The following is a 56328-nucleotide window of genomic DNA, read 5'->3' as shown; positions in this document are numbered from 1 at the left end:
CCGCGGGAGTGGAACGACTACTTCCAGCGCACCGTCATGCCGCCGGTCCGGGTGCCGGACTTCAACATGTCCACGGTCAGCCAGGCCAGCTGACCGTCTCACCCGCGCCCGCCCGTGCCCCGTCGGCTCGGGCGGGCGTTTCCCTGTCCGTCCCCCCACCGGGCGGGCGTTTCCCTGACCGTCCCGCGCCGGCCGGGCGTCCCTGCTCATCCCACACCGGCCGGGCGTCCCCCGACGCCGCCCAACCGGCCGGCTGTCCCCCGACGCCGCTCCAAGGCCGGTGGACGGCCGCTGGGGCCTCCAGGGCCGCACACAGGGCCACGGAGGCTGCCGGAAGGCTCAGCCGGGCAGAGCGGTCAGGCGTCCTCGAGGCGGAAGCCCACCTTCATGCCGACCTGGAAGTGCGCGACCTCCCCCGCGTCGATATAGCCGCGGATCTCCGTCACCTCGAACCAGTCGAGGTGACGCAGCGTCTGCGAGGCCCGCTTGATGCCGTTGCGGATGGCCTCGTCGACGCTCTCCCCGGACGTGCCAACGATCTCCGTGACGCGGTACGTACGATCCGTCATCTCCACATCCTCCTTACTCGAAGGCCATGATCGCATGACCCCTTCCCGGCGCCGGGGCACTGTCGCGCCCTCCCCCCTCGGGGTCTACCGTGGAAGATATGAAGGGGTGGCGTAGGAGACCAGTCGTGCACCACGTCACGGACGCCAAGCCGTCCCTGACGGCCGACATCCACAAGCGTGAGATCGGCTACCTCGTCAAGATGGGCATCCGTACGATCTGCCTGATCCTGGCCGTCGTGGTGCCGGTGCCGTGGCCGTACCGGCTGCTCTTCATCGCCGGGGCCGTCTTTTTGCCATACATAGCCGTAATCGGGGCCAATGAGAGGGGCAAGGGTGCCCCTCCGCCTACCTTTCACACGCCCGAAGCTAACCAAACCGAGATACCGCTGCATCGACGCGAGATCGGGTCGTGACTAAGTCTTGACGCATCCCATGGGTTGTAGGTGTACGCTTTAGCCAAGCGCTCCGGTCCCCCGTCGGAGTGCTGGTGCCGGCGTTCCGGGCCCCCGTCGGAACGCCGATGACGCGACGCCGGGTGGTTTGCCCCCGTAACCACCCGGCGTCGCCTTTTCTCCGGCAGGCTTATTGATCAACATCACGACCGCCGGAGTCATCGGATCATCGGATAGGACCGCTTTCCCGAAAGCGTTTTCATTCCCTCCCGCCTCCTAATTCACAGGAAATCTTCAGGTTGGAGGGAGCTTGACTTCAAGAGTTCGTTCGAGTCTCAGCTGTCTGTCAACGTCTCGGCGGTCGCCTGTCCCCAGTTCTTCGCCAATGTGATCAGTTTCGCCACCGCGTCGTCGGGGGCGGTGCCGGCGCCCTGGGCCAGGCCCAGCAGGTACGCCGTCAGGGGCGCGGCCGGTCTGGCCACGCCGTGGGCGACCTCCTTGGTGAGGTCGAGAATCAGGTCGCGGTCCACGCGGGCCGGGTCGATGCCCAGCTCCTGGCAGGCCAGGACGGTCCATTCGTTGAGCACGTTCATGCGAGCCTCCTCCAGATCGTCCATTGTGTCGCAGTCGAACCAGGGCCTGCCGGGCAGCGCCAGCCGGACGGCGACCAGCGGGCCGAGCAGCCCCTTGAGCGAGCGTCCCTGATAGGCGGCGAGTGCCGCCTTGAGCGGGGCCGCCGGCCACGCCCCGGCCAGCCACTGCTCCCGGCCGCCGTCGTCCACCATCACGACCCCGCGGGGCTCCTGAGCGCCCGGCGCGGCCTCCAGCAGGGCGGTCACGTGGGCGGCGGTCATGAACGGCAGGTCGCCCGCCAGGAGCACCACCCACGGCGCGGCGACCTCGTCGAGCCCGGCGGCCAGGGCGGCGACGGGGCCGCTCCTGGGCGGGTCCTCGCGGGCGAACAGCACACCGGGGATCGGGCGCTCGGGGCCGACCACGACCGTCGTGCCCGCGCCGGACACGGCCGCCACCACGTGCTCGACCAGGGACCTGCCGCCCACCGTGAGGCCGGGCTTGTCGGCCCCGCCCAGCCGGCGGGCCTCTCCCCCGGCCAGGATCACCGCGTCGAAGGGCACCCGTACAGGCGCAGGCGGCGCCATGTCGCTAGCCGCCGATGGCGGACATCGGCCGGGACGGCTGGAGGAAGGACGGGTCGTCGATGCCGTGTCCGGCGCGCTTGCGCGCGACGGCGGCGATCCACCGTGCGGCCAGCTCGTCGTCGGACGCCCCGTCGCGCATGGCGCTCTTCAGGTCGGACTCCTCCGTGGCGAACAGGCAGTTGCGCACCTGACCGTCGGCGGTGAGGCGGACCCGGTCGCACGAGCCGCAGAACGGCCGCGTCACCGACCCGATCACCCCGACCTTGGCGGGGCCCCCGTCCACGAGGAACCGTTCGGCCGGCGCGCTGCCCCGCTCCTCCTGGTCGTCGGCCGTGAGAGCGAACGCGGCCGACAGCCGCTCGAGGATCTCGTCGGCGGTGACCATGCCCTCGCGGCTCCAGCCGTGCTGGGCGTCGAGCGGCATCTGCTCGATGAAGCGCAGCTCGTACGCCTGCTCGAGGCACCACCGCAGCAGCGGCACCGCCTCGTGGTCGTTGACGTCGCGCATGAGGACCGCGTTCACCTTGACGGGGGTCAGACCGGCCTCGGCAGCGGCGGCGAGCCCGGCGATCACGTCGGCGTGCCGGTCACGGTGGGCGAGCCGCTTGAACGTGGCGGGGTCGAGCGTGTCGAGCGAGACGTTGACCCGGTCGAGCCCGGCCTCGGCCAGCGGCCCGGCGAGCCGGGCCAGCCCGATGCCGTTGGTGGTCAGCGAGACCTGCGGCCTGGGGGCCAGGGCGGTGGTGCGGGCGACGATGTCGACCAGCTCGCGCCGGATGAGAGGCTCGCCACCGGTGTAGCGCACCTCGGTGACGCCCAGGCGTTCGACGCCGATCGTCACGAGGCGGACAATCTCGTCGGCGGTGAGAAGCTGCGCGTTGGGGAGCCAGTCGAGCCCTTCGGGCGGCATGCAGTACGTGCAGCGCAGGTTGCACTTGTCCGTGAGGGACACCCGCAGATCCGTCGCCACCCGTCCGAACGAGTCTCGCAACACGGGGCGTCACCTCCTCTTCGCTCGTCAGAGGGCCAAGACTACGACGCCTGCCCGGCGGCCCCCAAAATCACCCTTCTCCGCATGACCAACGCATCGGCCCCTAGATCGATTCCATGCCGGACGACCGAGCCCTGCGGCGGCACGAGAGCCGGGTGCCGCCTACCGCGCGGCCTCGTACCACGTCTCCCGGGCGTGCATCAGCTCGGCCAGGTGCCGTCTCGACCACTCGCAGCCCGCGTTCATGGGCTCGATGAGGCTGCGGCCGAGCTCGGTCAGCTCGTACTCGACGCGCGGCGGGATCTCCTCGTACGCGGTGCGCGTGAGCAGGCCGTCGCGCTCCATGGCGCGCAGGGACTCGGTGAGCACCTTCGGGGTGATGCCGCGCAGCGTCGCCTGGAGCTCGGTGAAGCGCCGCGGGGCCGACTCCAGGCAGCGGATGATCTTCGCGGTCCACTTGTCGCCGACGCGGAAGGGCGCGGACACCGGCGGGCACCCGGTGAACATGTCCGGATCGAGAGGCTCGGCCATCCGGACATCGTACGTGCGGACTCCGCTGCCTGCGGCGGAGGTGACTATCGTTGCGGAAAGCGACATCTGCCCCTTTACCGTCTGCGCGTGGCCCGGAGAGTCCGGGCACGCGGCGGGAGTGTGGTGAGAGTGAGCAGGATCGTGGTCTTCGGCGCCGGCGGGCGGGCCGGGAGGCGGGTGGTCGCGGAGGCGGCCGGGCGGGGGCACGAGGTGACGGCCGTGGTGCGGGATCCCGCGAAGTATCCGGCGCTTGCAGGGTCGCCGGGGGTGCGTGTGGTCGCCGGGGACGTCACCGACCTCGACGGCGTGGCGGAGGCGGCCGCAGGGCACGACGCGGCCGTTCAGGCGGCGGTCCGGATGGACATGCCGTCGGCGGAGTTCTACACGGCCGCGGCCCGGGCCCTGACGGGCGGGCTGGCCCGTGCCGGGGTGTCCCGGCTGGTGGCGGTGGGGATCGGCAGCCTGCTGGAGGTCTCGCCCGGGGTCCGGCTCGTGGACACGCCGGACTTCCCCGCCGACCACCGGGCGTTCTCGCTGGGGCACGCGGTGGAGCTGGAGGTGTTCGAGGAGTCGGAGCTCGACTGGGTGGTGCTCGCGCCGCCGCCCGTGTTCCTCGACGACTCCGAGTCCAGGACGGGGCGTTACCGGATCGGCGGCGGACAGGTGCCGGCGCTGGAGCCGCCGCTGTCGTTCGCCGACCTGGCGGTGGCGGTGGTGGACGAGGTGGAGCGGCCGGGGCACCACCGCGTCCAGGTCGCCGTCTCGTACTAGAGGTTCTTCGGGAATGGGAAACGCCCGGCCGGAGAGCCGGCCGGGCGTCTCTCAGGGCGGTCAGCGGCGGTAGCCGACGACCCGCACCCAGTCCCTGCCCTCCGAGGGGGAGAGCCAGCGGGAGCCCTCGAAGACAGCGCGGAACGTGCCGGACGTGCGGGCGGTCACGCTCGTCGAGAAGTAGCCGCTGCTGCTGGTCCTGACGCTGTCCACGTACTGCCAGCGGCCGCTGCCGTCGGGCTGGAAGAGGATCACGATCCGCTTCCAGGACAGGCGGTGCCAGCGCTCCTCGTCGTTGCAGTTGTCGGCGTGGTGAACCGAGACGAGGCCGCTGATGTAGTCCTCGTCACACTGCACGGAGAGCTTGCCCTCGAGGTCGATGGGCCGGCCCCGCCACGCGGGCTCGGGGTTCGCGTCGAACTTCAGGCTGGTGTAGCCCGCGGCGTCCGGGTCCAGGCCCGGGTCCGGGTCCGCGAGGGCGGGCGAGGCGGCGGTGGCCACCATCGTCGCGCCCAGGGCGGCAGCCGCCAGGCCGGCGGCTAGGCGTCGCATCTTCAAATCGAATGTCCTTCCCCGTCTGAAACGCGGCCCCGACTCGAGGCACGTCATCGCCAATGACGCGTAAGGAGAAGGAAAAGTTGCGATAAAGTCGATCACGATTCTGCAACGGCGGTTTTAGGCCACACCACGGGCCATTTTCGGCTATTGCGTAATTTGTTGCGACTTAGAGAGATCTGGGGCGTAGTGTCCCGTTCCGAGGTAGCGGACGCGCCAGAGGCCGCCCGTGCGGCCCGTGACCGTCGTCTCGAAGGCCCCGGAGGCGTCCGTCGTCGCCTGTCCCGCCTTCTGCCAGGGTGAGGACTCGTCGAGCCGCCACAGGATCTCCAGCGACTGCTTGGCGAACGGGCCGTACCCGGTGTAGCCGCGCGGGTCCACCCTCCTCAGCGAGCCGCTCAGGCGTACCGCGCCGGAGCGCCCGGCCTCCTCGGCCGTCACCGACGTGAGCCTGGTGGCGCGCCTCAACTGGAACGAGGCGTACTCGGTGACCGTGGCGCCGTGCGCCCCCTTGGCGGTGGCGGTGATCGTCCAGGTGCCGGTCGGATAGTAGCGGTTGAGCCGCTTGTCGGGCAGGAAGCGCCAGGTCGCCCAGTCCTCGCTCGCGCGCGGCGCCTGGAGGATTCCCATGGCGTCCCACAGCGCCCGCCTGGCCGCCCCAAGCTCAGCGCCGGGCGTGACCTCCACGCTGGGCTCGGGTGCCGCGGGCAGGCTGGGGGCCAGGGCCGGCGGCTGCGGCTCGGTCGCCTCGTCGGTCACCTTGTCCGCCAGTACGGTGCCGGGCGGGGCGCCGGGCTCCACCTTCACGCTGACGCCGTCCTTGCCCCTCGCCCCCTTGGCGACCACGTCGATCACCAGGCGGATGGAGTCGTACGCCCCCACCACGGGCTCCTCGGGGCGTACCGTGATGGACCGGATGGCGAGCTCGGCCTCGGGCGGGGACGCGGGCATGGTGAGCGGCCCCGCCGCGAGCGAGACGAGAAGAAGGCTTTTGATCATGATCGAGACGGTAGGAACCGCCCGGTAATGATCAGGACCTCGACACGCGCCACGAATGGCAAAGCCGGGATCACCCGTGGTGGTCCGCCGGACCAGGCCCGCTGTAGAGACCTTCGATGATGTCGGCGTACTTGGCGTGCACGACCCGCCTCTTGAGCTTCAGGCTCGGGGTGAGCTCCTCCGTCTCGGCCGTCCACTCGGTGCCCAGCAGGGCCCACTTCTTGACCTGCTGCACCCTGGCCAGCTTGGCGTTGGCGGCCTCGACCGCGGCCTCCACCTCCTTGAGCACCTCCGGGTGCTCGGCCAGCTCCGCGAGCGAGGTGAAGGCGATGCCGCGCGCCTGCGCCCAGCCCGGTGCCACCTCCCCGTCCAGCGTCAGCACGGCCACCGGGTGCGGCCGGTTGTCGCCGTACGCGAGAGCCTGGCCGATGAGCATGTGCTCCTTGAGGTGGTTCTCGATCTCGGCCGGGGAGATGTTCTCGCCGCCGGAGGTGATGATCAGCTCCTTCTTGCGGTCGATCACCCGGTAGAAGCCGTCCTCGTCGACCGTGCCGATGTCGCCGGTGTGCAGCCAGCCGTCGGCGTCGACGAGCTCGGCGGTGGCCTCGGGGCGGTTGAGGTAGCCGCGGGTGTTGAGCGGGCTGCGGGCGAGGATCTCGCCGTCCTCGGCGATGCGGACCTCGACTCCCGGCTCGGCCCTGCCGACCGTGCCCAGGCGGTAGCAGGAGGGGCTGTTGCCGGTGAACGCGCCGGTCGTCTCCGTCATGCCGTACACGTCGATGACCTTGAGCCCGAGCCCGGCGAAGAAGTGCTGCACCTCCGCGGGCAGCGGCGCGGCGCCGGTGGCGGTCCACTGGGCGCGGTCGAAGCCGATCATGCCGCGGATGACCGACAGCAGCGAGGCGTCGGCCTGGTCGTAGGCGGCCTGGATCTCGGGGGTGATCGTCCGGCCGTACTGACCCGCCTCCACGTACGCGGCGCCCGCCGCCATGGCCCGGCGTACGGCGGCCTGCTGCTCCTCCGGCTGGGTGGCGAGCACGGCGAGCAGGCGGGCCGCCATCTTCTCCCACACCCGCGGCACCCCGAAGAACATCATCGGCCTGACCTGGCCCAGCGTGGCGCCCAGGTTGGCCAGGTCGGTGCAGAAGTGCACGTGGGAGGCCTTGACCAGGGGCACGTACAGGCTGAGGATCCGCTCGGCGATGTGCGCGTACGTGAGATAGGAGACCTGGGTGCCCAGGAGGGGCAGCTCGGCGATGCGGTCGGTGGCGGCGACCTCGTAGAAGACGTTCGCGTGGGTGAGGGGCACGCCCTTGGGCATGCCGGTCGTGCCGGAGGTGTAGAGGACGGTGACCACGTCGTCGGAGGTGACCGCGCGCCAGCGGGCCTCGACCTCGTTCGGGTCCACGGCCAGCCGGGCGCGGCCCAGCTCCAGGAAGTCCTGCCAGGCCATGAACCGCTCGCCGGCGGGCGCCCCCTCCAGCATGATGATCTTGCGGAGGCCGTCGAGGCGGTCCAGCACCGGCTGCCAGCGGGCCAGCTCGGCGGGGCCGCCCAGCACGGCGTACCTGGCGCCCACGTCCCCGGCCACGAACGCGATCTGCTCGGGCGCGAACGTCGAGTAGACCGTGCAGCCCACCCCGCCCGCGTGCACCGCGCCCAGGTCGGCGAGCACGTGCTCGCTCCGGTTGACCATCATCAGCGCCACCGACTCGCCCGGCTGCAGCCCCAGTGCGGCGAACCCCGCGGCGATCTCCAGGACCCGCAGGCGCGCCTGCCCGTAGGTCAGCGTGGCCCAGCCGTCCCCGTCAGGATCGGAGTACGCGGGCGCGTCCGGGTAACGCTCGGCGGCGTGCCTGAGCTGCCCGCAGACGGTACGGCCGGCGATCTCGCGCTCGATCTCGGCCCGGACTTCGAGGACTTCGGCCATGGCACCCGCCTCCAGTCAGTGTTCACTTGCGTGAGTGGCCTGCATCGCACCACAGCTGTCCCGGAGCGGCAAGAGCTCGCGGAGCAATACCTGCGTCCATCACGTACAGTAATCACACCAAATTCGTACTAGGGGGGCGAATGCGGCCAAAACAGGAAAAAACGTTCTTTGGGCATCCACGGGCCCTGGCCACGCTGTTCGGCACCGAAATGTGGGAGCGGTTCAGCTGGTACGGGCTGCGGGCGATCCTCGCCACGTTCATGGCGGCCTCGCCGGCCCAGCAGGGCCTCGGCCTGCCGGACGAGACCGCGCAGGCCGTCGTGGGCGTCTACGGGGCGCTCATCTACCTGGTCGCGCTGCCCGGCGGATGGATCGCGGACCGGATCCTGGGGGCGCGCAGGTCGGTGTTCCTGGGCGGGTGTCTCATCCTGCTGGGGCACGTCAGCATGGCCGTGCCCGTGACCTCGCCGCTCTTCATCTGGCTCGGCCTGCTGCTGATCATCAGCGGCACCGGCCTGCTCAAGCCGAACATGTCCGTCATGGTCGGCAGGCTCTACCCGGCGGAGGACGACGGGCGCAGGGACGCCGGCTTCTCGCTCTTCTACCTCAGCATCAACCTGGGCGCCTTCTTCGCGCCCATCGTGGTCGGCTGGCTGGCCGACGGCGACCGGTGGCACCTGGCCTTCAGCGCCGCCGCCGTCGGGATGGCGCTCGGCCTCGTCCAGTACGTACGGGGCGGCCGCGGCCTGCGAGCCATCGGCGAGCCACCGGCCCACGTGGAGCACGGCAAGCTCGGCCGCCTGGTGGCGCTCGGCGTGGGGGCGCCGGCGATCGCCCTGGCCGCCTGGGCGGCGACCGGCACGCTCACGATCGACCGGCTCACCGTGGCGATCACCGTGGTCATCGTGCTCGTGACCGTGGGGTACTTCGCCTACATCATGCTCGGCAGCCATGACCTCACCGAGGACGAACGCATCCGGATGAAGGCGTACATCTGGCTGTTCGCGGCCGCGTCCATCTTCTGGATGATCTACGACCTGGCGCCGAGCAAGCTGCTCTTCTTCGCCAGGGACCACACCGATCTGACCCTGTTCGGCATCGGGATCACACCGGCCACCACGCAGGCGTTCAACCCGCTGTTCATCATAATCTTCGTGCCGGTGTTCGCGGCGCTGTGGGTGCGGCTCGGGACGCGGGTGAGCACCCCGCAGAAGTTCGCGTTCGCGCTGGTCATGATCGGGGTGAGCTTCGTGGTCATGGCCGTCGCGGCCGCGCTGGCCGGCAACGGCCGCGTGTCGGTGTGGTGGCTGGTGCTCGTCTACCTGATCCAGGTGTTCGGCGAGCTGTCGCTGAGCCCGGTCGGGCTGTCGGTGACGACGAAGCTGGCGCCTGAGGCGTTCAAGAGCCAGATGCTCGGGGTCTGGTTCATCGCGTTCTCGGTCGGCGACGCGATCGGCGGGCAGACGGGACGGCTCGGCCGCGTGCTGTCGGATCCGGCGTACTACCTGGTGCTGGCCTCGATGGCGGTCGTGGCGGGGCTGGCGCTGTTCATGTTCACGCGGCAGCTGCGCGCGATGATGGCCGAGCACCACGAACCCGCGATGCGATAAAGATTGCCGATGTGACTGAGCTTCTCGATCTTGTCGGCATCTTCGTCTTCGCCCTGACAGGTGCGCTCATGGGGGTGCGCAAGCGGCTCGACGTGGTCGGGATGGCGGTGCTGGCCGAGATGACCGCCCTGGGCGGCGGCATCGTCCGCGACCTGATACTCAACGTCCGTCCCGCCGCCTTCCAGAGCCTCGGGTACGTGCTGGTGCCGGTGGTGGCGACGGCGATCGTCTTCTTCTGGCACCCGCACGTGGCCCGGGGGATGCCGGTCATCCTCGTGCTGGACGCGGCGGGGCTGGGCCTGTTCAGCGCCGTGGGGACGCAGAAGGCCCTGGAGTACGGCCTCAGCCCGCTGCACGCCGCCCTGCTCGGGACGGTGACGGGCGTGGGCGGCGGAATGCTGCGCGACATGCTGGTCGGGGAGATCCCGACCCTCCTCTACGACCGGCAGTTCTACGCGGTGCCCGCTCTGCTGGGGGCGGGAGTGATGGCGGCGCTGTCGTCGTACGGGCTGCACGGGTGGCCCGCCACCCTGGCGGCGGCGGTGCTCGCGTTCGGGCTGCGGCTCGGGGCGATGCGCCGCAAGTGGCGCGCCCCTCTGGCCAGGGGCACCGGCGAATGACGCGCGGCCATGGCGCGAAGGTCGAGGTCTACCCCCTCACACCATCGCGATGAGCGCCTCCGACGGGCGCGGGACGCCGGTGGGGCCGTGGTCGCGGGCGGTGCGGATGCGGGTGACCACGTCGGCCAGCACCTGGGGCGGCTGGGTGTAGGGCAGCCGGAGGTAGTTCTCCAGCGTGCCCTCCAGGCCGAACCACGGGCCGGGCGCGAGCCGTACCCCGTGATGGGCCGCCGCCTCCACGAGCGGGGTGGCGCCGTGGCCGTCCAGGCGCACCCACAGGGTGCCTCCGCCGCGCGGCACCGTGAACGTCCACTCCGGCAGCTGCTCGCGCAGGCCCGAGACCAGCGCGTCGCGTGAGGCGCGCAGGGTGCGGCGGCGCTCGGCGCGGGTCTCCTCCAGCCGGTCGAACAGCCGCGCCACCACGAGCTGCTCCAGCACCGGGCTGGCGATGTCCACGGCGGCGCGGAACATGGCCAGCCGGCGCGCGAGGGCCGCCGTGGTGCGCACCCAGCCGATGCGCAGCCCGCCCCACCACAGCTTGGAGGCCGAGCCGACGCTGATCACGCGGCTGTCGGTGTCGAAGGCCGCCGTCGGCGACGTGCGCGGCACCTCGTCCAGCGCCAGCTCCATCCACGTCTCGTCCACGAGCAGCACCGTGCCGGCGCGCCGGGCCGCGCCCACGACGGCGGCGCGGGTGGCGTCGTCCATGAGGGCGCCCGTCGGGTTCTGGAAGTCGGGCATGAGGTACGCCAGCCGCGCCCCCGACTGGCGCATGGCCCCGGAGACCAGGTCGGCCTGCCAGCCCTCGTGCGAGATGCCCACGGGGACGATCCTGGCGCCGCGCTGCCGGGCCACGTCGATGGCGTGCGGGTACGTCGGCGACTCCACGAGCACCGGGTCGCCCGCGCCGACGAGCAGGCCGATCACGAGCTGGATGGCGTGCTGGGAGCCGGTCGTGACGAGGATCTGCTCCGGCCTGGTGGCCAGCCCCCTGGCGGTGTAGCGGGCGGCGATGCGTTCCCTGAGTACCGGCAGGCCCCTCGGGTCGTAGCCGTTGCCCATGCCGTACCGGGGGACGTCCTCCACCGCCTCCAGCATCACCTCCCGCAGGACCGTCGGCGCGGGTGGGGCGGCGCTCTGGATCTCGATGAGGCCGTCGCCGTCGGTGCCGAGCCACGGGTTGTCCACCGTGGTGGCCGGGTCGGGCAGGGCCGTCCAGCTGCCCGAGCCCTGGCGGCTCTCCAGGTAGCCGCGCTCGCGCAGCAGGTCGTAGGCCGAGGTGACGGTGGTGCGGCTGACCTTGAGGGTCTCGGCCAGGTGGCGTTCCGCGGGCATGCGCACGCGTACCGGGATCTGGCCGTCCATGATGCGGGCGCGCACGCCGTCGGCGAGCGCGCGGTAGTACGGCCGCGCCGCCGGGTCGATCTGGACGAGCCGGGCCACCTGAGCAGCGGACAGATGCCTCATATGAGGCCACTTTTCAGGATTGGCCCTGTTTTGGCAAGTCAGGTGGATGCCACTGTGGGGCCACTATGAGCGACACGACCGTCCCCAGGATCAGTTCCCTCCCCGCCCGTCTCGTCCGGTTGTACGGCGGGCTCGCGCTGTACGGCGCCGGCATCGGCCTCCAGGTGGAGTCCGGGCTGGGGAACGACCCGTGGGACGTGTTCCACCAGGGCCTGGGCATCCGGTCCGGGCTGTCCATCGGGACCGTCATCATCGGGATCGGCGCGCTGGTGATGCTGCTGTGGATCCCGCTGAAGCAGCGGCCCGGGCTGGGGACCATCAGCAACGTCCTCTTCCTGGGCCTGTTCGCGGACGCCGCGATCTTCCTGCTGCCCACGCCGTCGCACCTGGCCCTGCAGGGCCTGTACGTGGCGCTCGGCGTGGTCTCCATCGCCCTGGCCACGGTGCTGTACATCGGCGCCGGGATGGGGCCGGGCCCGCGTGACGGCGTCATGACCGGGCTGGTGCGGCTCGGCCTGTCGGTGCGGCTGGCGCGCTTCCTCATCGAGGTCACCGTCCTGGCCGCCGGGTGGCTGCTCGGCGGCACCGTGGGCGTGGGGACCCTGGTGTTCGCGCTGGCCATCGGCCCGCTGACCCAGCTGTTCACCCGCTGGTTCCCCTTGACGTGACCCCGTGGCCGGGGCGGACATGACGCGACATGATCGGACCCGGTCACGGGATCACCCCATGCGCGAGTAACGTCAAGGCATGCGGATCGAGGATTACGCCCTGATCGGAGACATGCAGTCCGCGGCGCTGGTCGGCAGAGACGGATCCATCGACTGGCTCTGCCTGCCCCGGTTCGACTCGCCGTCGTGCTTCTCGGCGCTGCTCGGCAGCGAGCGCAACGGGCACTGGTGGCTCGGGCCCACAGGCCGCCGCCCCGCCACACGGCGCCGTTACCGTCCCGACACGCTCATCCTGGAGAGCGAGTGGGACACCCCCACCGGCACGGTCCGAGTGATCGACTTCATGCCGCCCCGCGACCGCAACCCCGACGTCGTGCGCATCGTCGAGGGCGTCTCCGGGAGCGTGGAGGTCTCCACGCAGCTCAGGGTCCGCTTCGACTACGGCAGGATCGTGCCGTGGGTGCGCCGCAGCAACGGCCACCTGCAGGCCATCGGCGGGCCCGACTCGGTGTGGCTGCACTCCCCCGTGCCGCTGAAGGGCGGCGACTACGCGCACCGGGCCACCTTCACGGTGAAGGAGGGCGAGCGGCTGTCGTTCGTCTTCACGTGGCACCCGTCGCACGATCCGATGCCACCGCAGATCGACGCCGACACCCAGCTCGCCGAGACCGAGGCCATGTGGTCGGAGTGGGTGGGCCGATGCACGTACGAGGGGCCGTACCGCGAGGCCGTGGTCCGGTCGCTGATCACGCTGAAGGGCCTCACCTACGCCCCGACCGGCGGCATCGTCGCCGCGCCCACCACGTCCCTGCCCGAGGACCTCGGCGGGGTGCGCAACTGGGACTACCGGTTCTGCTGGCTGCGGGACGCCACCATGACACTCGACGCATTGATCAGCTCCGGCTACCTGGAGGAGGCCGCGGACTGGCGCTCGTGGCTGCTGCGGGCCATCGCCGGGCGGCCCCAGGACCTGCAGATCATGTACGGCGTCGCGGGCGAGCGCCGCCTGCCCGAGCTCCGCCTGGACTGGCTCGACGGCTACGAGGACTCCCGGCCGGTGCGGATCGGCAACGAGGCGGTCAAGCAGCTCCAGCTCGACGTGTACGGGGAGGTGATGAACTGCCTCTACGTCTCGCGCACCCGCGGCCTGTCCGCCGACGACCGGGCGTGGACCATCCAGCGGCAGCTCCTCGACTACGTGGCCGAGCACTGGGACGAGCCCGACGAGGGGCTGTGGGAGGTGCGCGGGCCGCGCCGGCACTTCGTGCACTCCAAGGTGATGTGCTGGGCGGCGCTGGACCGGGCGGTCAAATACGTCGAGCGGTTCGGGCGGACCGGGCCGGTGGAGCAGTGGCGAAGGCTGAGGGACACCATTCACGACGAGATCTGCACGAAGGGGTTCGACGCGCGGCGCAACACCTTCACCCAGTCGTACGGGTCGTCCGAGCTGGACGCGGCGCTGCTGATGCTGCCCGTCGTCGGGTTCCTGCCGGTCGACGACCCCCGGATGGTGGGGACCGTCGCGGCCATCGAGAAGGAGCTCATGTCGGACGGGTTCGTGCTGCGCTACCCCCTGGCGGCCGACAACGACGTGGACGGCCTGACGGGCGGGGAGGGCGCCTTCCTCGCGTGCAGTTTCTGGCTGGTGGAGGTGATGGCGATGCAGGGCCGCAAGGAGGAGGCCAAGGACCTGTTCGAGCGGCTGCTGGCGCTGCGCAACGACGTGGGGCTGCTGGCCGAGGAGTACGACCCGCGCTACGGCCGCCTGGTCGGCAACTTCCCGCAGGCGTTCAGCCACGTGCCGCTGATCCACGCCGCCCGCGCGCTGTCGTAGCGCCCCGGGCGGGTCACGGGCCGGTGAGTCGGCGCTCGCCGGCCGTGGTGATCACGAACACCTGCCAGTTGTAGTACGCGTAGTAGTTGCGCGGGTCCCGCTTCATCTGGCGGGCGTGCAGGAGGATCGCGTTCACATACGCCTGGGACGGGTTGTACGCGTGCAGCGCCCGCTGGTAGTCGCGCGGGGCGCCCGACGCGCGCAGGTAGTTGGCGGCGCCCATGACGGCGTCGCGCGGATCCCGCACGTCGCCGCCCATGCCGTACGCCTTCCAGGTCCCTGGCATGAACTGCATGGGGCCCTGGGCGCCGACATAGCTGTTGGACCGCACCCGGCCGAACTTCGTCTCCGCGAACATCACCGCCGCCAGCACCTCCCATTCCACCCCGAACCGGCGCTCGGCCTTCTTGAAGTAGCCGAGCAGCTCGGCGGCGGGCCGGGGAGCCTGGACCTTGAACGTGGCCGACGGCTTGACCGGGTGGGCCAGGGCGAGCAGTTCGCGGATGGCGGCCGTGTTGTCCTTGGCCTCGGCGGCCAGCGCGGCCGGGAGGCGGGCGAAGGCCTGGGAGGCGAGCTTGGAGTGGCGGGCGGCGTAGCGGTAGAGGCGCTGCTCGTGCAGGGCCAGGAGCTCGACGTCGCGAGGCGGCTTGCCGGTCTTGGGCCAGGCGTCGATGGCGGCGTCGAGCGTGGCGCTGTTCCGCTTCAGCGCGGCGGCCAGGCGGGCGGCGTCCTGCGGGATCGGCTCGTCGGGGGCGGGGAGCGTCTCACTCGCCTGCTGACCGCCCGGTGTGGTCGTGGACGGTGCCGTGGACGGTGCCGTGGACACGGGCGGGGTCGAGGCCGCCAAGGGCTCCCGGGCCGCTCCCGAGGAGTGGGCCGGTGCGCCGCAGGCGGCCGCGCCGAGGAGGGCCGCGAGTGCCACCGCGCCCACGGCGCGGGTCGTGCGGGCGGGTCGGGGCTGGTGGTGCTGGCGTTCCTCCATGGTCGGCCAACCTACCCGGTCCGGGGGCCTGCTCTCACGTCACGGGCGTCACTCGGGTACCTCGCGTCGGCCGGGCCATCCGGCCTGCGGAGGGTTCCGGGCGGGCCGGGCGCGAGGTCAGGAGCCGCCCGCGCGCAGGGACCGGGGTGAGGCGCCCAGCTCGCGGCGGCACACCTTGTTGAACGCCTGCAGATCCGGGATCCCCACCGCGGCCGCTATCGCGGGGATCGCGAGGGTCGAGTCGCGCAGCAGGTGCAGCGCGCGGGACATCCTCCTGCGGCGGATGTAGGCCACCACGGTCAGTCCCGTCTGGGCGCGGAACAGCCGGGTGAGGTGGTTGTGCGACACCCCGGCGGCGCGGGCGATGCCGGGGACGGTCAGGGGCGCGGCGAGGTCCGCGTCGATGTGCTCCATGGCGGCCGCCACGACGGCGTGCGCGCTGCCGGCCACGGGCAGGTTCGCCACCCGCCACAGCACCGTCCACACCTCCGCCGAGGCCCGCGCCCTGGTGTCGGGGACGGCCGCGATGACCTGCCGCAGCGAGGCGGCGATGAGCGGCGCCTGGTCACCGGCGTCCCGCATGACCGCGACGACCCGCCGCTCGTCCGCACCGGACAGCCTGAAGTGCGCGTACAGGTGCTCGGACCTGCCCCGGTAGTGGTAGTGCACCTCCGCGCCCGGCGGGATCAGGCTCACATGGCCGGGCTTGATCGCGTGCGTGGTGCCCTCGACCACCAGTTCGGCGGCGTACTTGTACAGGTGGAGCTGCCAGAGGTCGGGCAGCCGGAACACGTCGCGGGTGCGGACCACACCGTGCACGCCCACCCCCGCCCCGGCCACCGCGGGTGGCTCGGAGAGCGCGATCTCCACCTGCCGCACAACGCCCTGTCTACACCAGCGAGGGAAAATGAACCAGTAGTTGATGATTACAACCTACGACAGGGCTGATGTCCGGTTCTAACTTCGAGGCATGCGAACCACTTTGCTGACGTCCGTACAGGTCGCCGGATTCGTGGCCGCCGGTTACCTGCGGCTCGACGGGGTCGTCCCGGACGAGCTCAACGACCAGGCGATCGACGTGCTCGAGGCGGGCATCCCCCGCTCGCCCTACGGAACCCCGGTCGCCAAGGCCTTCCCCGACGGGTCGTTCGCCCGGAGACTGATCGAGCTGCCCGCCGTCGCGGGCGCCCTGCACTCGCTCGTCGGCCCCGACCCGACCGTCGACCACCACGCCGTGCACGTACGCGAGCCGCGCGAGGGCCACGCGCAGCCGCTGCACGCCGACGCCATCATCGACACCCGCATGGACGCCTTCGACGTGCAGCTCATGTACTACCCGCGCGAGGTGAGCGCGGACATGGGCGGCACGCTGGTGGTGCCGGGCAGCCACCTGCGCCGGACCAACGAGAGCGACACCGGCCGCTACCAGAACCTGCGCGGCCAGACCCGGCTGACCTGCCCGGCCGGGACCGTGATGCTGCTCCACCACGGCATCTGGCACGGCGGGCGGCGCAACGACAGCGACGTGCGGCGCTACATGTTCAAAATCCGCTTCAACCCGACCGTGCCGCAGGTGCGGCTCTGGGACGTCTCCGACCTGGAGGACCCTGCCGTGTCGGCCGAGCTGGATCGGCGTTTCCCGTGGTACGAGCACGCGACCGGGCGGCTGGAGGCGCACAACCGGGTGCGGTTGTGGCGGGCCATGACGGGCGATCCCTCGTTCGATGTCGAGTACTGGAACACGCGTGTGAACAACCGTCCCGGGAGGGTCGCATGAAGCAGCAGGTGCTCGTTCTCTATCTGGCCACCTCCGCGCTCGACGCTCCCGTGGTGGGCTGGTCGCGCTACGACGGCACCGGGCGGACCGACCCGACGACGGGCGACGGGGACGAGCCACCGTACGAGACGGGGGTGGAGGCGTTGCGGGACGGGTGGCGGCTGTTCCAGGCGTCTCAGCTCATCCCGCCGTATCCCGGGCACGAATACGACACGTCGTTCTTGAAGCATGAATTCTTCTTCGAGAAGCTGTCGTAAAACCGGACGTACGGGTCTTATTGTGTGATCGCCCGATGTGATCCGTGGAAGGAGCGGGATGCCGGACCTGCGCCCGCTCCGGCCGGGCGATCCCGAGCGGATCGGCTCGTACCGGCTCGTCGGCGTGCTCGGCTCCGGCGGCCAAGGGGTCGTCTACCGAGGCGTCGGTGACCGCGAGGTGGCGATCAAGGTGCTGCACGGGCACCTCAGCCATGACGACGACGCCACCAAGGGCTTCCTGCGGGAGGTGGAGGCGGCGCGGCGGGTGGCCGCGTTCTGCACGGCCGCGATCCTGGACGTCGGGACGGTGGACGACCGGCCGTACATCGTCAGCGAGTACGTGCCGGGCGACACGCTGCAGGCCGTGGTCCGGACGTTCGGGCGACGGGTGGGCGGGGCGCTGGACCGGTTGGCGATCTCCACGCTGACCGCGCTGGTGGCCATCCACCAGGCCGGGATCGTGCACCGGGACTTCAAGCCGGGGAACGTGCTGATGGGTCCGGACGGGCCGATCGTCATCGACTTCGGGATCGCCAAGGCGCTCGACGCCACGACCGGCACGTCCGCGCCTGTGGGGACGCCGGCGTACATGTCGCCCGAGCAGTTCAGGGGCGAGCGGGTGGGGCCCGCCTCGGACGTGTTCAGCTGGGCGGGGACGATGGTGTTCGCCGCCACGGGGCGCACGCCCTTCGCGGGGGACACGGTGGCGGCCGTGGTGAACAGCGTGCTGAGCGGCCTCCCGGACCTTACGGGGGTGCCGCCGCACCTGCTGGGAACCATCGAGATCTGCCTGTCCAAGGATGCCGCCGGTCGGCCGGGCCCGGCTGAGCTGCTGCAGCGGCTCATCCGGCAGGCGGGGCCGGGCGCCGGCGTCCTCCCGGGCCCCGGCGCGGCCCACCCTGTCGCGGCCCACCCCGTCACGGGCGCCCCGCCCGACGACTCGTCCCGACCGGCACCGTCCGCTCCGCCGGGTGCGGCGCCGGTGCCCGGCCCGCCATCCGCAGGAGGAGCGTCTTCGTCCGGCCCGCCATCCGCAGGAGCGACCGGGGCGGGGCCGTCGGGTTCGCCGCCCGTGGGAACGGTGCAACCGCCCGTTGGGAGGGCGCACGCCGGGCCTCCGCCTCCGCATGGTGCGAGGCCCTTTTCAGGTTCCGCGCCCACTCCGGAGGGACGGCCGCCGCTGTCCGTCCGTACGGGATTCCCTGCCGGGAACGGGTCGGTGGCCGATGCGGACACGGCCCCCGGGCAGGGACGGCCGGTCAGCCGGCGGGCGGTGATCGGCGGAGCCGCGGCCGCCGCGGCCGCTCTCGGGGTGTCCGCCTTCACCCTTCTCCGGCCGCGGGACGACCTCCCTCCCCCGATCGGCCGGAGTACGACCCAGCCGACCGGCGGAAGCCCGACCCCCACCGCCGCGTCGCCCACTCCTGCCGCGTCCGCGCAGCCTTTCGGCACGCAGCTCGCGGAGTCCGTACCCCTCCCGGCGGCGGACGGCGCCCCCACGGTGCTGGCCGCCGCCGGGGGCACCGTCGTGTGCGGGACGGCCAAGGGGGCGGTGTCCGCCTGGGACCTCGGCCAGGCGCCCACCAGGCTCGGGGACGGCGGGGGCTCGACGACGTGGGTGGCCACCGGCAGCGTCGGCAGTACGCCGGTGGCGGCCTCCGGGCATCTCGACGGCCGGATGCGGCTGTGGAGCCTGGCGGGCGAGAGCCTCGCCTCGCGCAAGGTGAGCGACCCCGTCATCGCCGTCACCGTCACGGCGGGCGCGGCGGTGGCCGTGTCGCAGAAGTACGACGGCATGAAGGACCTCCACAGCGTCGTACGGCTCTGGGACATCTCCACCGGAAAGCAGATCGGCTCGACGATCAACGACCATTTCCAGGGCGTCAGAGGGCTGGCCTTCGGGCGGATGGGCAAGGACGACGTGCTCGTCACGGGCGACGGCGGCGAACGCGTCCGGGTGTGGCGGCTGTCGGACGGGAAGATGACGCACTCGTTCCGCACCGGGGAGATCGGCGGGATCGAGCGGCTGGCCTGCGGCGAGATCGACGGCAAGGCCGTGCTCGTGTCGACTCACCTGGACGCGACCCTGCGCGTGTACGACCTGGCGACGGGCAAGCGCAGGAAGAAGTGGACGTTCAGCGATCAGAGCCCGGACGACCGGGGCGCCGCGGCCCTCGTCGCGGGGCAGACAGGAGACGTGCCCTTCGCCGCCGTCGCCCACGCTCCCTGGAACGGCGACGTCATCGTCCGCGTCTGGAACCTCCGCGACGGCGACATCATCGGCGTGCTCGGCCCCGGGCGCGGCGGGGCGATCCGCACGCTGGCGCCGGCGAAGCAGGACGGCCGCCCCGTGCTCGCCGGCACGGGCGACGACCGCGCGCTCCGCGTCTGGAGCCTCGGCCCGAGCTGAGCCGTCCGGACGGTGATTCCGGCGATCCCGAAACCTGTGTTTCGGGCCTGGAATGCGCAGGCTCGCGGGAGCGCTCCCAGTCGCTCGGCAGCCGCCTGAGCTGCTGATATTTCCGGTCGTTGGACCGCTTGTTCAATTAAGGCACCTCCGCAAGCCGACGCAGGCGTGCCGGTCAGGGGTCTTGACATCCCAGGCAGACCGCTTCCTACCGCTTCGTCACTAAAACGTTCCAGATTTTCACATATCTTGAAATAACATGGTTGAGCTGGTCTTTTGTCGCCACACTACGGTTAGTCAATGGGCCAGACAATTCCGGCACGTCCGATATTTGCTATTTAGATCGCCACCATGGGGACAGGTGCCATACTGCGTTTGGGAGCGCTCCCGCGAGCGCTTTCCCTCATGACGCCCCTCCACGAGGACCGGCTGTGAACCATCCCGACCCCCTGCTCGAAACCCGCCGCCCATGGGCCGCGCACATCTGGTGGATCGCCCTGGCCGTCGGCGCGGCCGGCTTCGCCTTCGTCTGGCTGGCCACCCCGCACGCCCGCGAGATCGACGCCGCCTGGCAGCTGGTGGCCAAGCTGGTCGCCTTCGCCTTCCTGTGCTGCGCGATCGCGTTCTTCCCGTGGGTGTCGCCGCGCCTGAGCTGGCTGCTGTACGTCCCGTTCGTCTTCTTCACCGGCTACCTGATCCCGAGGATCAGCTGGTTCTATTACGGGGACGGCGCGCGGGCGCACGGCGACAGCTTCTACACCCACCTGTACCTGCTGCTGTATCCGGGGATCGTGCTCACGGTCGCCGCCGCGTACCGGATCGGCGGCGGCTCCCCCGGCCGCTGCCTGAAGATCATGGCCACCGGGGTGCTCATCGTGTTCTCGGGTTTCCTGGACGTGATGTGGCAGGTGGTCAACCCGGTGAAGATCCCCAAGCTCATCGACGCCCCGCACATCAACCTGTTCACCGGCGGGCCGATCCCGTTCGGCGCGGCGATCTGGTTCGCGCTCGCCCATGTCCCCTTCATCGTGGGGATCAACCTGCTTCCCCTTGACCGCTGGATCGCGCGCCTGACGGGAGCCGGCGCGGACGCCACTCGGAGGAGGTGACCATTGCCGAACGCGCCTGCCGCGCCGCCCCTGATCGACATCTCGGTGGCGGCGCCCGCGTACAACGAGGCGGAGAACATCGCGGCCGCGGTGACGGAATGGCGGCAGTACCTGGAGCGCCACCCGGCGATCGGCGCTTGGGAGATCGTCGTCTGTGACGACGGCAGCGGCGACGCGACCGGGAAGATCCTGGAGGAGCTGCGAGAGGACTGCCCGGGGCTCGTCATCGTCACGTTCGGGCGTAACCGCGGCGCGGGGGCCGCCATCGCCGCCGCGATCGCGCGTACCCGGATGGACTGGGTCGTGCTGCTGGACTCCGACGGGCAGTTCCCGATCGCCAACCTGGACCGGTTCATCGGGCGCATCCAGGCGGGTGCGGGGCTCGCGTTCTCGGGCGCCCGGATCAGGAAGGCCGACAGCCTGCCGTACCGGTGGGGGTCGGCGGCCAGCGGCGCGGTCAGCAACCTGCTGCAGCGCACCCACTACCGCGACTTCAACTCGATCTTCAAGGTGGTGTACGGGCCGCTGTTCCGCGCGCTGCCGCTGGAGTCGGCCGGGATGAACTGCTCGACCGAGATCACGGCCCGCGTCTCCGAGCTGGGACACGCCTGGGTGGAGCTGCCGATCGAGCATCGCGCACGGGGCGGCGGCCGCCGGGGCTGGCGGTTCTGGCGGGGAGCGCGCGACCGGGCCCTGTTCGTGGGCTACCTCGGGCTGCGCCACTGGCTGCTGCGCCGCGGTGTGCTCCGCGTCCCGGTGCTCGACGAGGAGGTCCGGTGAGGGTCTCCATGTTCAGCGGCGGGCGGGGCGCGGCCGGGATCGCCCGCGCCCTGCTGCGCCGGCCGGGGCTGGAGCTGTCCCTGCTGATCAACGGGTACGACAACGGGCTGTCCACCGGCGCGCTGCGCCGCTACCTGCCGGGCATGCTCGGCCCGTCCGACTTCCGCAAGAACCTCCTGCTCCACCTCGACCGCGGCGATCCCCGCCGGGAGCTGCTCGAACGCCGGCTCGCGCCGGGCACCACGGCCGCGGACCTGGGGCGGCTGATCGACGGGCCGCTGGACTACCGGATCACGCGCGAGCTGCGGGTCTTCGCCGGGCGGCTCCGCGCCGAGCCGGACGGGCTCGACCTGGCCGACTGCGCACTCGGCAACCTCGTGTTCGCCGGGGCGTACCTGCGGCTGAGCGAGGACTTCAACGCGGCGGTACGGACGTGCGCGCAGACGTTCGGCTCTCCGGCGAGGCTGCTCAACGTGACGGCCGGCGAGAACGCGTTCCTGGTCGCGCTCAAGGAGGACGGGCGGCTGCTGGCCGACGAGGCGGACATCGTCGCGCCGCAGGACGCGGCGGCCATCACGGGGCTGTTCCTGCTGCGGGAGCCGCTGACGGCCGCCGCACGCGCCGAGCTGGCGGGGCGGCCCCCGGAGCGGGTGCGCGAGCTGCTCGCCCGGCGCGCGGCCCGCGTCTCACCCGGCCCGGAGGCGCTGGAGGCGCTCCGGGACGCCGACCTCATCGTGTACGGCCCCGGCACGCCGCACTCGTCGCTGCTGCCCAGCTACCTGACGCCGGGGGTGGCCGAGGCGATCGCGGAGAGCCGGGCCGCGGCCAGGGTGTTCGTGGTCAACATCGGGGGCGACCACGACATCCAGGGGCTGACGGCGACCGATCTGGTGGATCGCACGCTGGCGTACCTGGGCGACCCGGGCAACGAGCGGCGGACGATCACGCACGTCCTCGGCCATCACGGCGCCTCCGGCGGGCCCGCGGTGCCGCGCGCGGTCGTCGACCGGGGGTGCTGGGCGGGGGCGCGCTGGATCAGCGTGGACCTGGAGGACGCCGACCGTCCCGGCACGCACAGCGGCCCGCGCACCGCCGACGCGCTCCAGGCCGTGCTCGGCGAGATCCCCCTGGCACGGGCCGGATGACCGGCCCCACGGGTTCCGCTCCCGCCGCCACGGCGGTGCTGGCGGGGGTGGTCGCCGGGCGGCGGGTGTGGTTGTGCGATCTCGACGGGACGCTCGTGGACTCGTTCCCCGCGCACGAGGCCGCCTTCAGGCAGGCCATCGCCGAGGTCGTCCCGGCCGCCCTCCCGTCCTTCCGGTACGCCGACCACGCGGGCGCGAGCACCGCCGAGGTGGCCGCGCTGCTGACCGGGGACCGCGAGGTGGCCGGGCGGCTGGCGCGGCGCAAGCAGGAGCTCTACCGGCGGTTCGTCGAGCAGGGCCGGGTCCGGCCGTTCCCCGGGGCGCGCCGGCTGCTCGACCGGCTGACCGGCGGCGGGCGGGTGGCGTACCTGGTCACCAGTGGCAGCCGCGGGTCGGTGGAGCGGGTGCTGACGGGCTCGGCGCTGGGGGCGTGCTTCCGTGACGTGCTCACCGCCGACGACGTGCCGGTGAGCAAGCCGGACCCCGAGTTCTACCGCCTGGCCTGCCGCCGCTGGCACGTCGATCCCGCCGAGGCCGTCGTGCTGGAGGACTCCCCGCACGGGGTGGCCTCCGCCGTCGGCGCCGGGCTGGCGACGCTGCACGTTCACACCGCCGAGCCCGCCCCCGGCGCGGTCGCGGTGCGCGGGCTGGACGACATCGTGTCCCTGTTGGAGATGACGTGAGTATTTGTGCGGTGATACCGGCCGCAGGGCGTGGCACCAGGCTGGGCCAGGGCATCCCGAAGATCATGATCGAGGTGGCTGAGGGTGTCACCGTGTGGCACCTGCTGCTGCGGCGGCTGCGGCCGTGGACCGAGCACGTCCACGTCGTCGTCTCCCCCGACGGCGCGGGCCCGTTCCGCGAGCTCGCGGCCGCGGAGATCGGCGCGGGCACGGTGTCGGTGAGCGTGCAGGAGCGGCCGACCGGCATGGGGGACGCGATCTTCGGGGCCGCGGGGCACTGGGCGGCGTACGAGACGATCCTGGTGGTCTGGGGCGACCAGGCGAACCTGTCCCCCGACACCGTGCGCGAGGTCGTCGCCGCCCACCCGGGCAAGGGGCTGACCCTGCCGCTGGTGCCGATGGCCGAGCCGTACGTGGAGTACGAGCTGTCCGGCGGCGAGCTCGTACGTGTGCGGCAGTCCCGCGAGGGCGACGAGTGCCGCCCGGGCGGGCTCAGCGACGTCGGGGTGTTCTGCCTTGCCACCGAGGGGCTGCGGGCGGCATGGGAGCGGTACGCGGCGGAGGCGGCGCAGGGCGCGGCCACCGGCGAGGTGAACTTCCTGCCCTTCCTGCCGCACCTGTCGCGGATTGGGGGCCTGCCGGTGACCGTGGTGCCGGTGGCCGACCCGGACGAGGCGCGCGGCATCAACACCGCGGACGACCTGGCGTTCGCCCGGCAGGCGTACCAGCGGTGCAGGTCCTGAAGACCCGCGCGGCGGACCTGCGGCAGGTGGCCGGGCCGACGCTGGTGAGCACGGTGGCCAGCGGCACGGCGGCGGCGACCACGCTGGTCATCGCCCGGGGGGCGGGGGCGAGCGCGTTCGGCCAGTTCACGGTGGTGCTGTCGATCGCGCTGATCGTCACCGTCGGCATGCTGACGAGCCTGCACTACGTGATGCTGCAGGAGCTGCCCAGGGCGGATCCGGAGCGGCGGCCCGAGCTGGTCGCCACGGCGCTGCTCGCCACGCTCGCGGTGACCGCAGGGCTGGCCGTGCTGGGCATGGTGGCGGCGCCGCTGCTGACGGCGGCGCTGAACGTGGACGCCCGCACGCTCGGCTTCGGCCTGGCGCTCGCGGCGTCGATGACGGTGAACCAGCTCACCGAGAGCTTCCTGCGCGGGCTGAAGAGGTTCGCGTTCGTGGCGGGGCTCAAGCTGACCATCGCGGTCGCCTACCTGGCCGCGGCCTCGTTCTGCCTGCTGGTGCTGGGCGTCAGGGAGGCGGAGCCGTACCTGGTGGCGCTGATCGCCACGAACGTGGCGTTCGCCCTGGCGGCGCTGGCGGCGGTGCGGGTGCGGCCGCGTCTGTGGTCGGCCCGGCTGGCGCGGTCGCTGTACCGGCACGGCATGTACGTGACGGTCATCGCCGCGCTCACCGGCGTGCTGTTCGGCATCGACGCGATCTTCCTGAACCACTGGGCGGGCCCGGCGGACGTCGGCGTGTACTCGGTCTACAACGGCTTCCCGAAGCGGCTGCTCGGCGTGGTGTTCACCGACGGGATCGGGCTGGTGCTGCTGCCCGCGATGGCCACCTCGGACAAGCCGCTGCTGATGCGGCGGATCGCCCGGCTGGTCCCGGCCGTGGCCGGGGTCACCGCGGTGGTCTCGTTCGCCGCGAGCACGGTGTTCTTCCTGCTGATGAGCGGCGACTACCCGTACTCGCTCGGCCTGATGGCGCTGTCGGCGCTGGGCATCGGCGCGCACACGGCGTTCAACCTGTACTCCGTCGCCCTGTCCATGGACGGGGTGCGCGGGGCGAAGGTGCTCATCGGCTGTCTGGCGGCCGGGACGCCGCCCGCGCTGGCCGCGCTGGCCGCCTGCATCCGCTGGCAGGGCCTGGCCGGCGGGCTCGCGGGGTTCGCGCTGGCCAACCTCGTCCTGCTGGCCGTCGTGGCGGCCGCGGCCGCCCGTGTCTACCGGAGCCCGACATGAGAATCGCCTACGTCGTCAACCAGTTCCCGCCGAACATCACCGCCGGCCTGGGCAGGTACGTCGAGCTGATCACGCCGTACCTGGCCCGCGAGCACGAGCTGACGGTGTACACGCCGAACGACGGCCGGCAGCCGGTGGACGAGAGTGTCGGCGGCATCCGCGTGTACCGGCCGCGGACGGCCTTCGTCAGCGGCAAGCGGCTCAACCGCACCAGGCGCGCGGAGTTCCTGCTGCTCGCGTTGCAGGTCGTGGTCAGCAACTGGCGTTACTTCCTGCGGCTGTGCCGCCGCCGCGAGCGGCCCGACCTGGTGGCCGTGCACGACTCCACGAACTTCCTGTCGGGTCTGCTCTGCCACTACGTGCTGCGGCTGCCGGTGGTCTTCCACGTGCACACCACGGAGTACGGCGTCGCGCCGCAGCGCAGTATCACCGACCCGCTCAACGTGTTCGCCGCACTGGAGCGCCGGCTGGCCAGGATCTCCCGCCGCGTGGTGGTGGCCACGCCGGAGGTGGGCGACCAGCTGAGGGCCGCGGGCTGGGACCGGACGCCCATCGACGTCGTGCCGCTGGGCGGGACGTTCGAGGGGGTGCTCCCGTCGTACGGACGGGACACGCTGAGTGCCGGGGCGCGGGCCCTGCGCGAGAGGCTGGGGCTGCCGGAAGGGGATCCCGTCCTGCTGTTCGTGGGCAGGATCGAGCGGCAGAAGGGCGTCTACCAGCTCCTCGAGGCGATGCGGACGGTGGTGGACGCGGTGCCGGGGCTGCGGCTGCTGATCGTCGGCGAGGGCGACGTGGCGGGTGTGGAGCGGATCGTCGCCTCGACCGGGTTGCGGGGGCGGGTGCTGGCCTCCGGCAGGTTCGTTCAGGGGCAGGAGCTGCTGGAGCACTACGAGCTGGCCGACGCGTGCGTGTTCCCGTCGCTGTTCGAGCCGTTCGGGCTGGTGGCGACCGAGGCGATGGCGATGGGGCGGGCGGCGATCCTGGGTGACGGCTTCTCTCGGCTCTTCCTCGGCCCCGACCCGGACGCGCCCGCCGCGTACGTGGTGCGGGCGGGCGAGCCCGGCGACATCGCGCGGGGCGTGATCGCGGTCATGACCGACGCCACGCTCCGCCGCGGGTTGGCCGAGCGGGGCGAGCGGTTCGTCAGGGAGAGCCTCAGCTGGTCCCGCGCCGCCGCCGAGACGGCGGAGGTGTATCAGCAGGCCGCGAAGACGGGCGCGCGGTGAATTCAGCGCCATTTCGATAACGTTAGGTCATCGATGGAATGCGGAGAGTGATGATGCCCTGCGCGACACGCCCGCGTTTGTTCGTGGTGAAGTTTTACCTGCGCACTTCGCAGCCGGATCCGCGCGAAAGTCGCCGCATATTCCAGAAAGAAATCGCTGCGGCCAGTCGGATATTCAAATAATTCCAGCCGGATGACAGTAGGCATTTTCCTGCGGCGCCCCGGAGTTGTGGCGAGCGGACCGGGGAGCCCGATTTCCGTTTCACACTCTTTGAGGAGATTAGTCCGCATTGTCCTAAGGCCCTGGAGCAGGAGATTTGCCGCCTGACGGGCACATGTACAATCATCGTGTTCGAGCTTGCGGCCAGGACTTTTGGCCGCAAGCGGAGGAGGGTTGGCCCTCGATATGAGGGGCAATTCTTTTCCTCCATGATTCCGGCGCGACTGTCTGCTGACTCCAGGAGGGGCGCCGGGACCAGCTGAAAACGGAGAGGTCTCCCGGGCAAACGGGAGACCTCTCCGTCATTTCTCCCCGCGAACGCCATTCCGGCCCCCACGGAGCGCGACCGGTCATGTCATGCTGCTGTCCACGAGGAACTCTCACATCCCTGTTTGCCCAGGCGTTGTCACACGAGGTTCGTCGTAAGCCGGCGCCTTGAAAGCGGCCGTTCCGCATTCGGCGCTCCCACCTGGAGTCGACAAGGATCAAGGAGGTCGCTCATGGCGACGTCGACCGCACCTTCCGCCAGGAGCCGCGGGCGTGCCCCTCGCCGGGCCGCGCAGCCGTCCGGTGGCCGCCCCCTCAGGGAGCAGCGCGCTGCCTGGGTGGTCGTTTTCGTGGGCGTACTGGTGACGTACGTGACATTCGTGCTCATGTTGCTCCCCCAGGGATACGACCTGTGGGTCGTCCTCGGCGCCGCGACCACGACCTGCCTGGTCGCGGGACAGGTCACCCGGACGGTGACGCTCATCTCCGCCGGACAGGGCACGGCCGGCGCCCTGGCGCCTCGTTCGCTGCTCGGACGGGTGGTGGCGTCGTGGATCAGGGCCGTCGTCGCGGACGTTCCGGCGCGCGACGCCGAGTGACCCGCGCCGTCAGGCGGGGGCTCTCCTGAGCACGCGCAGGGAGCCCACCGCCAGGCCCGTGACGAGCACCACGTGGACCGCCAGGTGGACGGCCATGAAGAAGGCCGTGAAGGCCGCCCCGCGCTGCCGGTGCACGAATCGCAGCAGCTCGGGGTCCGCCACCACGAACCACCCGACCAGCGCCACCGGCACCAGGAGCAGCGCCGGATGCAGCAGCGCCAGCGGCAGGCAGGCCAGTGCGAGCGCGCAGGCGAGGATGCCGGCCCGGCTGTTGGCGTTCTCCGGCTTGGCGGCGCCGCGCCTGGCCGTGGCCAGCGCGAGCGGGATCAGCGGCAGGGCGCGCCGCCACTGCTCGGCGAGGACCGGCAGGAACCGGTGGCCCTCGTCGTGGCGGCCCATCACGGCGTCGCTCAGCAGGATCCGCGTGCGCACGGCCAGGCGGCTGCTGTACTCGACGTCCTCGCTGTCACGCAGGCCCTCGTCGAGCCGGCCCGCCTCCAGCCACACCGCGCGGCGGATCGCGGCCAGCGCGAACACGACGCTGTTGACCTCGCCGAGATGCCTGCGCCGCCAGTGGACCTGGTGGAGGAGGCGGTAGCGCTCGACGGGGCCGTCGTCGATGAGCGGCTCGGTGTCGTAGACGCCGTGCACACAGCCGAGACCGGGATCGTCCTCCAGCAGCCGCACGGCGTTGGCGACCGCGTCCGGCCCCAACGCCACGTCGCTGTCGAGGAAGAAGATCACGTCGCCGGTGGTGCTCTCCACCCCGGCGTTCCTGGCCGCCGAGACGCCGCGGTTGGCGGGCAGCCGTACGACGCGGCAGCCGAGCTCCTCGGCGATGGCCGGAGAGCCGTCGTCGCTGGCGTCGTCCACCACGACGATCTCGTCGGGCAGCCGGGTCTGGGACAGCACGGACTCCAGGCACAGACGCAGGGTCCTGCTCGCGTTGTAGCACGGCACGATCAGCGAAACTCTCGTCACGGAGTCAACCCTTCGCGAGTCCCGGGGGGTCTCAATGATCTCGCAGAGCGCCCCCTCCGCGCATCATCGGACGGCCACCTCCTGCCGCAGGCGCAGGTCCCTGGAGGAGGACCCGACGTGGACCGTACGGCGGCCGCCCGCGAGCACCCATCGGCCGTCCGACCAGTACTGCAGCGCGCGCCGGGACACCGTCACGGTGAGGCGGCGCCGCTCGCCCGGCCGCAGCCGCACCCGGGCGAACCCGGCCAGCGCCCGCGGCGGCATCGGGACCGGCGGACGCGGCGGCGGACCGAGGTAGACCTGCGCCACCTCGGTGCCCTCCCGGCGGCCGGTGTTCGTGACGGTGAAGGACACGCTCAGCCCGCCGCCGGCGGCCCGCACCGACAGGCCGCCGTACGCGAAGCGGGTGTAGGACAGGCCGTGCCCGAACGGGAAGAGCGGCTCGACGTGGTTGGCGTCGTAGTGCCGGTAGCCGACGAAGACGCCCTCGCCGTAGACGGCGACGCCGCCCTCGCCCGGGTAGCGCTCGGCCGGCGCGGTGGGCGCGTCCTCGGCCCGCCGGGGGAAGGTCACCGGCAGCTTGCCGCCCGGGTCGGCGCCGCCGAGCAGGAGCGTGGCGGTGGCGTCCGCGCCCTCCTGGCCCGGATACCACATCTGCAGGACCGACGGCACGCGCTCCAGCCAGGGCATGAGCACCGGGTCGCCGGTGTTGAGCACCACGGCGGTGCGGGCGTTGGCGGCGGCCACGGCCTCGATGACCGCATCCTGGCCCTTCGCGAGGGCGAGGCTCGCCCGGTCGGCACCCTCGGTGCCCTCGTTGAAGGCGAACACGAGCGCCGTCCGCGCCCCCGCGGCCAGGGCGGCGGCCTCCCGCAGCGCCTCCTGGCGGCGCCTCGGGGTGATCCAGGCCAGCCTGACCTGCAGCGGCGTGCCGGGCGCGCCGGTCGCCGTGATGGTGATCGGCGTGGGCCGGCCGGACTCCAGGTGGACGACGCCGCCGGCGTTGGTCAGGCCGCCGGAGGTCGCGATGAGGCTGCTGTTACCGCCGATGAGGGCGCCGACCGAGCCGGTCCTGACGCCGCCGACGGTCAGCGAGATCGAGCCGTTGAACGCGGGCACGCCGCCCGCGCCCTGGATGCGCAGGTCGTAGTCGCCGGTCTCGGGCGCGGTCAGCGTGCCCGTCCACGTCCACGACGTGCCGGGGGGCAGGGCGTTCGCGCCGGTGTGGTCGATCTGGGCGGCGGCCTGCGAGGTGCCGCCCTGCGAGGTGCCGCCCTGGGGTGTGCTGCCCTGCGGCGTGCCGTCCCGCGGGGTGCGCCGCAGGGAAAGGGCGGAGGCCGGCACCGGGACGCCCTCCAGGTCCACCCCGGTCGCCCAGCTGATGCGGCCGCCTGGCCCGGCCTGACGGCGCAGGGCGTCCAGCGGGCTCTCGGCGTGGGCGGGGATCACCCGGGCGCTGCCGCCGCCGCCCGCCAGCGGATGGGCCGCGGTGGGGCCGATGACGGCGAGGCCGGCCAGGTCGGCGCGGTCCAGCGGCAGCAGGTCGCGCTCGTTGCGCAGCAGCACCGCGCCCGCCAGCGCGATCTCCCGCGCAGTCCTGGCGCCCGCCCGCGGGTCGAGGGCCGGTCGCGGCCTGGCGCCGCCGAGCAGGCCGAACCGGTCGAGCTGGACGAGGACGCGGCGGACCGCGGTGTCCACCGCGGACCCGGCCAGCTTCCCCGAGGTGACGGCGGCGGCCAGGCCGGCGAAGTTGACGCCGGACGGCATCTCCATGTCCAGCCCGGCGGTGACGGCGGGCACGCCGCTGTGCGTGGCGGACCAGTCGGACATCACCCAGCCGGCGAAACGCCATTCGTCGCGCAGGATCTCGGTCAGCAGGTGCGCGTTCTCGGCGGCGTACACGCCGTTGACCCGGTTGTAGGCGGCCATGACCGAGCCGACCCCCGCCGCCACGGCGGCCTCGAAGGCCGGCAGGTAGATCTCGCGCAGGGTCCGCTCGTCCACCTGGGCGTCGACGCTCTGGCGGGCATGCTCGAAGTTGTTGGCGGCGTAGTGCTTGGCCGTGGCGATGAGGCCCTCGCCCTGGATGCCGCGCACCTCGCCCGCGACCATCGCGGCGGCCAGCAGCGGGTCCTCGCCGAGCGTCTCGAAGTTCCTGCCCGCCTGCGGCACCCGCACGATGTTGGTCATGGGCGACAGCAGCACGTCCATGCCCAGCGCCCGGCCCTCCCGGCCGATGACCGCGCCGAACCGCCTGGCGAGGTCGGGGGCGAACGTCGCGGCGAGCGCGACCGGGGCGGGCAGGGCGGTGGCGCTCGCCGTGACCCGCACCCCGGCGGGCCCGTCGGCCAGGCGCACCTCGGGGATGCCGAGGCGGGGCACGCCGGGCAGGTAGCCCGCCTGGCCCTTGGAGGCCGGGTCCCGGGCGCCGTGCAGCAGCGAGATCTTCTCCTCCAGCGTCAGCTGCCGGAGCAGGGCGTCGACGTCCGCGCGGCGGTCGGGCCCCAGTGCGGGTGCGACGTCCGCGCGGCGGGCGGTTCGCGGTGCGGGTGCGGCGGCGACGGCCACGGCCGCCCCGAGGAGCCGGGCCATGTCGCGGCGGGTCAGCGACCGAGTGAGCGCCATGTCATCCATGGCAGCAAATCCCTGGTCCGGCGGAGATGGACCGGCAGGCAGTGGCGGTTTACGTTGCGGCAAAAACTTGCGCCCGCAAGGTGATATGTGATGTCGTCCGCTCCTGATCCCCTTATCGAGTCCAGGAGGCTTGGGCGTGCCGTTCATTGTGGATCTGACCAGCGGAAGCGTGGCGAAGGAGCATCGCTCGGCCGAGCGGGGGCATTTCGGCGGGTCGATTCTCGGGCTGCGGCTGATGGCCGAGCGCACGCCCGCTGGGCTCGATCCGTACGACCCGCGGACCCTCCTCTACGTGGCGGCCGGGACGCTGGGCGGGACGGCGGCGCCCGGGCTGGCCAAGGCGGTGTTCCTGGCGAAGTCCCCGCTGACCGGGGTGGCCGGTGAGACGCACGCGCTCGGGCCGTTCGCGGCGGGGCTGCGCGGGGCGGGCGCCAGGGCGCTGGCTGTCGTGGGGCGGGCCGAGCGGCTGTCCTACCTGCTCGTCCAGGGCGGCGAGGTCACCTGTCACCCCGCCGAGGAGCTGCGGGGGCTGGGCACGGCCGCCACCACGGACGCGCTGCGGGCCAGGCACGGCCAGACCGCGCACGTCGCGGCCATCGGGCCCGCCGGGGAGAACCTCGTCCGGTACGCGAGCGTGGTCACCGACCATGCCTACGCCGCCGGGCGGTACGGGCTCGGCGCCGTCTTCGGGGCCAAGAACCTCAAGGCGATCGTGTGCGTGGGCGACACGCCCGCCGAGGTGGCCGATCCCGAGGCGGTCACCAGGATCGCCGCCTACTACCGGGAGTCGCTGACCACGAACCCGCTCGCAGCGCTCCAGGCGGGGCTGCCGGGGTTCGCCGGTTGGGTCGGGGAGCCACCCGCCCCGGGGTACGCCTCGGTGCGGAACTTCTCGGTGCCCGGCGCGTCCGGCCTGCGGGTTCCCGAGGCGCGGGACTACGAGGGCCGGGCGGTGGCGACCACCGGCGCCTGCCCCGGCTGCCCGAACGACTGTCTCAAGGTGTACGCGCCTCCGGGCGCCGGGGAGCGGCGGACGGGCGGGCTCGGGCAGGAGGCGTTCCTGTCGCTGGGGTGGAACCTCGGGATCGACGACCTCGACGCCGTGCTCGGCGCGAACGCCCTCTGCAACGACCTCGGCCTCGACCAGGTCTCCCTCGGAGGGACGCTGGCGTTCGCCATGGAGTGCGCCGAGCGCGGGCTGCTGCCCGGCGGGCCCGCGTTCGGCGACGCGGCGGCGCTGCCGGGGCTCATCGGGGACGTCGCGACGCGCAGCGGCGCCATGGGCGACCTGCTCGCCGAGGGCGCGGCGCGGGCGGCCGCCACGCTCGGTCCCGGCGCAGCCCCGTACGCGATGACCGTCAAGGGCGCCGAGCTGCCCTGCTTCGACCCCCGCGTCCAGCCGGGCATCGGCCTCGGCTACGCGATCGCCCCGGGCGGGCCGCGCTACGACGCGCTGGAGCACGACCTCGACTTCGACCCCGTCGCCGGGCTGGCCTACAGCTTCGGCGAGGCCGCGCGGATCGGGGCCGAGCCCGCCCCGGTGGCCGAGCTCGACGCCGAGCGGGGGCGGCGCACCGCCCGGCTGCTGCGGCTGTGGAGCGGCCTCGACGCGCTGAACCTGTGCGTCTTCGCCTCCTCCCCCACCCGCCCGCTGACCCTCGACCATCTGACCGCCCTGGTCAGCGCCGTCCTCGGGGACGCGTTCACCCTGGACGACCTGCTGGCGGCCGGTCAGGCGCGGCTCGACGCGATGCGCGCGTACGCGGCCCGCGAGGGCGGCGGTCCGGACGAGCTGCCCGCCCGGATGCACGACGAGCCCGTCACGGAGGGCCCCCATCGGGGGGCCGTGCTGGACCGCGCCTCGTTCGGGCGCGCCCGCGACGCCTTCTACGAGGAACTCGGCTGGGACTGAGCTTGATCAACCTCTTGTCCGGTCACCATCGACCCGAGCCCCCCGCCGTAGACATCGCTCCGCACGAAGAGCAGGGTTTAGGACGCCCGATTTCACCCCATTGACAGCCCCGCAAAGCGGAGCCTAGGTTTTGTGCGAAACGTTTCGATCCAGGGAATCGGCAGGTGGATGTCTTCGATACGTGACGTGGCCGAGCGGGCGGGGGTGGCGGTCAGCACCGTGTCCGCCGCGCTCAACGGCACCCGTCCGGTGGCGGCGGACACTCGGCGGCGCATCAAGCGGGCCGCGGCCGACCTCGGATACCGCCCGAGCCTGCTGGCCCGCGGCCTGCAGAGCAAGCGCACCCACATCCTCGCCCTGCTCTACCCCGCCCCACGCAGCGGCTTCGGGGTGACCGAGATGCAGTTCGCCACCGGCGCCGCCGAGGCGGCCCGTGAGCTGGGCTACCATCTGCTGCTCTCCCCCGAGCACGCCGACCCGGTCGAGGAGCTGCGCCACCTCACCGGCCTGGGGCTGGTGGACGGCGTGCTGCTGATGGAGGTCGGGCTCGACGACGAGCGCACGGAGTTCCTCATGGAGGCCGGGATCCCGTTCAGCATGATCGGGCGGACCCGCGACCCAAGCTCGATCGACCACGCCGACATCGACTTCGCGGCCACGGCCAGGCAGGCCGTCGCGCACGTGGCCGGGCTCGGGCATCGCAAGCTGGCCTTCTTCAACCTCGCCGCCGACGCGTACGCGGCAGAGTACGGTCCCGCGATCCGGGCCGGGGCGGAGTTCGCCGAGGCCGCCCGCGCGGCCGGGATCGGCTACGTGGACGACTTCCGGCCCGGTTCGGCCGAGGAGGGCAGGCAGGCGTTCGACCGGCTGGTCGCGGCGCATCCGGACGTGACGGCGCTGGCGGTCATGGACGACCACGCGGCGGCCGGTGTGATCGCGGGCGTGGCGGCGCGCGGGTGGCGGATCCCCGAGGACCTGACGTTGCTGCTGGCGCTGTCGTCGGCGGCCGTCGCCGAGATGTTCCATCCCCGGCTCACCACGCTGGAGCCGCCGAGCGCGGAGCTGGGCGGGCTCGGCGCGCGCATGCTCATCGACCGGCTGGAGGACGACGGCCCGCCCCGGCACCGGCTGCTGCCCTGCCGCCTGGTGATCGGCGACAGCTCCGCCCCGCCGCGACGGCATCGAGGGCGACCGAGCCCGCCTCACGGAGTGAGGCCATGAACACGCAAAAGGACAGACAGTGACATTGGGCATGCACACGCTCACCGCCGGACGTGGCCTGCTGTTCGGCGGCGACTACAACCCCGAGCAGTGGCCGGAGCACGTGTGGGAGGAGGACGCCGAGCTGATGCGGGCCGCCGGGGTCAACCTCGTCACGGTCGGCGTCTTCAGCTGGGCGCGGATCGAGCCCGAGCCGGGCAAGCGGGACTTCGCCTGGCTGGACCGGGTGCTCGACCTGCTCGGCGCGGCCGGGATCGGGGTGGACCTGGCCACCCCGACCGCCTCCCCGCCTCCGTGGCTGGGGCACCGGTGGCCGGAGACGCTGCCGGTGGACGAGTCGGGGCACCGCCTCTGGTACGGCTCGCGCAACCAGTTCTGCCCGTCGTCCCCCGTCTACCGGGAGCGCGCGCTGGCCCTGGTCGAGGACCTGGCCGAGCGGTACGCGGACCACCCGGCCCTGGCCCTGTGGCACGTGGGCAACGAGTACGGCCAGGTCTGCCACTGCGACGATTCCGCCAGGGCGTTCCGCGCCTGGCTGAAGGAGCGCTACGGCGACCTGGACACGCTCAACGAGGCCTGGGGCACCACGTTCTGGAGCCAGCGCTACAGCGAGTGGGCCGAGATCGTCACCCCCCGCCGCGCCCCCTACATCGTCAACCCGTCACAGCAGCTGGACTTCTGGCGCTTCTGCTCCGACGCCCTGCTCGCCCACTTCCGGGCCGAGCGCGACGTCCTCCGCGCGCGGACCCCGGACGTCCCGGTCACCACCAACTTCATGGGCCTGTTCAAACCGGTCGACTACTGGTCGTGGGCGCAGGAGGAGGACATCGTCTCCAACGACCACTACCCCGACCCGGCCGACCCGCTCGCGCCCGCCCGCACCGCGCTCACCCATGACCTCATGCGCGGCCTCGCGAAGGGCAGGCCGTGGCTGCTGATGGAGCAGTCCACGAGCGCGGTCAACTGGCGCCCGCACAATCCGCTCAAGCCGCCCGGCCGGCTCAGGCTGGAGTCGCTGCAGGCGGTCGCCCGGGGCGCGGACGGGCTGTGCTACTTCCAGTGGCGGGCCTCCCGGTTCGGCGCCGAGCGCTTCCACTCCGCGATGGTCCCGCACGCGGGCGCGGACACCCGCCTGCACGCCGAGGTGCGCGCGCACGGCCGGGAGCTGCGCGGGCTGCGCGAGGTGGCCGGGCAGCCGGTGCCAGCGCGGGTGGCGATGGTGTTCGACTGGCCGAGCTGGTGGGCGCTGGAGGAGCGCGGCCGGCCGAGTGACCGGCTCACCGCGACCGACCAGCTCTTCTCCTACTACCTGCCGTTCTGGGAGCGCGGGGTGAGCGTGGACCTGGTGCCGCCGTCCGCCGGGCTCGACGGTTACGCCCTGGTCGTGGTCCCGAACCTCTTCCTGCTCGGCGACGCGGACGCCGCGGCGATGACCGCCTACGTGCGCGGCGGCGGGGTCCTGGTCGTGGGCCCGTTCTCGGGCGTCGTGGACGAGCGGGCGCACGTGCGTACCGGACGGTTTCCCGCGCCGCTGCGCGAGGTGCTCGGCGCGTCCGGCGAGGAGTGGCAGCCCGTGGAAGGACCCGTGCGCTGCCGGTGGGCGGACGGGGCGGAGTTCGCCGCGCACACCTGGACCGAGCTGATCGAACCGGAGGGCGCCGAGACGGTGGCCGAGTTCACCGGGGGCGGCCCCGCGGTGCTGCGGCACCGCGCCGGGGAGGGTGTGGCCTGGTACGTGGCCACGATGCCCGAGCCGGACGCGCTCGGCGAGCTGGCCGAGCGCGTGCTGGCCGACGCGGGCGTGCGCGGCGTGCTGCCGGAGCTGCCGCGCGGTGTCGAGGCGGTGCGCCGCGGCGACGTCCTGTTCCTGCTCAACCACGGCGCGGACGCGGTACGCGTGCCGCTCCCCCACGCGGCGACGGACCTGCTGACCGGATCGGCCGTGGCCGGCCGGATCACGCTGGCACCGCAGGCCGTCGCGGCCCTCGTCCGAGGAGAGGCATGAAGTTCAAGGACGGCTACTGGCGGCTGCGTCCCGGGGTGCGGGCCCACTACGCCGCGCAGGCCCACGACGTGACCGCGGCCGCCGGCTCGCTGCGGATCCTGGCCCCGGCCAGGCCCATCACCCGCCGGGGCCACACGCTCGACGGCCCGGTGCTGCGGGTGGACCTGTCGTCCCCGATGCCGGACGTGATCCGCGTACGCACGGTGCACTTCGCCGGATCCGTCCCCGCCGCCCCCGCCTTCGAGGTACGCGACGACGCCCCGGACGTGGACATCGCCGTGGACGGCGAGCAGGCGAGCCTGACCAGCGGCGCGCTCACCGTGCGGGTGCGCAGGGACGCGCCGTGGGAGATGACCTTCAGCGCGGACGGGCGCGAGCTGACCCGCAGCGGCGGCAGGAGCCTCGCCGCCATGCGTGACGCCGACGACCGTCACTTCATGGTCGACCAGCTCCGCCTCGGCGCCGGGGAGCTCGTGTACGGGCTGGGCGAGCGGTTCGGCGCCTTCGTGCGCAACGGGCAGTCCGTCGACATCTGGAACGAGGACGGCGGCACCAGCAGCGACCTCGCCTACAAGAACATCCCCTTCTACCTCACCAACCGCGGCTACGGCGTGTTCGTCAACCATCCCGGGCGCGTGTCGTTCGAGGTCGGCTCGGAGTCGGTGTCGCAGGTGCAGTTCAGCGTCGAGGGCCACGACCTCGAGTACCTCGTCATCCACGGACCCACGCCGAAGGACATCCTGCGCCGCTACACCGCGCTGACCGGCCGTCCCGCGCTGCCGCCCGCCTGGTCGTTCGGGCTGTGGCTGTCCACGTCGTTCACCACCGACTACGACGAGGCGACGGTGACGTCGTTCGTGGACGGGATGGCCGAGCGGGACCTGCCGCTGAGCGTGTTCCACTTCGACTGCTTCTGGATGCGGCCGTACCGGTGGTGCGACTTCGAGTGGGACCCGGAGGTGTTCCCCGACCCCGAGGGCATGATCCGGCGGCTCAAGAAGCGGGGGCTGCGGGTCTGCCTGTGGATCAACCCGTACATCGGGCAGGCGTCGCGGCTGTTCGACGAGGGGGCCGAGGCGGGTCACCTGCTGCGCCGGCCCGACGGGACCGTCTGGCAGGACGACCACTGGCAGGCGGGCCGGGCGCTGGTGGACTTCACCTCCCCGGCCGCCAGGCAGTGGTACGCGGGCAAGCTGCGCGGGCTGCTCGACATGGGGGTGGACGCGTTCAAGACCGACTTCGGCGAACGCATCCCCACCGACGTGGTCTACGCCGACGGCTCCGATCCCGAACGCATGCACAACTACTACACGCTGCTCTACAACCGGGCCGTGCACGAGGTGCTGGCCGAGCGGGGCGCGCCCGTGCTGTTCGCCCGCTCGGCCACGGTGGGCGGGCAGCGGCTGCCGGTGCACTGGGGCGGCGACTGCGAGTCGACGTTCGAGGCGATGGCCGAGTCGCTGCGGGGCGGGCTGTCCCTGGGGCTGGCCGGGTTCGGGTTCTGGAGCCACGACATCGGCGGTTTCGAGGGGCGGCCCGATCCGGCCGTGTTCAAGCGGTGGGTGGCCTTCGGGCTGCTGTCGTCGCACAGCCGGTTGCACGGGAGCGGCTCGTACCGGGTGCCGTGGCTGTTCGACGAGGAGTCGGTGGACGTGCTGCGGTCGTTCACGCGGCTGAAGGCGCGGCTCATGCCGTACCTGTACGGCGCCGCGGTCGAGGCGGTCACCGACGGGCTGCCGATGATGCGGGCCATGCGGCTGGAGTTCCCCGAGGACCGGGGCTGCGACTATCTGGACGCGCAGTACATGCTCGGGCCCGACCTGCTGGTGGCGCCCGTCATGTCGGCGGATGGTGAAATTTCGTACTACGTCCCGGAAGGCGACTGGACGCCGCTGCTCGGCGGGGAGAGCGTGAGCGGACCCGGGTGGCGTACCGAGCGGCACGGATTCGATAGCCTGCCGCTGCTGGTGCGGCCGGGTGCCGTGGTGCCGACGGGCGCCCGCGAGGACCGGCCCGACTACGACTACGCCGACGGGGTCACCCTGAACGCCTACCGCCTCCCCGACGGCGCCCGCCGCACCGTCACCGTGCCTGCCCCCGACGTGCCCACCGACGTGCCCACCGACGGGGGCGCAGCCGCCGTCTTCGAGGTGTCGCGCACGGGCGACCGCGTCCGGGCCCGGCGCGTGGCGGGCGCGCCCAAGAGCTGGAGCCTGCGGCTCTTCGGAGAACGCCAGGCGACGGAGACCACCCAGGGCGACGACATTGAGATCACCCTGTAAGGACCTTTAAGGAGCAGCATGCCCACATTCCCCGAGAACTTCGTGTGGGGCACCGCCACCGCCGCCTACCAGGTGGAGGGCGCCTGGAACGAGGACGGCCGCGGCCCGTCGATCTGGGACACCTTCTCCCACACCCCGGGTCTGGTGGCGGGTGGCGACACCGGCGACGTGGCCTGTGACCACTACCACCGGCTGGAGGAGGATCTGGACATCCTCTCCGCCCTGGGCGTGGGCGCGTACCGGTTCTCGATCTCCTGGCCGCGCGTCCGCCCGAACGGCACGGCCAACCGGCCGGGGCTGGACTTCTACGAGCGGCTGGTGGACGGGCTGCTGACCCGCGGGATCGCCCCCGTCGCCACCCTCTACCACTGGGACCTGCCGCAGGAGCTGGAGGACGCGGGCGGCTGGGTCACCCGCGACACCGCCTACCGCTTCGCCGAGTACGCGGCCCTCATGGGCGAGACGATCGGCGACCGCGTGCGCACCTGGATCACCCTGAACGAGCCGTGGTGCTCGGCCTACCTGGGCTACGCCTCCGGCGTGCACGCCCCCGGCAGGACCGAGCCCGCCGCCGCGCTGGCCGCAGTGCACCACCTCAACCTCGGCCACGGCCTGGCCGTCCAGGCGCTGCGCGCGGTCGTCGACCCGGCCGCGCAGATGTCGGTCACGCTCAACCTGCACCACGTTCGCGGCGTGTCCGAGGCCGACGCCGACGCCGTGCGGCAGGTGGACGCGCTGGCCAACCGGGCCTTCCTCGGCCCCATGCTGGAGGGCGCCTACCCGCGCGACCTCATCGCCGACACCGCGTCGGTGACCGACTGGTCGTTCGTGCGCGACGGCGACGAGGCCGCCGCGTGCCAGCCGCTGGACGTGCTGGGGGTCAACTACTACAACCCCACGCTCGTGCGCCGGTGGGACGGTTCCTCCGACCGGTCGACCGCCGACGGGCACCAGGACGGGGCCGCCTCGCCGTGGATCGCGTGCGAGAACGTCGAGTTCGTCCAGCAGCCGGGCCCGTACACCGAGATGGGGTGGAACATCGACGAGACCGGCCTGACCGAGCTGCTGCTGCGGCTGCACCGTGACTACCCCGCCATGCCCACGATGATCACCGAGAACGGCGCCGCGTTCGCCGACGTCGTGACGCCCAACGGGCGGGTCCACGACGAGCGGCGCGTCGACTACCTCCACCGGCACCTGACCGCCGTGGCCGAGGCGATCTCGGCCGGGGCGGACGTGCGCGGATACTTCGTGTGGTCGCTCATGGACAACTTCGAGTGGGCGCACGGGTACTCCAAGCGGTTCGGCATCGTCCGCGTGGAGCCCGGCACGCTGGAGCGCGTCTGGAAGGACAGCGCCCACTGGTACCGCGACGTGGTCGCCGCCGGCAAGCTGCCCGGCTAGGGTTTGCGTGCCACGCCCCCGACGAAGGTGTGGTACGTGATGCCCGGCGTGGCGCGGTCGTCACTGCCCGGGCGCCACTCGGGCAGCGGCACCAGGCCGGGCTCCAGCAGTTCGAGGCCGTCGAAGTAGGAGAGGATCTCCTTCCGGGTGCGCCACCGGCCGGTGCCGAGGTGCTCGTTGAAGATCCTCTCCGCCTCGTACGCCTGCTCCGACACCTCGGGACGCGCCTCGCCCGGGTTATGGAAGTGCGAGATCACCATGTGGCTGCCCGAGGCGAGCGGCCGGAGCAGGGCGGCCGCGACGCCGGCCGGGTCCTCGTCGTCGGCCAGGTGGTGCAGGATCCCGAACATCAGCAGCCCGACCGGCTGGTCGAAGTCGATCAGGGAGCGCGTCTTCGGGTCCTCGAGGATCTTCTCCGGCTCGCGGGCGTCGGCCTCGACGATCGTGGTGCTGGCGTCCACGGCGAGCAGGGCCCGGCCGTGCACGAGCACGATCGGGTCGTGGTCGACGTACACGACCCTCGACTGCGGGGCGACCGCCTGGGCGATCTCGTGCACGTTGCCCTGGGTGGGCAGGCCCGAGCCGATGTCCAGGAACTGGCGGATCCCCGCCTCGGCCGCCAGGTGGTGGACCGTGCGCCGCAGGAACTCCCGGTTCGCCCTGGCCGCCTCGCGCGCGTCAGGAGCGATCTTCAGCGCGGCCGCGGCCACCTGACGGTCTATCTCGTAGTTGTCCTTGCCGCCGAGCATGTAGTCGTAGACGCGGGAGACACTGGGCTTGGTCGTGTCGATCCCGCGGGGCGCGCGCTCCTGCTCGCTCTCGGGCACTGTCGGCTCCTCGGTCGGTGGCTAGATCCGTGATCCTATTTTCCGAATCCCCGATTTCTGCGGACATTTCATCACGTGTGAGGAGGCGCCGTCCTCTCTGGGCCGCGCGCCTACCAGCGATCGACGTGCAGCACCTCGTCGAGCGGCTGCCGCCCCGCGGGCCCGAACGTCTCACCGAGGTAGTGGGCGGTCGGGATGAGCACGCCCTGGCGGACGTCGTCCGGGATGCCGAGCAGCTCGGCGATCTCGCTCTCGTACGCCAGGTGCAGCGTCGTCCAGGCCGTGCCGAGCCCGCGGGCCCGGGCGGCGAGCATGTAGCTCCAGGCGGCGGGGAGCAGCGACCCCCACAGACCCGCCTGATTGCCCTGCGGCAGGCCGCCGCCCGGCAGCGTGATGCAGCCGATCACCAGCACCGGCACGTCGCCCATGTGCTCGCCCAGGTAGGCGGCGCTCTCGGACACGCGCTGCTGCGTCGCCGCCCTGGCCGGGTCGTCCTGGAACTGCGAACCGGCGGCGGCGCCGGACTCGAAGTAGGTCCGCAGCGAGCGGGCGTAGTAGTCGCCGATCGTCCCGCGCAGCTCGGGGTCGGTCACCACGATCCAGTGCCAGCCCTGCCGGTTGCCGCCGGTGGGCGCCTGGAGCGCGACCTCCAGGCACTCGCGCACCAGGTCCATGGAGACGGGACGGGTGAGGTCGAGGCGCTTGCGCACGCTGCGGGTGGTGGTGAGCAGCTCGTCGGGGCTCAGTTCGTTGATCGCCATAGGGCCATGATGCCAACAGGGTCAGGCGGAATCGCGGATCACCAGCTCCGTGGGCAGTATCACCGGGTCCACGTGCTTCGCGCCGTCGATGAGCGCGAGCAGCAGGCGTACCGTCTCCTGGGCCACCTCCGCCAGCGGCTGGCGGATCGTGGTCAGCGGCGGGTGCGTCGAGAGGGCCACCGACGAGTCGTCGAAGCCGCCCACCGCCACGTCGTCCGGCACCCTGCGCCCGGCGGCGCGCAGCGCGGCCAGGGCGCCCGCGGCCATCAGGTCCGAGGCCACGAAGACGGCGTCGATGTCGGGCGTGCGGGCCAGCAGCTCGGCCATGGCCCGCTCGCCGCTGGCCTGCGTCCAGTCCCCGTGCGCGATCAGCTTCTTGGACGCCTTGCGGCCCAGCACGTCGGCGAAGCCTTCGAGGCGCTGGATGCCGCCGGGCGTGTCCATCGGGCCGGTGATCATGGCGATGCGCCTGCGGCCCTGGCTCACGAAGTACTCGGTCATCTGGCGGCCGCCCAGGCGCTCGTCGGCAGCCGCGTACGGGATGACGCTCTCGCGGCCGATGACGGCACCGCAGGAGACCGCGGGCGGCCCCGACTGCAGCGCGTCGACGAACGGGTCGCCGGCGTGCGTCGAGAGCAGCAGCACCCCGTCGGCGTGGCCGCCCCGGACGTAGCGGACCACCCGCTCGCGGTCGCCCTCGTCGCCCGCCAGCATCATCACCAGTGACAGGTCGCGCTCGGCCAGCATCCTGATGGCGACCCGGATGGTCGTGCTGTAGTTGGGGTCCTCGAACAGCTTCTCGTGCGGCTCCGACAGCACCATCACGACCGACCCGGTGCGCTGGGTGACGAGGCTGCGGGCGGCCCGGTTGACCACGTAGCCGGTCTCCGAGATGGCCCGCTCGATGGCCACGCGCGCCGCCGGGCTCACGTACTTGTCGCCGTTGAGCAGCCGGGAGACCGTGCCGCGTGACACGCCCGCGGCGGCGGCGACGTCGTGGATCGTTGGGCGCTTCATTTCACCGCTCCGGAGGAAAGATCGGTCTTCCAGTATCGCTGCATGGTGAGGAAGAGCGCGATCAACGGCACGATGGACAGCAGTGCGCCCGTGAGGATCAGGTTGTAGAGGGAGGGCTGGTTCGCCCCGGCGGCCAGCAGCGTGTAGAGGCCCACCGTGAGCGGGAACTTGCCGTCGTCGCCGAGCATGATGAACGGCAGCAGGAAGTTGTTCCAGATGGCCACGAACTGGAACAGGAAGATCGTCACCATGCCCGGCACCATCAGCGGCACCGCCACCCGGTACATCAGCCGCCACTCGGTCGCCCCGTCGATCCGCCCCGCCTCCAGCAGCGAGTCGGGGATGGCCGCCGTGGCGTAGATGCGGGCCAGATAGATGCTGTACGGGTGCAGGATCTGCGGCAGCAGGACGGCCCAGTAGGTGTCGGCCAGCCCGACCTTGGAGAACAGCAGGTACTGCGGGATCGCCAGCACCACGGCCGGCACGAGGATGCCGCCGATGAGCAGCTTGAAGATGAGGTTGCGGCCGGGGAAGCGGAACTTCGCCAGCGCGTACCCCGAGATCGCCGAGACCGCGGTCGACAGCAGCGCGCCGCCGCCCGCGTACAGCAGGGTGTTGGCCGCCCACAGCCAGAACACCCCGTCCCGGTAGGCGAACAGCTGGGTCACGTTGTCGGCGAAGCCGGTGCCGAAGGCCAGCGTCGAGGTGGTGAACAGCTCACCCGGCGACTTGGTCGCCGCGATCAGCACCCAGAGCACCGGGAACAGGCAGTAGATCGCGCCGAGCAGGAGCAGCCCGGTCGGGGCCACTCCCCACGGCCTGCGCGCGGCCGTCGCGCGGTGTGTCGTGGCCATCAGCTCTCCCCGAAGGCGTGGTTGCGGACCACGCGCAGGAACCCGAACGACAGGACGAGCGAGATCGCCGCGATGACGATCGAGGTGGCGGCGGCCGAGTACAGGTCGCCGGTGACGAACGCGTCGCGGTAGACCTTCATGAGCGGGCTCCACGTGGAGCTGATGGTGTTGGTCAGCGGCCGCAGCGTGGTGGGCTCGGTGAACACCTGGATGGTCGCGATGATCGAGAAGACGGTGGTCAGGATGATCGCCGGGGTGAGGATCGGGATCTTCACCCGCAGGGCGATCTGGAGCTCGGAGGCGCCGTCCAGCCGCGCCGCCTCGTACAGGTCGCGCGGGATCGCCCGGAGCGTGGTGTAGAGCACGAGCATGTTGAAGCCGGTCCCGCCCCACACCGCCACGTTCGCCATGGAGTACGTGACGGTGCTCGCCCCGAGGAAGTCGATGTCCAGGACGTCCCTGATGGGACTGAGCGAGGGCAGGTAGAGGAACCCCCACAGCAGCGTGGCGGCCACGCCCGGCACCGCGTACGGCAGGAAGATCGCGATCCTCGAGAATCGGGCCAGCCGCACCCGCGCCGAGTCCAGCAGCAGCGCGAACAGCAGGGCCAGTCCCAGCATCACGACCAGCACCAGCGCGCCGTAGCCGAGCACGCGCAGCCAGCCGTGCCACAACTCAGGGTCGGACAGGGCGGCGGAGAAGTTGTCGAACCCGACGAAGACCTCCTTCCGCGCGCCCCTGCCCAGCCCGAGCCCGGACACCTTGGTACGGCGCATCGCCAGCCAGACGGTGTACCCGATGGGCACCGCGAGGAAGAGCGTGAACAGCACGATCGCGGGGGTCAGGAACAGGTACGGCCACGCCCCCCTCTCCGACCTCTTCATGAGGCGATCTGGAATCCGGACTTGCGCATGTCGGCGACGGTCGCGTCCTGCATGGCCTGGATCGCGTCGGAGAACGACGTCTTGTTCTGCACTGCCTTGTCGAAGTTGTCCTTGAAGGCGTTGTACGTCACGCCGACGTTCGGTCCGAAGGTGAAGCCGCGGGCGACGGCGGAGACGGCGGCGGCCTGCTGCCAGAAGTCGGGCTGGTTGGAGAAGTAGTCGGGCGCCTGGCCGAGCGCCGACTGGGCCTTGGTGGCGGCCGGGTAGATGGCGGCCTCCTTGACCAGCAGGTCCAAGGCGGCGGGGTCGGTGTTCATCCAGGTGGCGAACTGGGCGGCGGCGGCCTTGTTCGGCGTCTTGGCGGACACGGCCGTGGATGAACCGCCCCAGAAGCCGCTGAAGTTCTCGCCCGCGTTCCACTGCGGCAGCGGTGCGGCGGCCCACTTGCCCTTGGCCTTGGGCGCGTTGCTCGACAGCACGCCCGGCGCCCAGACCGCCGACGGCCAGGTCAGCAGCTTGCCGTCGTTGAGCGCCTTGTTCCACTCGGGGGTGAAGAACGGCATGTCGTCGATGACGCCCTCCTTCACCAGCCCGCCCCAGTAGTCGGCGACCTTCTTGGTGGCCTCGTCGGCGATGTTGACCTTCCACGACTCGCCGCTGATCGACCACCACTGGGCGCCGGCCTGCTGCGCCAGGCCCGTGAACGCTCCCGGATCCTTGCTGGAGAACGTGCCGAGGTACGCCTTCGGGTCCTTCTTGTGCACGGTGCGCGCGGCGTCGGCGTACTCCTGCCAGGTCTTCGGGACCGCGAGGCCGTACTTGTCGAACAGGTCCTTGCGGTAGAAGAGCATCATCGGGCCGCTGTCCTGCGGGATCCCGTACACGCCCTCCGTGCCCAGCGTGACCAGGCTCCACAGGCCCTGCGCGAACTCGCCCTTGACCGAGGCGGTCTCGGCCTTGAGGTCGGCCACCGCGTCGGCGGCGACGAACGAGGGCAGGTGCTGGTACTCGGCCTGCACGAGGTCCGGCGGGTTGCCCGCCTTGGCCGCGGTGAGGAACTTGGCCGCCGCGTCGTCGCCGCCCGCCTGCTTGCTGACCGTGACCTGGATGTCCGGGTGCGCCTGGTTCCAGACCGCGGCGATCTTGTCCATGTTGGGGGCCCAGGTCCAGTACGTCAGCTTGACCGGTCCCTTGGCGGCGGCCGTGGGGCTCTGCGCCGCCTCGGTGCTCTGGGCGGGCTCGCTGGACCCGCAGCTCGCGAGAGTGGCCGTGAGCACGACGGCCAGTGCGGCTCCGAGGCGGTTGGCGCGCATGCGTACCTCCAGAAGGTTCTGTGAACGTGCACAGAGTGAAACAGGCGCGAAACACCCGTCAAGGGGTCGTTATGTTCTCGTTAATCAGCCATTATCGGGTGAGGTCGGCGGCGGCTTCCCGTAGGTGCCGGGTGACCGCTACTGTGCACGTTCACAGAGCTTCTTCAAGGGGGATGGATGTACCCGGAGCGTCCTGCCGGTATCGCCTTTGGCGGTGACTACAACCCGGAGCAGTGGCCGCGCGAGGTCCTGGAGGAGGACGTGGCCCTGATGCGCGAGGCCGGGGTGAACCTGGTCAGCCTGGGCCTGTTCTCGTGGGCGCTGATGGAGCCCGCGGAGGGGCGCTACGAGTTCGGCTGGCTGGACGAGATCGTGGACCGGCTGCACGAGGGCGGGGTCGCGGTGGACCTGGCCACGCCGACCGCCGCCCCGCCCGCCTGGTTCATTCGGAAATATCCTGATGTGCTGCCGGTGACCAGGGAAGGGACGCGGATCGGGTTCGGCGGCAGGCAGAGCGCCTGCTCCAGCGCCCCGGCCTTCCGCGAGGCGACCGCGCGGCTGGTGCGCGCGCTGGGCGAGCACTATCGCGGGCATCCGGCCGTGGTCATGTGGCACGTGCACAACGAGTACGGGGCGCCGCTCGGCGAGTGTTACTGCGAGCACAGCGTGGCGGCGTGGCGCGCATGGCTCCGCGCTCAATATCGCGATATTTCGGCATTGAACGACGCCTGGGGTGCCACGTTCTGGGGCCAGACGTACACCGACTGGGCGGAGATCGACGCGCCCCGCTTCAACCACACGGCCGTCAACCCGGCCCAGCGCCTCGACTACGCCCGCTTCAGCGACGGCCAGCACCGCGAGCACTACGCGCTCCAGCGCGACATCCTGCGCGAGCTCACCCCCGGCATCCCCGTCACCACGAACTTCGCGGGCACCGTGAACTGCAAGTCCGCCGACCTGTGGCAGTGGGCGCGCGAGCTGGACGTGATCGCCAACGACCACTACCTGAAGGCCGAGCGGCCCGACAACCACATCGACCTGGCCATGTCCGCCGACCTCGCCCGCTCGGTGGCGGGCGGCGCGCCGTGGATGCTCATGGAGCACTCGGCGGGCGCGGTGAACTGGCAGCCGCGCAACATCGCCAAGCGGCCCGGCGAGATGCGCCGCAACAGCCTCGCGCACGTGGCGCGTGGCTCCGACAGCGTGCTGTTCTTCCAGTTCAGGGCCTCGCGCTTCGGGGCCGAGAAGTTCCATTCCGGGATGGTGCCGCACGCCGGGACCGATTCCGGGCAGTGGCGCGAGGTGGTCCGGCTCGGCGCCGACCTGCGCAGGCTCGCCGGCCTTCAGGGGAGCCGGGTGCGGGCCGAGGTCGCGGTGGTCTGGGACTGGGAGTCGTACTGGGCGCTCGAGCTGGACTGGCGGCCGTCGGTCGATCTGACGTTCAGGGAGCGGGTGGACGCCTTCTACGAGGCGCTGTGGCGGGAGCACGTGACGGTGGACTTCGTCCACCCTTCCGCCGATATTTCGAGATATCGGATGGTGGTGGCGCCCAGCTCGTACCTGCTGACCGAGGCGTCCGCCAAGAACCTCCACCGGTACGTCGAAGCGGGCGGCACCCTGCTCGTGTCGTACTTCTCCGGCATCGTGGACGAGCACGACACCATCCACCCGGGCGCCCACCCCGGCGCGCTGCGCGAGCTGCTGGGCCTGTCGATCGAGGAGTTCCACCCGCTGCGCGAGCACGAGACGGTGGCGCTGACCGGCGGCGGCAGTGGCGGCGGCAGTGGCAGTGGCGGCGACATGGCCCGCGTCTGGTCGGAGCGGGTCCGCCCGGCCGGTGCGGTCGCCGTACGCGACTTCGCCACCGGGCCCGACGCCGGGCACCCCGCCTTCACCCGCCACGATCTCGGCGCGGGCACCGCCTGGTACCTCGCGACCGCTCCCGTCGCCGGCCTGCGCGAGCTGCTCGGCCAGGTGCTCGACCACGCGAACGTGTCCCGGCCCCGCGGCCTCCCCGACACCCTGGAGCTGGTACGCCGGGGCGACCACGTCTTCCTGATCAACCACGGCGAGGAGCCCGTGACGGTCGAGGGGGTGAGCGGGACGAGCGTGTTCGACGGCGTACACCACGACGGGCCGGTCACCGTCGCGCCCGGCGCGGTCACGGTCATCGCCCTGGCCCCTTGAGACCTGGTTTCACGGTGTGGAGGGCTGAGATTGTTGGCCAGGGCTGACTAATTCGGTTGCCGCTGGGGTGGCGGACGGGTTGAGTGACTGGTCATGAACCTGGCACAAGCGGTCGAGCGGCTCGAGTTGGGGCAGTTGCTGGATGCCCCGCTGCTGCTCAAGAATGACGAGCAGAACCCGGTGTGGAAGGCCGTAACTGACTCCGGCTCATGGGTGGTGAAGATCGTCCGGCCCTGGGGTGACTTCTGGCTGCCCATGGCCGCCCAGGCAGGGGCGCTTGAAGCCGCCGCGTGGGAGTTCGGTGTCGCGATGCCCGAGCCGCAATCGACGGCTCTGGAAGAAGCGGGTCTGTGGCGACCGATCGGGGACGGTGTCTACGCCCGTGCGATGCGCTTCGTCGAGGGCACGCATCCGGCCGCGCCGGCGTCCGCACCGTTGGCGGCATGGGCCGGCGGGCTCGTCGCTGACCTTGCACGGTGCGCGATCCCAGCCGACCCGACCGTCGATGGCGACTACCGGTCGCACTCCCAGGGAGAGTGGGAGGAGTGGTTCGCTCAGGCCGAACGCCTCGAGGTCCTCAGTGCCGAGCATGTCCGCGTCTTCAAGCTGTCGGTGGAGCGGACCGAGGCCATGGTCGAAGATCAGCAGGAGTTGTGGCGATCCAAGTTGGTCATGCATCGCGACATCCGGCACCAGAACATTCTGACCGGCTCCGGTGGACCGGTGCTGCTGGACTTCGATGCCGCTGGGGCGCAGGACCCGTGGTGGGAGCTGGTCTTCACCGCTTTCGGTTTCGCCGGCTTCGACCGAGGGTTGGAAGTGCCCGAGCGCCGTATCGTCGACGCGTGCCTCACCGGGTATGTCGCTGCGGGAGGGGCAGTCGGGGCGGTCGATGAGTCGGCGTTCACCGGTATGCTCGCCGGACGCGTGGGAGTGGCGGCTTGGCAGCTGTGGATGGCCTGCGGCCACCGGGGCGGGAGTCCGGAGTACCAGGCCGGCTTCGCTCAGACACTCAGGGAGTCGGTGAAGGCGATGGCCATGATGCTTGAGGCCATGCCGACCTGGGCCACGTGGCTCAAGGCGTAAACGGGGAACGCTGGGCAGGAGTGATGATCGCGAGCGGCAGGCCTGCACCGTCGCAGGTGTCTCAACAGCGAACGGCCGGGGCACGAGGCCCCGGCCGTTCAAGGTTCTCTCATCCGCCGTCCGTGCTCAGGAGCAGGGGCGCGGGTGTGCCCGCCGGATCTGCGGCGAGGCCGCGGACATGGGGTGGGTCTGAGCCGCGCACGCGGGGCGGTGCCACGCGTGCGTGAGCGTCGGCTTCTCGTGCTTGACGTTCTCCACCTTCACCGCGGTGGGCCTGGTCTTCACCGTGCTGGGCCGCGCCGGCACGACCGGCGAGTGGCTCGACGTGGAGGGCCTGGTCAGCACGAGCGGCTTGGCCGGAGCGACCGGCTTGACCGCCGCGACGGGGTGGACCTGCACGGCAGGCTTGGCCGGCACAGCGGGCTTCGCCGGGACGGCCGGCTTCGCCGGGACGGCGGGCTTGGCCGGGATGGCAGGCTTGGCCGGCACGACCGACGACTTGCTCTCGCCGGGAGTGACCGGCGCGCAGGCGTCGGTGGACGCGGCCGGCTTCACCACGGGCTTGACCGGAGCGGCCGGCTTCACCGGAGCGGCGGGCTTCACCGGAGCGGCCGGCTTGATCGGAGCGGCCGGCTTGACCGGGGCGGCCGGCTTGACCGGCACGGCGGGCTTCGCCGGGGCGGCCGGCTTGACCGTCACGTTCGTCGCGACCACCGGCTTGGCCGGGCGCGGCTGCACCGCGGGTGCCGCGGGCTTGACCGCGATGCTGCTCGTCTGGGTGACGAGCCCCTGGTCGGTACCGGCGCACGGGGCGCACGGGGCGCAGGGGGCGGCCGGAGCCACCGGGGCTGCCGGAGCGGCCTGGGCGGACGTGCTGGAGAGGCCGCACCCGGTGGCGGACTCGTCAGCCGGGGCGGTCACGATCGCCGGGGTTGCGGGAGCGGCCGGGGCGGCGCACAGGACCTCGGCCCCGCACGCGTTCCCCATCGTGTAGTCGGAGTCGGTGGCGTACCCGGTGTAGGCGCCGGCCGCCTGGCCGAGAGCGTCGCCGCACCCCTCGACCTTCATGAGCGCGAACCCGTTCAGCAGAAGGGAGTCGCGACTCGGACAGGGGCTGACCTGCGTCCAGGAACGGACGCCGGCGGGGCGAACGCCGGTGATCGTCTGCGTCTGCACGAAGCCGAGTTCGTACACCTGCGTGAAGGCGGTCGCCTCCGGGGGTGGCTCGGTGGGCGCGGCAGCGGCGGGCGTCGCCAGTGCCACGGACATGAGCATGAACGGCAAAGCGGTAGCCGCTGCCGTCGTGTGCCGTGAACGCAATATTTGCATAGGCACACGAGTAGCGCCCGGGCTCACGGTGAGGGGAGGGCGACACCCCCTCCCAGACGCCAACCGGAATGGATCTTGTCCTTCTCTTGGTGTCCGGCCCGGCTCGCAGGGTCTTCCCGCAGGACCGCTATTGACGCAGAATCCTGACCGAAATTTACGACTAATGCGGAAATCTGATCAGCTCATCAGTAAGATCGCTGTCAGCCACCTCAGCGGCACAGTGCGTACCCGAAGGAGCCGCCCATGGCCGACCGCCAGCAGAAGCGTGCGTCCCGTGGAGTAGACACCTCCAGACCCACCACCTCCCGCCTCTACGACTTCATGCTCGGCGGCAAGGACAACTACGAGGCGGACCGCCGGCTGGCGCAGCGCGTGCTCGAGATCATGCCGGACGCCCGGGAGGCGGCGTGGGCGAACAGGGAGTTCCTCGCCCGGGTGGTCAGGTTCATGGCCGCGGAGGCGGGCGTCCGGCAGTTCCTGGACATCGGCGCCGGTCTGCCCGCACGGGACAACGTCCACGAGGTCGCCCGGTCCGCCGCCCCAGGCTCGAGGGTCGTGTACGTCGACCACGACCCCATCGTCCTGGTCCACGGCCGCGCGCTGCTGGCCGTGGACGGCCGCATCACGATCGTCGAGGGCGACGCCAGGGACCCGGACGCGATCGTCGACGATCCGGAGACCAGGCGCCTCATCGACCTCGGTGAGCCGGTCGGGCTGCTGATGCTCGACATCCTGCACCACCTGCCCGACCATGAGGACCCGGCCGGGATCGTGGCCCGGCTGGTGAAACGCCTCCCGTCCGGCAGCCACGTGGCCGTCTCCCACTTTCACAATCCCGTGGATCATCCGGAGGCGTCCCGTCAGGCGTACACGGCCGAGAAGCTCTTCAAGGAGAGCCTCGGGACGGGCCGCTGGCGTACGCGCGAGGAGATCCTGACCTGCTTCGACGGCCTGGAGCTGCTGGAGCCCGGCCTCGTGCCGGTGCCGGAATGGCGGCCGGACCCCGGCGACCACGCCAGGCCCGGCCTCTCCCGTCACACGCTGGTCGGAGCCGTCGCCCGCAAGCCGTGAGCGCGGACGAGCGCAGGGGTCACACCACGCCCGCGTACACCCAGCGGCCCTCGAGACGGACGAAACGGCTGTTCTCCTCCAGCACGCCCGGACGCCCGCGCTCGGCGTAGTGGGCGCGGAAGCGGACCGTGCCCTCGGTGTGCACGACGCTGCCGCCGGTCGTCTCCAGCACCTCCAGGCGTACCCACCGGACCTTCCTGTCGAGGTCGAGCGAGGCGGGCCGCGCGGCCGGGTGCCAGGTCCGCAGCAGGTAGGCCGCGTCGCCCACCCCGAACGCGCTGAACCTCGACCGCATGAGCTGCTCGGCGGTGGCGGCGGCCGCCGCGCCCCGGTGGAGCTTGCCGCAGCAGTCCTGGTAGGGGGCGGGCAGGCCGCACGGACATGTACGAGACATGCGCCCTATTGTGCCGCCTCATGTGCCGCGGGCCGGCCGGGCAGCCGCGCCGTGAGGTCGGTCAGCGTCGGGCCGAGCGGGGCGTCCAGAGTGAGGGAGGCGTCCGCGTCGCCGCCGGTCGGACCCTGGTTGACGATGGCGATCGGGATGCCGAGCACGGCGGCCTTGGTGACGAACCGCAGCCCCGACCTGACCGTCAACGACGACCCCAGCACCAGCAGCGTCCGCGCCCCCGCCACCACCGCGAAGCACTCGTCCACACGGGGCCGGGGGACGTTCTCGCCGAAGAAGACCACGTCGGGTTTGAGCAGCCCGCCGCACGCCGCGCAGTCGACCACCTCGAACCCGGCGACCTGCTCGTCGGTGAGCACGGCGTCGCCGTCGGGGTTGATCTGCCCGCTGGCCTCCCAGCCTGGGTTGGCCGCGCGCAGCCGCCGCTCCAGCTCGGCGCGGGGTGTGCGCTCCCGGCAGGACAGGCAGACGACCCGGTCGAGCCCGCCGTGCAGCTCGATCACCCGCCTGGCTCCGGCCGCCTGGTGCAGGCCGTCGACGTTCTGGGTGACGATGCCGGTGAGCAGCCCGCGCCGCTCCAGCTCGGCCACGGCCCGGTGACCGGCGTTGGGCCGGGCCTCGCCGATCTGCCGCCAGCCGACGTGGCTGCGCGCCCAGTAGCGCTGCCGGGCCTCCGCGCTGCCGACGAAGCGCTGGTACGTCATCGGCTCCGCGCGCCGGGCCCGGCCGGTCGGCCCCCGGTAGTCGGGAATGCCGGACTCGGTGGACAGGCCTGCCCCGCTGAGCACGACCACCCCTCCCCCGGCGACCAGCTCGGCCAGTCGTGTCACTGTCACAGATCCCATCGTGCCCGATCCAGAGGTTTGTACGGAATTGAGAGGCCGTGCGTGATCACGCCGGGCGGGGGCGGCGATCGTCTGCGTCGTACTCCGCCCGGGCCTCCTCGACCTTGCCCATGTTGGCGCCGGCCCAGTCGGCCAGGGTGGCGAAAAGAGGGGCCAGGCTGCGTCCCAGATCGCTGATCTCGTACTCCACCCGCGGCGGCACCTCGGGGTGGTAGGTGCGCACCACGAGACCGTCACGCTCCAACTGCCGCAGCCGCTGGGTCAGCACCTTGGGCGTGATCGTGGCGATGCGCCGCTGCAGCTCCACGAAACGCTGCAGGCCGTACTCGTTGAGGGTCCAGAGGATCGGGGTGGTCCAGCGGCTGAAGACGATGTCGACGACCGGAGCGATCGGGCACGCCTGCTCGGGCTCAGCCGACGCCGTTGCCGTCCGGGTCGCGTCGCCGCTCATGCGGACCCCCTCTGACATAGTTACTTTCCTCTAGGTACCTACTATACAAACGATGCTAGCTTCGCCGGGTCGCCGATTCGAAACTGTCGGCCTCCGGAAGCCGCGCCGCGCTCTGCCAGGTCGCGGGTTTCCGCTGGATCACGCTCGAGTGATTTGTCATAACGGAAAGGTCTGCCATGCCCACCGCGCACATTCTCGACTCGACGATGTTCTACCGGGAGCTCGGGACAGGGACACCGATGGTCTTCCTGCACGGAAATCCGCACTCGTCCTATTTGTGGCGTCACATCATGCCCGCCGTCGGCGACCCCGGCCGACGCCTCGCACCCGACCTGATCGGAATGGGGGACTCCGGCAAGCCCGACATCGACTACACATTCGGCGATCACGCCCGCTATCTGGATGCGTGGTTCGACGCCCTGGAGCTCGATGACGTCGTCCTCATCGGACACGACTGGGGCGGCGCGCTCGCCTTCGACTGGGCCGCCCGCCACCCCGGGCGGGTACGCGGCATCGCGTTCACCGAGACGATCGTGAAGCCGATGGCCTGGGAGGAGTTCCCCGAAGCCGGGCGGGAGCTCTTCAAGGCGATCAAGACGGAGGGTGCCGGCGAGGCCATGCTCCTGGACGACAACCTGTTCATCGAAGGCAGCGGCCTCCCCGAGGAGGATCTCGCCGTCTACCGCACGTCGTTCCCCACCCGGGAGAGCCGGCTGCCGATCCTGCGATGGGCGCGATCGATGCCGCTCGGCGGCGAGCCGGCCGACGTCGTGGCCATCGTCGAGGCGTACGACACCTGGCTGGCGGCCAGCACCGACGTGCCCAAGCTGTTGATCGCGTTCGAGCCCGGCCACGGCGCCATGATGGGCCCCGAGATGGTCGAGTGGTGCGCCGGCAACATGGCCGCTCTCGAGATCGAGAAGCACGGCGTCGCCGGTCACACCACTCCGGCGGAGCAGCCTCAGGCGATCGCCGCGGCCCTCACCGGCTGGATGGGCAGGCACGGGCTGCGCTGAGGCGGCGTGCGGCCGCGACGAGCCGCGCGCCGCTCACCCGCGGCCTCTCAGCACCCCCGCCTGGGCCAGCCCGGCGGTCAGCTCCGTGCGGGCGCGTTCGGTGAGGGCGTCGAGGGCGTGCGGGTCGTCGGCCGCCAGCCGGGAGACGGGCGCGACCTGGTACGGGCGGAGCCGCAACGACCGCCCCGAGCGCAGGCTGACCGCGAACGTCCCCGGCCCGTCCCCGTCGGGCCCGGCCCCACCCTGGACCACCTCCGCACACGGATCCCACGCGGGAGCCGGCCCGTCCCCTCCGCGATCCTGCCCGGGCGCGGGCTCCCGGCCGGCGACGGAGCAGGCGGCCAGCCGGCCGGCCGGCAGCCCGGGGAGCCGGCCCAGCCAGCTCCTGATCATGGCAGCGACCTCGTACGCCCGCATGGTGTCCGGCGCGTCGAAGTCGATCCACCTGGCCAGGTCGTCCCCGGCGTGCGGCGGGAAGCGCACGCTCTGCCCCGCCCACTCCGTGCGGATCGCCATCCGGTACGGCCGCAGCCCGGCGAGCCGGACCCCGCCCGCGCCCGCCGCCAGCAGCTCCACGGACTCTCCCACGACGCCCGCCTCCATGCCCGGCGCCCCGAGCACCAGCTCGCACGTCACCGGCACGCCTGGCGGGATCCCGGCCAGCAGTCGCCGCAGGTCGACGGTCACGCCGTTCAGCCCGGTCACGGCGGCCAGGAAGTCGATCCGCGTCACGACGATCGTCAGGCCGCGGCAGCGGGCCAGCACCTCCTCGGGGTACGCGGCCACCCCCACCGCGTCCAGCCACCCGGCCCACGGTCCGCTCGCGGGAGGGGGGCACGCCCCGGTCACCCAGCGCACACGCTTCCCCGGCTGGGTGTCCGGGGCGTCGCACAGGGACGCCCTCCCGGCGGGCGCGACATCCGGGCCATCACACGGGCGCGCCCACCGAGCGGGCGCGACATCCCAGCACTGCCCCGGGCGCACCCGCTCGAAAGGCGCGGTGTCGTACCACAGGGGGCGGATGACCCGCTCAGGCGACCACGCCAGCAGCTCGACGCCGGCCAGCGCGGGCACGCGCCGCAGCGCCGCGCCCTGCTCGGCCACCAGCCGCCCGCACAACGTCACCCGACCCGCTCCCAGGGCGCCCACCAGCGCGAACGCCTCGGGAAGCTGGCGGCCATCGTCCACCACGACGTGCGCCCGCCGCCCCCTGGCCACCTCCACGGCCAGCTCCGTCTCGGGGCGGAACAGCTCGCACCGCCCGGCCGCCCCGAGCACGTCCCCGCTGCTCTGCGTGCTCCCCTCGGCCAGCTCCAGGTCGTCGATGCTGAGCCGCACGGCGGGGTCGGCGGCCAGCCGCAGCGCCGTGCCCACCGCTCTCAGGTGGGCGTCGTCGAACGCCTTGCGCTCCAGGACGGCCGCCGCCGCCCGCTCGAGCAGCGCGGCCAGCGGCCCGCCGTCGAGCCGCTCCGCGGCGGCCTTGAGCCGGGACGGGTCGGCGAGGCGTTCGACGACCCGTTCGTTGAGGTCGAGCACCTCGACCCCGGAGGGCGGCAGGACCGCGGTGGTGAAGTCGGTGAGCGGCGGTACGACGATCAGGTCCATCAGCGGCCCTCCCCCGAGGCGCGGACAATGGATTTGGCATCCAGCCCACTTCGACTTCAAATGCTTACAAGACAATTTTTGCTTGTCAATAATATTGAGGATGGTAAACAAAAGAGCGGGACAATGTAGTTCACTGTCCGCATTCATCCGCTATCGTCCCAGTACAGAGCCATAGAGACGCGATCGGCCCGGCACATTTCGCAATTTCTCCCGGCCACCCGGAAAAACGGGCCGTTACGCTTTTCGCCGAAGGGGGATGAAGGACTCGTGATCGAAGGCGGGAGACGCGAAGGGCCTTATCTCTCGACGCCCGTCTTCGTCGCCGGGCTCGTCGTCTTCACCACGACGGTGACCGCGCTGGACATCCTCACGGGCACGGCGGTGCGGCTGTTCCCGCTGCTGATCTTCCTGCCCGCGATCGTCGCCGGGCTCGGCACGGTGCGGCAGACGGTCCTGGCGTCGCTGTGGGTGATCCTGGTGGTGGCCGGGCTCACCAGTTACCTGGGCGGCGAGCTGGACGACAAACTGCTGGCGGGCGGGTTCACCACCCTGTTCGGGGCGCTGGCCGTGCTCGGCTGCCGCTACCGCGTGCGGCGCGAGGAGGAGGTGCGCCGGCTGCGATCGGCGGCGTCCGCCCTGCAGCGGCTGATCGTGCGCCCGCTGCCGCTGCGCACCGCCGACGTGGTCGTCGACGGCCTCTACCAGCCGGTGGAGGAGGAG

Annotated in this window: 51 protein-coding genes (2 of these 51 running past the window's edge); 28 read left to right on the top strand and 23 right to left on the bottom strand. The window is 71.8% G+C overall.

Translation table 11 applies throughout. The features are described from left to right. A protein-coding gene (locus ABD830_RS31680; protein WP_344995472.1) for a metallopeptidase TldD-related protein crosses the window boundary here: on the top strand, window positions 1-93 show its end. The gene continues 1278 nt to the left of window position 1, outside the view; only the last 93 of its 1371 coding nucleotides appear in the window; its start codon lies off the left edge, out of view; the stop codon is at window positions 91-93. A gap of 263 nt (window positions 94-356) precedes the next feature. Here ABD830_RS31680 and ABD830_RS31675 read toward each other — a convergent pair whose 3' ends face one another. Next, the gene (locus ABD830_RS31675) at window positions 357-569 is read right to left on the bottom strand and encodes a dodecin (RefSeq protein ID WP_344995469.1); all 213 of its coding nucleotides are present in this window, start codon (window positions 567-569) and stop codon (window positions 357-359) included. Between the two features lie 125 nt (window positions 570-694). Here ABD830_RS31675 and ABD830_RS31670 point away from each other — a divergent pair, with 125 nt between their 5' ends. Continuing rightward, the gene (locus tag ABD830_RS31670; protein ID WP_344995466.1) at window positions 695-982 is read left to right on the top strand and encodes a DUF3099 domain-containing protein; all 288 of its coding nucleotides are present in this window, start codon (window positions 695-697) and stop codon (window positions 980-982) included. A 314-nt stretch (window positions 983-1296) separates the two neighbouring features. Here ABD830_RS31670 and ABD830_RS31665 read toward each other — a convergent pair whose 3' ends face one another. The 3 genes from ABD830_RS31665 to ABD830_RS31655 form a co-directional block, all read right to left on the bottom strand. Further along, window positions 1297-2121 (bottom strand): NTP transferase domain-containing protein, encoded by an 825-nt coding sequence (locus tag ABD830_RS31665; protein ID WP_344995464.1) that lies wholly within the window; start codon window positions 2119-2121, stop codon window positions 1297-1299. Window positions 2122-2125: 4 nt separating this feature from the next. Then, window positions 2126-3115, bottom strand: a complete 990-nt coding sequence (moaA, locus tag ABD830_RS31660) for a GTP 3',8-cyclase MoaA (protein WP_344995461.1) — start codon at window positions 3113-3115, stop codon at window positions 2126-2128. A 159-nt stretch (window positions 3116-3274) separates the two neighbouring features. Next, window positions 3275-3643 (bottom strand): winged helix-turn-helix transcriptional regulator, encoded by a 369-nt coding sequence (locus ABD830_RS31655; protein ID WP_344995458.1) that lies wholly within the window; start codon window positions 3641-3643, stop codon window positions 3275-3277. 129 nt (window positions 3644-3772) lie between these two features. On the opposite strand from ABD830_RS31655, the gene ABD830_RS31650 reads away from it, so the two are divergent. Next, window positions 3773-4414, top strand: a complete 642-nt coding sequence (locus ABD830_RS31650; protein WP_344995456.1) for an NAD(P)-dependent oxidoreductase — start codon at window positions 3773-3775, stop codon at window positions 4412-4414. A gap of 60 nt (window positions 4415-4474) precedes the next feature. Here ABD830_RS31650 and ABD830_RS31645 read toward each other — a convergent pair whose 3' ends face one another. The 3 genes from ABD830_RS31645 to ABD830_RS31635 all read right to left on the bottom strand — a co-directional run bounded on the left by ABD830_RS31645 (window position 4475) and on the right by ABD830_RS31635 (window position 7898). Continuing rightward, a complete protein-coding gene (locus ABD830_RS31645; RefSeq protein ID WP_344995453.1) occupies window positions 4475-4966 on the bottom strand; it encodes a hypothetical protein in 492 nt (163 codons plus the stop codon). Window positions 4967-5116: 150 nt separating this feature from the next. Beyond that, window positions 5117-5968: a hypothetical protein gene (locus ABD830_RS31640; protein WP_344995450.1), complete on the bottom strand. Its 852-nt coding sequence runs from the start codon at window positions 5966-5968 to the stop codon at window positions 5117-5119. A 70-nt stretch (window positions 5969-6038) separates the two neighbouring features. After that, a complete protein-coding gene (locus ABD830_RS31635; protein ID WP_344995447.1) occupies window positions 6039-7898 on the bottom strand; it encodes an AMP-dependent synthetase/ligase in 1860 nt (619 codons plus the stop codon). Between the two features lie 140 nt (window positions 7899-8038). On the opposite strand from ABD830_RS31635, the gene ABD830_RS31630 reads away from it, so the two are divergent. Together ABD830_RS31630 and ABD830_RS31625 are read left to right on the top strand one after the other, a co-directional pair. Continuing rightward, entirely contained in the window at window positions 8039-9508 is a 1470-nt protein-coding gene (locus tag ABD830_RS31630; protein WP_344995444.1) for a peptide MFS transporter, read from the top strand. A gap of 11 nt (window positions 9509-9519) precedes the next feature. Beyond that, a complete protein-coding gene (locus tag ABD830_RS31625; RefSeq protein ID WP_344995441.1) occupies window positions 9520-10128 on the top strand; it encodes a trimeric intracellular cation channel family protein in 609 nt (202 codons plus the stop codon). Window positions 10129-10164: 36 nt separating this feature from the next. On the opposite strand, the gene yczR is transcribed toward ABD830_RS31625, so the two are convergent. Further along, complete coding sequence (gene yczR, locus ABD830_RS31620; RefSeq protein ID WP_344995438.1) at window positions 10165-11595, bottom strand: MocR-like transcription factor YczR; 1431 nt, start codon at window positions 11593-11595, stop codon at window positions 10165-10167. 65 nt (window positions 11596-11660) lie between these two features. Here yczR and yczE point away from each other — a divergent pair, with 65 nt between their 5' ends. Beyond that, complete coding sequence (yczE, locus tag ABD830_RS31615) at window positions 11661-12263, top strand: membrane protein YczE (protein ID WP_344995435.1); 603 nt, start codon at window positions 11661-11663, stop codon at window positions 12261-12263. A gap of 79 nt (window positions 12264-12342) precedes the next feature. After that, the gene (locus tag ABD830_RS31610) at window positions 12343-14097 is read left to right on the top strand and encodes a glycoside hydrolase family 15 protein (protein ID WP_344995432.1); all 1755 of its coding nucleotides are present in this window, start codon (window positions 12343-12345) and stop codon (window positions 14095-14097) included. A 13-nt stretch (window positions 14098-14110) separates the two neighbouring features. On the opposite strand, the gene ABD830_RS31605 is transcribed toward ABD830_RS31610, so the two are convergent. Both ABD830_RS31605 and ABD830_RS31600 read right to left on the bottom strand, forming a co-directional pair. After that, entirely contained in the window at window positions 14111-15079 is a 969-nt protein-coding gene (locus tag ABD830_RS31605) for a lytic transglycosylase domain-containing protein (protein WP_344995429.1), read from the bottom strand. Window positions 15080-15196: 117 nt separating this feature from the next. Beyond that, window positions 15197-15958 (bottom strand): helix-turn-helix transcriptional regulator, encoded by a 762-nt coding sequence (locus tag ABD830_RS31600; protein WP_344995426.1) that lies wholly within the window; start codon window positions 15956-15958, stop codon window positions 15197-15199. A 91-nt stretch (window positions 15959-16049) separates the two neighbouring features. On the opposite strand from ABD830_RS31600, the gene ABD830_RS31595 reads away from it, so the two are divergent. The 11 genes from ABD830_RS31595 (at window position 16050) to ABD830_RS31545 (ending at window position 27517) form a co-directional block, all read left to right on the top strand. After that, entirely contained in the window at window positions 16050-16856 is an 807-nt protein-coding gene (locus ABD830_RS31595; protein ID WP_344995423.1) for a phytanoyl-CoA dioxygenase family protein, read from the top strand. Beyond that, window positions 16853-17113 carry a hypothetical protein gene (locus ABD830_RS31590; protein ID WP_344995420.1) on the top strand — a complete coding sequence of 87 codons (261 nt, stop codon included), beginning with the start codon at window positions 16853-16855 and terminating at the stop codon, window positions 17111-17113. The genes ABD830_RS31595 and ABD830_RS31590 overlap by 4 nt, the downstream gene beginning before the upstream one ends. A 58-nt stretch (window positions 17114-17171) precedes the next feature. Beyond that, window positions 17172-19523 (top strand): protein kinase domain-containing protein, encoded by a 2352-nt coding sequence (locus ABD830_RS31585; protein WP_344995417.1) that lies wholly within the window; start codon window positions 17172-17174, stop codon window positions 19521-19523. 428 nt (window positions 19524-19951) lie between these two features. Then, the gene (locus ABD830_RS31580; protein WP_344995414.1) at window positions 19952-20629 is read left to right on the top strand and encodes a hypothetical protein; all 678 of its coding nucleotides are present in this window, start codon (window positions 19952-19954) and stop codon (window positions 20627-20629) included. A 3-nt stretch (window positions 20630-20632) separates the two neighbouring features. Further along, window positions 20633-21409 (top strand): glycosyltransferase family 2 protein, encoded by a 777-nt coding sequence (locus ABD830_RS31575; RefSeq protein WP_344995411.1) that lies wholly within the window; start codon window positions 20633-20635, stop codon window positions 21407-21409. Beyond that, the gene (locus ABD830_RS31570) at window positions 21406-22554 is read left to right on the top strand and encodes a 2-phospho-L-lactate transferase CofD family protein (protein ID WP_344995408.1); all 1149 of its coding nucleotides are present in this window, start codon (window positions 21406-21408) and stop codon (window positions 22552-22554) included. The genes ABD830_RS31575 and ABD830_RS31570 overlap by 4 nt, the downstream gene beginning before the upstream one ends. Then, window positions 22551-23237 (top strand): HAD family hydrolase, encoded by a 687-nt coding sequence (locus ABD830_RS31565; protein ID WP_344995404.1) that lies wholly within the window; start codon window positions 22551-22553, stop codon window positions 23235-23237. The genes ABD830_RS31570 and ABD830_RS31565 overlap by 4 nt, the downstream gene beginning before the upstream one ends. Beyond that, window positions 23234-23980 carry an NTP transferase domain-containing protein gene (locus ABD830_RS31560; RefSeq protein WP_344995401.1) on the top strand — a complete coding sequence of 249 codons (747 nt, stop codon included), beginning with the start codon at window positions 23234-23236 and terminating at the stop codon, window positions 23978-23980. The genes ABD830_RS31565 and ABD830_RS31560 overlap by 4 nt, the downstream gene beginning before the upstream one ends. Next, the gene (locus ABD830_RS31555) at window positions 23968-25206 is read left to right on the top strand and encodes a lipopolysaccharide biosynthesis protein (RefSeq protein ID WP_344995398.1); all 1239 of its coding nucleotides are present in this window, start codon (window positions 23968-23970) and stop codon (window positions 25204-25206) included. The genes ABD830_RS31560 and ABD830_RS31555 overlap by 13 nt, the downstream gene beginning before the upstream one ends. Beyond that, window positions 25203-26432, top strand: coding sequence for a glycosyltransferase family 4 protein (locus ABD830_RS31550; protein WP_344995395.1), 1230 nt, complete (start codon window positions 25203-25205; stop codon window positions 26430-26432). Before ABD830_RS31555 ends, ABD830_RS31550 begins: the two co-directional genes overlap by 4 nt. Before the next feature lie 719 nt (window positions 26433-27151). Next, the gene (locus ABD830_RS31545) at window positions 27152-27517 is read left to right on the top strand and encodes a hypothetical protein (protein ID WP_344995392.1); all 366 of its coding nucleotides are present in this window, start codon (window positions 27152-27154) and stop codon (window positions 27515-27517) included. A gap of 9 nt (window positions 27518-27526) precedes the next feature. Here the strand turns inward: ABD830_RS31545 and ABD830_RS31540 are convergent, their stop codons facing one another. Beyond that, entirely contained in the window at window positions 27527-28498 is a 972-nt protein-coding gene (locus ABD830_RS31540) for a glycosyltransferase family 2 protein (RefSeq protein WP_344995389.1), read from the bottom strand. A 63-nt stretch (window positions 28499-28561) separates the two neighbouring features. Then, complete coding sequence (locus ABD830_RS31535) at window positions 28562-31132, bottom strand: beta-glucosidase family protein (protein WP_344995386.1); 2571 nt, start codon at window positions 31130-31132, stop codon at window positions 28562-28564. A gap of 136 nt (window positions 31133-31268) precedes the next feature. Here ABD830_RS31535 and ABD830_RS31530 point away from each other — a divergent pair, with 136 nt between their 5' ends. The 5 genes from ABD830_RS31530 to ABD830_RS31510 all read left to right on the top strand — a co-directional run bounded on the left by ABD830_RS31530 (window position 31269) and on the right by ABD830_RS31510 (window position 39956). Beyond that, window positions 31269-33044: an aldehyde ferredoxin oxidoreductase C-terminal domain-containing protein gene (locus ABD830_RS31530; protein ID WP_344995383.1), complete on the top strand. Its 1776-nt coding sequence runs from the start codon at window positions 31269-31271 to the stop codon at window positions 33042-33044. 168 nt (window positions 33045-33212) lie between these two features. After that, window positions 33213-34265 carry a LacI family DNA-binding transcriptional regulator gene (locus tag ABD830_RS31525; RefSeq protein ID WP_344995380.1) on the top strand — a complete coding sequence of 351 codons (1053 nt, stop codon included), beginning with the start codon at window positions 33213-33215 and terminating at the stop codon, window positions 34263-34265. A 19-nt stretch (window positions 34266-34284) separates the two neighbouring features. After that, on the top strand, window positions 34285-36270 hold the full coding sequence (locus tag ABD830_RS31520; protein WP_344995377.1) for a beta-galactosidase: 1986 nt from the start codon (window positions 34285-34287) through the stop codon (window positions 36268-36270). Next, window positions 36267-38552 (top strand): alpha-xylosidase, encoded by a 2286-nt coding sequence (yicI, locus tag ABD830_RS31515; RefSeq protein ID WP_344995374.1) that lies wholly within the window; start codon window positions 36267-36269, stop codon window positions 38550-38552. The genes ABD830_RS31520 and yicI overlap by 4 nt, the downstream gene beginning before the upstream one ends. A gap of 18 nt (window positions 38553-38570) precedes the next feature. Beyond that, the gene (locus tag ABD830_RS31510) at window positions 38571-39956 is read left to right on the top strand and encodes a GH1 family beta-glucosidase (RefSeq protein WP_344995371.1); all 1386 of its coding nucleotides are present in this window, start codon (window positions 38571-38573) and stop codon (window positions 39954-39956) included. On the opposite strand, the gene ABD830_RS31505 is transcribed toward ABD830_RS31510, so the two are convergent. From ABD830_RS31505 to ABD830_RS31480, 6 genes are all read right to left on the bottom strand, one after another. Then, on the bottom strand, window positions 39953-40783 hold the full coding sequence (locus tag ABD830_RS31505) for an SAM-dependent methyltransferase (protein WP_344995368.1): 831 nt from the start codon (window positions 40781-40783) through the stop codon (window positions 39953-39955). The genes ABD830_RS31510 and ABD830_RS31505 overlap by 4 nt on opposite strands. 110 nt (window positions 40784-40893) lie before the next feature. After that, window positions 40894-41544: a nitroreductase family protein gene (locus ABD830_RS31500; protein ID WP_344995365.1), complete on the bottom strand. Its 651-nt coding sequence runs from the start codon at window positions 41542-41544 to the stop codon at window positions 40894-40896. A 21-nt stretch (window positions 41545-41565) separates the two neighbouring features. Further along, window positions 41566-42561, bottom strand: coding sequence for a LacI family DNA-binding transcriptional regulator (locus tag ABD830_RS31495; protein ID WP_344995362.1), 996 nt, complete (start codon window positions 42559-42561; stop codon window positions 41566-41568). Further along, entirely contained in the window at window positions 42558-43415 is an 858-nt protein-coding gene (locus ABD830_RS31490; protein WP_344995359.1) for a carbohydrate ABC transporter permease, read from the bottom strand. Before ABD830_RS31490 ends, ABD830_RS31495 begins: the two co-directional genes overlap by 4 nt. Continuing rightward, window positions 43415-44299 carry a carbohydrate ABC transporter permease gene (locus ABD830_RS31485; RefSeq protein ID WP_344995356.1) on the bottom strand — a complete coding sequence of 295 codons (885 nt, stop codon included), beginning with the start codon at window positions 44297-44299 and terminating at the stop codon, window positions 43415-43417. Before ABD830_RS31485 ends, ABD830_RS31490 begins: the two co-directional genes overlap by 1 nt. Then, a complete protein-coding gene (locus ABD830_RS31480; RefSeq protein WP_344995353.1) occupies window positions 44296-45612 on the bottom strand; it encodes an ABC transporter substrate-binding protein in 1317 nt (438 codons plus the stop codon). Before ABD830_RS31480 ends, ABD830_RS31485 begins: the two co-directional genes overlap by 4 nt. Window positions 45613-45789: 177 nt before the next feature. Here ABD830_RS31480 and ABD830_RS31475 point away from each other — a divergent pair, with 177 nt between their 5' ends. Further along, entirely contained in the window at window positions 45790-47799 is a 2010-nt protein-coding gene (locus tag ABD830_RS31475; RefSeq protein WP_344995350.1) for a beta-galactosidase, read from the top strand. Between the two features lie 93 nt (window positions 47800-47892). Next, window positions 47893-48885 carry a phosphotransferase gene (locus ABD830_RS31470; RefSeq protein ID WP_344995347.1) on the top strand — a complete coding sequence of 331 codons (993 nt, stop codon included), beginning with the start codon at window positions 47893-47895 and terminating at the stop codon, window positions 48883-48885. A 126-nt stretch (window positions 48886-49011) separates the two neighbouring features. On the opposite strand, the gene ABD830_RS31465 is transcribed toward ABD830_RS31470, so the two are convergent. Beyond that, entirely contained in the window at window positions 49012-50148 is a 1137-nt protein-coding gene (locus tag ABD830_RS31465) for a hypothetical protein (protein WP_344995344.1), read from the bottom strand. A gap of 309 nt (window positions 50149-50457) precedes the next feature. Here ABD830_RS31465 and ABD830_RS31460 point away from each other — a divergent pair, with 309 nt between their 5' ends. Further along, on the top strand, window positions 50458-51285 hold the full coding sequence (locus ABD830_RS31460) for an SAM-dependent methyltransferase (protein ID WP_344995341.1): 828 nt from the start codon (window positions 50458-50460) through the stop codon (window positions 51283-51285). Window positions 51286-51304: 19 nt separating this feature from the next. Here the strand turns inward: ABD830_RS31460 and ABD830_RS31455 are convergent, their stop codons facing one another. The 3 genes from ABD830_RS31455 to ABD830_RS31445 are packed head-to-tail and all read right to left on the bottom strand — an operon-like array spanning window position 51305 to window position 52987. Next, window positions 51305-51679, bottom strand: a complete 375-nt coding sequence (locus tag ABD830_RS31455; RefSeq protein ID WP_344995338.1) for a YchJ family protein — start codon at window positions 51677-51679, stop codon at window positions 51305-51307. Window positions 51680-51684: 5 nt separating this feature from the next. Next, complete coding sequence (locus tag ABD830_RS31450) at window positions 51685-52536, bottom strand: NAD-dependent protein deacetylase (protein WP_344995335.1); 852 nt, start codon at window positions 52534-52536, stop codon at window positions 51685-51687. Between the two features lie 46 nt (window positions 52537-52582). Next, the gene (locus ABD830_RS31445) at window positions 52583-52987 is read right to left on the bottom strand and encodes a winged helix-turn-helix transcriptional regulator (protein WP_344995332.1); all 405 of its coding nucleotides are present in this window, start codon (window positions 52985-52987) and stop codon (window positions 52583-52585) included. A gap of 176 nt (window positions 52988-53163) precedes the next feature. On the opposite strand from ABD830_RS31445, the gene ABD830_RS31440 reads away from it, so the two are divergent. After that, the gene (locus tag ABD830_RS31440) at window positions 53164-54003 is read left to right on the top strand and encodes a haloalkane dehalogenase (RefSeq protein ID WP_344995329.1); all 840 of its coding nucleotides are present in this window, start codon (window positions 53164-53166) and stop codon (window positions 54001-54003) included. A 33-nt stretch (window positions 54004-54036) separates the two neighbouring features. Here the strand turns inward: ABD830_RS31440 and ABD830_RS31435 are convergent, their stop codons facing one another. Continuing rightward, window positions 54037-55608 (bottom strand): hypothetical protein, encoded by a 1572-nt coding sequence (locus ABD830_RS31435; protein WP_344995326.1) that lies wholly within the window; start codon window positions 55606-55608, stop codon window positions 54037-54039. A gap of 267 nt (window positions 55609-55875) precedes the next feature. Here ABD830_RS31435 and ABD830_RS31430 point away from each other — a divergent pair, with 267 nt between their 5' ends. Beyond that, window positions 55876-56328, top strand: the 5' end (the start) of a protein-coding gene (locus tag ABD830_RS31430) for a PP2C family protein-serine/threonine phosphatase (RefSeq protein WP_344995323.1). The gene runs 672 nt beyond the window's last position; the window shows 453 of its 1125 coding nt (coding positions 1-453); its start codon is at window positions 55876-55878; its stop codon lies off the right edge, out of view.

Source organism: Nonomuraea helvata, assembly GCF_039535785.1.
Lineage (GTDB): Bacteria > Actinomycetota > Actinomycetes > Streptosporangiales > Streptosporangiaceae > Nonomuraea > Nonomuraea helvata.
The sequence above is the reverse complement of the archived record's forward strand: the minus strand, read 5'-3'. Positions and strand labels throughout refer to the sequence as shown.

What these genes read in the sequence shown, in the direction of transcription:
- ABD830_RS31675 (WP_344995469.1), bottom strand. Translation starts at nt 569, where the DNA reads ATGACGGATCGTACGTACCGCGTCACGGAGATCGTTGGCACGTCCGGG.
- ABD830_RS31665 (WP_344995464.1), bottom strand. Translation starts at nt 2,121, where the DNA reads ATGGCGCCGCCTGCGCCTGTACGGGTGCCCTTCGACGCGGTGATCCTG.
- ABD830_RS31655 (WP_344995458.1), bottom strand. Translation starts at nt 3,643, where the DNA reads ATGGCCGAGCCTCTCGATCCGGACATGTTCACCGGGTGCCCGCCGGTG.
- ABD830_RS31645 (WP_344995453.1), bottom strand. Translation starts at nt 4,966, where the DNA reads ATGCGACGCCTAGCCGCCGGCCTGGCGGCTGCCGCCCTGGGCGCGACG.
- ABD830_RS31640 (WP_344995450.1), bottom strand. Translation starts at nt 5,968, where the DNA reads ATGATCAAAAGCCTTCTTCTCGTCTCGCTCGCGGCGGGGCCGCTCACC.
- ABD830_RS31635 (WP_344995447.1), bottom strand. Translation starts at nt 7,898, where the DNA reads ATGGCCGAAGTCCTCGAAGTCCGGGCCGAGATCGAGCGCGAGATCGCC.
- ABD830_RS31630 (WP_344995444.1), top strand. Translation starts at nt 8,039, where the DNA reads ATGCGGCCAAAACAGGAAAAAACGTTCTTTGGGCATCCACGGGCCCTG.
- yczR (WP_344995438.1), bottom strand. Translation starts at nt 11,595, where the DNA reads ATGAGGCATCTGTCCGCTGCTCAGGTGGCCCGGCTCGTCCAGATCGAC.
- yczE (WP_344995435.1), top strand. Translation starts at nt 11,661, where the DNA reads ATGAGCGACACGACCGTCCCCAGGATCAGTTCCCTCCCCGCCCGTCTC.
- ABD830_RS31610 (WP_344995432.1), top strand. Translation starts at nt 12,343, where the DNA reads ATGCGGATCGAGGATTACGCCCTGATCGGAGACATGCAGTCCGCGGCG.
- ABD830_RS31605 (WP_344995429.1), bottom strand. Translation starts at nt 15,079, where the DNA reads ATGGAGGAACGCCAGCACCACCAGCCCCGACCCGCCCGCACGACCCGC.
- ABD830_RS31595 (WP_344995423.1), top strand. Translation starts at nt 16,050, where the DNA reads ATGCGAACCACTTTGCTGACGTCCGTACAGGTCGCCGGATTCGTGGCC.
- ABD830_RS31590 (WP_344995420.1), top strand. Translation starts at nt 16,853, where the DNA reads ATGAAGCAGCAGGTGCTCGTTCTCTATCTGGCCACCTCCGCGCTCGAC.
- ABD830_RS31585 (WP_344995417.1), top strand. Translation starts at nt 17,172, where the DNA reads ATGCCGGACCTGCGCCCGCTCCGGCCGGGCGATCCCGAGCGGATCGGC.
- ABD830_RS31565 (WP_344995404.1), top strand. Translation starts at nt 22,551, where the DNA reads ATGACCGGCCCCACGGGTTCCGCTCCCGCCGCCACGGCGGTGCTGGCG.
- ABD830_RS31550 (WP_344995395.1), top strand. Translation starts at nt 25,203, where the DNA reads ATGAGAATCGCCTACGTCGTCAACCAGTTCCCGCCGAACATCACCGCC.
- ABD830_RS31545 (WP_344995392.1), top strand. Translation starts at nt 27,152, where the DNA reads ATGGCGACGTCGACCGCACCTTCCGCCAGGAGCCGCGGGCGTGCCCCT.
- ABD830_RS31535 (WP_344995386.1), bottom strand. Translation starts at nt 31,132, where the DNA reads ATGGATGACATGGCGCTCACTCGGTCGCTGACCCGCCGCGACATGGCC.
- ABD830_RS31525 (WP_344995380.1), top strand. Translation starts at nt 33,213, where the DNA reads ATGTCTTCGATACGTGACGTGGCCGAGCGGGCGGGGGTGGCGGTCAGC.
- yicI (WP_344995374.1), top strand. Translation starts at nt 36,267, where the DNA reads ATGAAGTTCAAGGACGGCTACTGGCGGCTGCGTCCCGGGGTGCGGGCC.
- ABD830_RS31510 (WP_344995371.1), top strand. Translation starts at nt 38,571, where the DNA reads ATGCCCACATTCCCCGAGAACTTCGTGTGGGGCACCGCCACCGCCGCC.
- ABD830_RS31500 (WP_344995365.1), bottom strand. Translation starts at nt 41,544, where the DNA reads ATGGCGATCAACGAACTGAGCCCCGACGAGCTGCTCACCACCACCCGC.
- ABD830_RS31495 (WP_344995362.1), bottom strand. Translation starts at nt 42,561, where the DNA reads ATGAAGCGCCCAACGATCCACGACGTCGCCGCCGCCGCGGGCGTGTCA.
- ABD830_RS31490 (WP_344995359.1), bottom strand. Translation starts at nt 43,415, where the DNA reads ATGGCCACGACACACCGCGCGACGGCCGCGCGCAGGCCGTGGGGAGTG.
- ABD830_RS31485 (WP_344995356.1), bottom strand. Translation starts at nt 44,299, where the DNA reads ATGAAGAGGTCGGAGAGGGGGGCGTGGCCGTACCTGTTCCTGACCCCC.
- ABD830_RS31480 (WP_344995353.1), bottom strand. Translation starts at nt 45,612, where the DNA reads ATGCGCGCCAACCGCCTCGGAGCCGCACTGGCCGTCGTGCTCACGGCC.
- ABD830_RS31475 (WP_344995350.1), top strand. Translation starts at nt 45,790, where the DNA reads ATGTACCCGGAGCGTCCTGCCGGTATCGCCTTTGGCGGTGACTACAAC.
- ABD830_RS31470 (WP_344995347.1), top strand. Translation starts at nt 47,893, where the DNA reads ATGAACCTGGCACAAGCGGTCGAGCGGCTCGAGTTGGGGCAGTTGCTG.
- ABD830_RS31460 (WP_344995341.1), top strand. Translation starts at nt 50,458, where the DNA reads ATGGCCGACCGCCAGCAGAAGCGTGCGTCCCGTGGAGTAGACACCTCC.
- ABD830_RS31455 (WP_344995338.1), bottom strand. Translation starts at nt 51,679, where the DNA reads ATGTCTCGTACATGTCCGTGCGGCCTGCCCGCCCCCTACCAGGACTGC.
- ABD830_RS31450 (WP_344995335.1), bottom strand. Translation starts at nt 52,536, where the DNA reads ATGGGATCTGTGACAGTGACACGACTGGCCGAGCTGGTCGCCGGGGGA.
- ABD830_RS31445 (WP_344995332.1), bottom strand. Translation starts at nt 52,987, where the DNA reads ATGAGCGGCGACGCGACCCGGACGGCAACGGCGTCGGCTGAGCCCGAG.
- ABD830_RS31440 (WP_344995329.1), top strand. Translation starts at nt 53,164, where the DNA reads ATGCCCACCGCGCACATTCTCGACTCGACGATGTTCTACCGGGAGCTC.
- ABD830_RS31435 (WP_344995326.1), bottom strand. Translation starts at nt 55,608, where the DNA reads ATGGACCTGATCGTCGTACCGCCGCTCACCGACTTCACCACCGCGGTC.